Below are 56,924 nucleotides of genomic sequence, written 5' to 3' on the forward strand. Positions count from 1 at the left end.
GTTCTCCTCGTAGTAGAGCTCAGCAGCCCTGATCGAGAGCAGTTCGTCGATCTCGTCCATGCGCCTCCTCGTTCGCCCTCCAGCGTAGGCAGCCCGGTGCGCATCGGCAACACTCGCAGCAGATCGTGCTCATATGAGCAGCCGGTCGTCGGATGGCGCGCGCGCTCGCAGCACGTCCCGCACGGGCCGTCCGCGGGCGCGGTGCGGTCGGCGGGACCGGTGGCGCCGGCCCGTCGGCGGGAACCGTCGGCGTCTGCCGGTCGATCGTCAGCGACCGAGCGAGTGCTCGTCCTCGAGGTAGCGCGGGCGGGCGACGACCGCACCGGCGATGGCGGCGGGCACGGCCGAGGCGAGCAGGAGGATGAGCGGCCAGGTCCATCCGCCCGTCCACTCGTGCAGCAGTCCGACGAGGAGCGGGCCGACGGCGACGATCAGGTATCCGCCCGACTGCACGAAGCCCGAGAGTGCGACCGCGCCGGCGTGCGTTCGCGTGCGCAGGTTGATGAGCACGAGCGCGAGCGGGAAGAGCAGCGGACCGATGCCGGCCAGCGCCACCCAGAGCCACGTCGCCCAGGCGGGCGCGAGCAGCAGCCCGAGGTAGCCGGCCACGGACGTCGCGACCGCGACCGCGACGAGCAGCCCGACCTTGCCGTAGCGCGCAGCGAGGAGCGGCACGAGGAGCCCGGCCGGCAGCCCCATGGCCGCGTACAGCGAGAGCAGTGCGCCGGCCTGGGCGGGCGAGACGCCCGCGATGTCGTGCAGGATCGTCGGCAGCCACGCGAACGCGGCGTAGGCGTTGAACCCCGAGACGGCGAAGACGATCGTGAGGGACCACGCGAGCGGCGAGCGCATCGCGTACCGGAGCAGGCCCGGATCGGCCTCCTCTGGCAGCGCCTCCGCGGCCCGCTTCGGGTGCAGCAGCATCGCGATCCACGGCACGAGCGAGATCGCCGCGACGAACGCCCACTCCCCGAGGGAGACCCGCCAGCCCGCGGCATCCGCCACCGGAACGGCGATGAGCGGCGGCGTGAACGTGCTGATCGACATCGCCGTCACGTAGATCGTCGTGACGAGGCCGATGCGGTCGGGGAAGTAGCGCTTCACGAGGGGCGGAAGCAGCACGTTGCCGACGCCGATGGCCGCGAACGTCACGGTCGACGCCGCGACGAGCCAGAGCGCGGATCCTGCGAGGCCGCGCCCGGCGAGTCCGAGCGACAGCACCACGAGCGCGGCGACGAGCGTCACCTCGAGTCCGAATCGCTTCGCGACCATCGGCGTCAGGATGCCGAACAGCGCGTAGCAGAGCGGCGGCAGCATGCCGAGGAAGCCCACGATCGCGGGTGCGAGCGGCACCTCGGCCTCGAGCTGTCCGAGGATCGGCGAGAGCGACGCCACCGCGGTGCGGAGGTTGAACGCCACCAGCACGATGCCGATGAGCGCAAGAGACCGACCCGCCCACAGCGGTCGGGGCGGAAGCGGAGTCATCCCCTCGAGTCTAGAGGCGGGCCACGGCTCTCTCAGACGGCGAGGATGACGCGCGACCGCTCGACATCGTCGCGGATCGTGTCGACCAGCGCCTCGATGCTCGTGAACGCGACCATTCCGCGGATGCGTTCGACGAACTCGACGTCGACGACGTGGTCGTAGAGGTCGAGCTCGCGGTCGAGCACGTACGCCTCGACCTGCTTCTTCGCGACGCCCTGGAAGGTGGGGTTGTCGCCGACCGAGATCGCGGCGGGATACCGGGTGCCCGCGTCGGTGAGCCAGCCCGCGTACACGCCGTCGGCGGGGATCAGGCCTTCGGATTCGGGCGACAGGTTCGCCGTCGGGTAGCCGAGCTCGCGGCCCCTGGCCGCGCCGTGCACGACGATGCCCGTCACCGTCGGCGTGTGGCCGAGCAGTTCGGTCGCGTGGCGCACATCGCCCTCGGCGAGCAGCTCGCGGATCCAGGTCGACGAGACCCGCCGCTCCCCTGCCGGGCGCACGTCGTCGACGACGTCGACCGTGAATCCGAACTTCGCGCCGAGCTCGATGAGCAGGGGCACGTCGCCGGCACCGCGGGCGCCGTAGCGGAAGTCCGCGCCGACGAGCACGGCCTTGGCATCGAGCGCGTCGACCAGCACCCGCTCGACGAACTCCGTCGCGGGCACGGAGGCGAGCGTGCGGTCGAACGGCAGGAGCAGCGTGGCGTCGACGCCCGTCGTGGCGAGCAGCTCGAGCTTCTGTCGCACGCTCACGAGCGAGTCGGGGCACTTGTCGGGTGCCAGCAGCGCGAGCGGGTTGCGGTCGAACGTGACGACGATCGTCGAGAGCTCGCGCTCCTCTGCGATGCCGCGGGCACGGGCGATGACCGCACGATGACCCTGGTGGACGCCGTCGAACTTGCCGATCGTCACGACCGACGGGCCGATGCCCGCCGGCACGGCGCCGAGTCCCTTGAAGGTCTTCACGAGGCATCCGCTCTCGAGGTCGGGCGGTGCCGGGCCAGCCACCACATGCCGAGCACCGGCAGCACGAGCGGGATGAACAGGTAGCCGCGGCCGAACCACGACCACACGGTGTCGTGCGGGAAGAGCTCGGGGAAGACGATGCTGAGCGTGCCGATCACGATGACGCCCGTGAACTCGAACACGATCGTCGCCCACGCCACGCGGTACCAGACGATGCCGGGGCGTACGAGCGCGATCGTCGCGACGACGTAGACGACCGCGGCGAGCGCGGAGAGCGTGTAGGCGAGCGGCGCCTCGTCGAACTTGGAGGCGATCTGCACGAACGAGCGGCCGAGCGCCGCGAGCGCGAGCACCCCGTAGACGGCGACGAGCACTCGCCCGATGCCGCTCATCCGTCGGCCCTGTCGTGCCTCCGGGTGGGCACTGCGCACGTCACTCATGTCGATCGATTCTCTCAGACCGGCGCTCACGCCTGCTGCACGGTCCAGATCTGGAACATGCGGTACACCATCACGCCGACGGCGAGCGCGGCCACGCCGAGGATCACCGTCGACCAGCGGTTGCGTTCGAGCAGTGCCCAGAAGGCCGCGGCGGGCGGCAGGATGAGCGCGCCGACGAGGTAGGTGCCGAACTCGAGCACGCTGCCGCTCGGTTCGTTGCCGAGTGCCGGCTGCACGAACGCGACCACGACCTGCACCAGGAGCAGCACCTCGACGAGCGCGAGCGCGCCGATCGTGAGGTCGCTCGGCACCCGTCCGGCGAGCCCCATGCCGATGCAGAGCAGCCCGGCGACGACCGCCACCGCGAGCTGCACCCACGTGAACCACTCGATCATGCGTCGGCCTCCTGCGATTCGGCGGGCGGGAACCCGGTGACGACCTTCAACTGCCGACCGCGCGGCTCGACGATGGCGACCAGGTGGTCGGCCGGGTCGATCGCCGCAAACGCAGCGGGCAGCGGCGCATCGGCATCGGATGCCTCGAGGCCGGTCACCGCCGCGATGTCGACGCGCTTGCCGTGGCCGAGGTCGATCGCCTGCTCCGCCGTGAGCGTCACGACGGGCAGCGCCCGCCGCGCGGCATCCGCGGGGCTCATGATGGCCGACGCGACGTCGAAGCCCTCGAGTTCGCCCGCCTCGTCGACGCTGAACCGGCCGATGCGCGAGCGTCGGAGCGCGGTGAGGTGGCCGCCGGTGCCGAGCGCGGCACCGAGGTCGCGGGCGAGGGCGCGGATGTACGTGCCCGACGAGCACTCCACGCGCACGTCGACGTCGAGATGCCCGTCGCCGGCGCGGAAGGCGAGCGTCTCGAACGCCGAGACCGTCACCCGGCGCGGCGCCAGCTCGACGGTCTCGCCGTCGCGCACCCGCTGGTAGGCGCGCTTGCCGGCGACCTTCACCGCGCTGACCGCGCTCGGCACCTGTTCGATCTCTCCCGTGAGCGGCTCGATCGCCGCCAGCACCGCCGCTTCCGTGACGGCGGCGACGAGGTCGGCCGGGGCGGCGTCGAGCGCCTTGCCCTCGGCGTCGTCGGTCGTCGTGTTCCAGCCGAGCCGGATGGTGGCGAAGTACTCCTTGTCGAGACCCACGAGGTAGTGCAGGAGGCGCGTCGCGCCGTTCACGCCCAGGACGAGGAGGCCGGTGGCCATCGGGTCGAGGGTGCCGGCGTGGCCGATCTTGCGGGTGCCGGCGAGGCGGCGCATGCGCGAGACCACGTCGTGGCTCGTGATTCCCTGCGGCTTGTCGACGAGGAGGATGCCGCTGTTCACGCGGTACAGGCTAACAGTCGTGCACGGCTCGTCGGCGCCGCGCGCCTACGCTGGAGCGGTGAAGATCGGCATCATCGGCGCTGGCGCGCTCGGCGGCACGTTCGCGGCACTCCTCTCGCAGGCCGGGCACGACATGGAGGTGACGGCACGCGGTGCCGGCCTCGCGGCGATCCGCGAATCGGGCATCGCCCTGAGTGGCGCCTACGGCGAGGTGCGGGCTCGCGTCGCGGCCGGCGAGCGGCTCACGACGGCTCCCGAGCTCGTGCTCGTGTGCACGAAGGCGCAGGACGCGGCATCCGCCATCGCCGCGAACGCCGAGCTCATCGGCGAGGTGCCGGTCGTCGTCGTGCAGAACGGCCTCGACGGGGTCGCGACCGCCGCGCGACTCCTCCCCCGCGCCTCGTGCATGGGACTGCTGTCGATCATCGCCGCCAACTACACCGAACCCGGCGTCGTACGCATCACGACCCCGGCGACGAGCTACCTCGGTCGCGGTGACGGACCCGCCGACGCCGAGTGCACGCGCATCGCGGCGCTGCTCTCCGAAGCGGTGCCCGTCGTCGCGATCCGCGGGTTCCGCGGCGCGCAATGGACGAAGCTCGTCGTCAACATGCTGAACGCCGTGCCCGCGATCGTCGGTCGCAGCGTGCAGGACGTCGTCGACGATCGCCGCCTGCGCAGGATCGTCACGGCCTCGATGCGCGAGACGGTGCGCATCGGCGTCGCACAGGGCGTGAGCTTCGGCACGTTGCAGGGTCTCGGCGACCGCCGACTGCGACTCTTCGCCCGTCTGCCGCTCGCGATCGGGCAGGTGCTGCCGTGGCTCATGCGCGTCCGCATGGGCGGCGTGCCGAACCTCGGATCCACGCAGCAGAGCCTGCGCCGGGGGCAGCCGACCGAGGTCGACTTCCTGAACGGCGCCGTCGTCCGCGAGGCATCCGCCGTCGGCCTCGACGCGCCCGTGAACCAGGCGCTCACCGTGCTCGTGCACGAGGTCGAGCAGGGCGGTTCGCTTCCGGCCGAGCGCGTGCTCGCCGACGTTCCGGTCTAGCGACAGCGGAAGGGCGCGAGCGGATGCCGCGGCGCCCGCAGCCCGGCTCCGGCCCGCGATGGGCTGCCGCTGCGCGCCGCGCCGCCGGCACGATGAAGGGGGCCCGGCGAACCGGGCCCCCTCAGTGTGCGTCAGCGTGCGTTACGCGCGCTTGCGGCGGATGCGCGCGACCACGAGGAACGCGAGGCCGGCGATCACGATGATGCCCGCCACGATCGCGATCGGCGTACCGGCGAAACCGGTGCTGGCGAGGCCCGTGCCGTTCGAGGAGGCGGGGCTGCCGCCAGGGGTGGTCTTCGGCCCGGTGGCGCACTCGGGAGTGGCCTTCGGGTACGAGATCGTCACCGGCAGCTCGGGGTTGACGACGAGCTTCGCCGTGATGGCGCCGCGGGTCCAGGCGAAGTTGTCGTCGACCTGGATCCACTTGCCGTCGGCGTACGCCCAGCCCGGCCATCCGTTGGCCTTGCCATCGGCGTCGACCGACGCACCGGGCCAGAGCACCTTGCCGTCGAGCGCGCCGTTCTTGAGCTCGCCGAGCTTGATCGTCTCGGTGTTCTTGCCGTCGGTCAGCACGAGCGAGGCCGTGTTCCCGGTCGACTGCTTGTCGGGGTCGTTCAGCTCGACGTCGAAGAGGATCCACGGCGAGTCGGCTTCACAGGTGCCGGTGGCGACCGAGCCCGTGAGGGTCGGAGCGATGCACGCGACGTTCGTGAACGTGAACGGGAACGACTTCTCGATCGAGCCGTCGGCGAACTTGTGGCCCTTCGTCGCCGTGGCGATCGCGGTCGATGCGCCGGTCTTCGGGTCGCCCTCGGTACGCCAGGTCACCGATGCGGTGTCCTTCGGCAGGTCGACGCCGTCGTTGTCGACGCCGCAGACGTCAGTCGACTTCGGAGCAGCAGGCACCTCGACGACGATCGGGCACGGCTCGTTGTCGTACTCGAAGTCCCAGACGGTCTGCTGGCCCGGGGCGAAGACGAATCCGTCCCTCGCGGTCGCGGTGGCCGTGATCTTGCCCGATGCCTCGGAGCCGGTCTGCGCCCAGGTGTAGGTGTCGGTGTCATTCGGCAGTACGAACGTGCCGTTCGCGGCACCGCACGTGTCGGAACCGGTCGGCTTGACGTCGATCGTCACGACGCCCGGGGGGCAGGCCTCATTGTCGTAGTCGAAGTCCCAGACCGTCTGCTGGCCGTCGGCGAACACGTAGCCGGGCTTGATGACCGCGGTCACCGTGATGTGACCCGACGCCTCGGAACCCGTCTGCGACCAGGTGAACCCCTCGCCCGCCTCGGGCAGGTGGAACACGCCGTTCTCAGGACCACAGGTGTCCGAACCGGTCGGAACGGCTGTGATCGTGACCTTCGTCGGTGCGGGCTTCGTGCAGTTCTCGTACTGCAGGAGGCTCTGGTCGCCCTGAGCGGCGACCTTGATGAGCTTGCCCTTGTTGTCGAGGTAGCTGAACGCCGGGTAGATGTCGCCGTTGTCCTGGTGATCGATGTGGCCGGCCTTGAAGAAGGCCCTGACCGAGGTCTCGATGCGCACGTACGGGTTCGTCGTGCTGCCGGTCGCGTGACAGAACTCGATCTTCTTGACCGGCTGGTCGCCGCAGGTCTCGTCGTCGACGGTGATTCCGCCGGAGTTCGACTGCTTGGAGCCGTTGTCCCACTTCGCCGAGAGCTCGAGCTTGTAGGTGCCTTCGGCGACGTCGTTCTGCGTGAACGTCTTCACTTCGCGCTTGCCGAGCACCGTTCCCACGGGGACGAGCGCTTCATTCGAGGACTTCGTGATCGTCTCGACGCGCTTCTCGGAGTTCTCGACCGTCCAGGTGATGTCGAACGTTCCGGTCACGACGTCGCAGGTGGCGGTCGCGCTGATCGTGTTGTGGTGCGCGCTCGCGGGCGCTGCGACGCCGACGAGGGCGAATCCCGCGCCGAGCGCGAGTGAGGTCAGGATCGCCGCGATGCGGCGGAACGGGCGGCGTGACGACCATCGCACGCGAGTGCGGGTATCGCCGTCGGCATGCGCCAGAGCGGCGCGGAGCTTGCTCATTCGGGGTGTCTCCATCGGTCGGCCCGGCAGGGTCGGCGAATCCGAGGTGACGGAGGCGCTCGGGGGCGCACAGCAATGTCGACGGGCGCGAGAGCGCTCGTCGACTGGCGTCGGATGGTTCGGGTGGTGAATCGGGTTCGCGTAGCCGGGGGGGCTGGGCTGTGTCCCCCATTATGTCCCCTCAAACGGGGACATGTCACCCATTTCTCGACTGGGGTACGAAATCACTCCCGAACGGGGGACAAACCACCCGGACCTTGGCCGAGACGTTCAGTGGCCGTCGAGGAATCGGCGCCTCGGGTGCTCCGGCTCCCGGTTGTCGACGACGACGGATGCCACGAGGCGCGGGTCGCTCTCCGCGTACGCGATCTCGTCGGCCGGGTCGATGGGGTCGCCGTCGAGGGCGATCCGCACGTCCCAGAGCTCGGCGAGCCGCTGCCGCAGCAGGAATCGGCCGTCGATGACGAGGATGGCGTCGTCGGGGCCGGTGATCCACTTGGGTTCGACCCATGCGTCACGCGTCGGGTCGAACACGCGGGTCACGAACGCGGTGGACCCGCCGAGGCGGAACGGCTCGACGAGCACCCGGCGCAGTGCCGACTCGTCGAAGCCGTACCGGTAGTAGCGCTCCGGTGTATCCGCGCCGAACACGGCCTGCGCCTCGCGCGAACGGTGGAATCCCTCCATGCTCGCCCGGAAGGTGGCGTGGTCCCGTTCCTCGAGCACGGCGGCGAGGTCGTCGCCGAACGCGGTCTTGCCGCTCTGCAGCGGCCCGTCGATCGCGACGATCATGCGCCCGCGACCGTGATGCTGCAGGATCTCGTCCGCGATCGAGCGGAGGAAGGTGACCCGGGGCGTCGTGACGAGTCGCATGCGATGAGCCTAGCCGCGCATCATCCGCCTCGTCGTAGGCTGGACGGATGCCCCGAACGCCGAGCTCCGACGCGATCGCGCCTGCGATCGTCGACTGGTTCGCGGATGCCGCGCGGCCCCTGCCCTGGCGGGCGGCCGACGTCTCTCCATGGGCGGTGCTCGTGAGCGAGTTCATGCTGCAGCAGACGCAGGTCGCCCGGGTGGTGCCGCGCTGGGAGGCCTGGATCGAGCGGTGGCCGACCCCCGCAGCCCTCGCCGCCGAACCGCCGTCGGAGGCGGTGCGCGCCTGGGACCGCCTCGGGTATCCGCGCCGGGCCCTCTGGCTGCATCGGGCCGCGGTCGAGATCGTCGAGCGCCACGACGGCGAAGTGCCGAACGACCTGGGCGCCCTGCTCGCCCTGCAGGGCATCGGCCCGTACACGGCCCGGGCGATCGCCGCCTTCGCTTTCGGGGAGCGGGTGCCCGTCGTCGACACGAACACCCGCAGGGTCATCGCCCGCGCGGTGACCGGGCAGGCCGAACCGGGGCCGCCCGCGACGACGCGCGACCTCACGGCGATGGAGGAGCTCCTCCCCCGCGACGATGAGTCGGCACGCCGCTTCAACGCCGGAGCCATGGAACTCGGTGCCACGGTGTGCACCGCGCGCGCACCGCAGTGCGAGGCCTGCCCGATCGCCGCCGCGTGCGCATGGCGGGCGGCGGGCTACCCTGCCTACTCGGGTCCGAGGAAGGCCGGGCAGGCCCGGTTCGAGGGCTCCGACCGCCAGGTGCGCGGCCTCGTGATGCGGGAGCTGCGCGCAGCGCACCGCCCGGTCTCGCGGGTCGAACTCGAGCCGGTCTGGGCGGAAGCCGAGCAGCTCGAGCGTGCGCTCACGAGCCTTGTCGCCGACGGACTCGCGATGTGCGAGCCCGACGGCTACCGCTTGCCCGAGGCCTGATCAGCGGGCGGAATCCGCCTCGTCGACGGACTCGTCGTCCTCGTCGAACTCGCGCGGCTTGACGTAGGGGTCCGCCTCGCCGGCGTACTCGGCGGCTGCCGCGAGTTCGGCCGTCTCTGCGTCGCGCGTCTGCGCCTCGCGGAGGAGTGCGCTGATGTGCTCGGCGTTCTCGGGGATCGCGTCGGCGATGAACTCGAGCGACGGAGTGAGTCGTGCCGTGATGTTGCGGCCGACCTCGCTGCGGAGCATCCCGGTCGCCGCCTTCAGCGCCTTGGCCGAGTCTTCGCGCTCCTCATCGGTGCCGTACACCGTGTAGAAGATGCTCGCGTGCTGCAGGTCGCCGGTGACGCGCACATCGGTGATCGTGACGAACCCGAGCCGCGGGTCGCGCAGGCCCTTGTCGAGTCGCTTGGCGACGATCTCCTTGATGCGATCGGCCATCTTCCTGGCCCGTGCCGGATCCGCCATGTCCCTCAGCCTTTCTTCTCCCCAGGGCGATGCGCCCTTGGGGTCCCTGATTCTTCACTCCGGTGAATCGGGGTAGGGGTCCCCGCTCTTCACCGGAGTGAAGAATCAGGGACCCCATCCACGAGTTACGCGCGGGGCTTCTCCCGCATCTCAATCGTCTCGATCTCGTCACCGACCTGGATGTCGTTGAACTTGCCGAGGCCGATGCCGGCCTCGAAGTCCGTGCGGACCTCGGTGACATCGTCCTTGAAGCGACGCAGCGACTCGATCGCGAGGTTGTCGCCGACGACGACGCCATCGCGGATGACGCGAGCCTTGGCGTTTCGCGTGATCGTTCCCGACCGCACGATGACACCGGCGATGTTGCCGAACTTCGAGGAGCGGAACACCTCGCGGATCTCGGCGACGCCCGACTGGACCTCTTCGTACTCGGGCTTGAGCATGCCCTTCAGCGAGTCCTCGATCTCGTCGATGGCGTTGTAGATCACCGAGTAGAAGCGGATGTCGACACCCTCACGAGCCGCGCGTTCGCGCGCCTTCGTGTCGGGGCGCACGTTGAAGCCGACGATGATCGCGTTGTCGATCGTCGCGAGGTTGACGTCGCTCTCGGTGATGGCACCCACACCGCGGTGGAGGATGCGCAGCTGCACCGAGTCGTCGACCTCGATCTTCATGAGCGACTCTTCGAGCGCCTCGACGGCACCCGACACGTCACCCTTGATGATGAGGTTGAGCGACTCGACCTTGCCCTCTTCGAGTGCACGGGTGAAGTCCTCGAGCGAGATGCGCTTGCGGGCCTTGGCCAGCTGGGCGTTGCGCTCTGCGGCTTCGCGCTTCTCGGCGATCTGACGCGCGGTGCGGTCCTCCTCGGTGACGAGGAAGGTGTCGCCGGCGCGCGGCACGCTCGAGAGGCCCTGCACCTGGACGGGGCGCGACGGAGTCGCGGCGAGCACGGGGTCGCCGTTCTCGTCGACCATCGCACGGACGCGGCCGTAGGCCGTGCCTGCGACGATCGCGTCGCCGACCTTCAGCGTTCCCGACTGGATGAGCACGGTCGCAACCGCACCGCGGCCCTTGTCGAGCTTCGCCTCGATGGCGACACCGCGAGCGTCCTTGTTCGGGTTCGCACGCAGGTCGAGACCGGCGTCGGCGGTGAGGAGCACTGCGTCGAGCAGGTCCTGGATGCCGATGTTCTCGCGAGCCGAGACGTCGACGAACATCACGTCGCCGCCGTACTCCTCGGCCACGAGGCCGAACTCGGTGAGCTGCTGGCGCACCTTGGCCGGGTTGGCGTCGGGCTTGTCGATCTTGTTCACCGCGACGACGATCGGCACGTTCGCCGACTGCGCGTGGTTCAGCGCCTCGACCGTCTGCGGCATGATGCCGTCGTCGGCCGCGACCACGAGGATCGCGATGTCGGTGACCTGCGCACCACGTGCACGCATGGCGGTGAACGCCTCGTGACCCGGGGTGTCGATGAAGGTGATGGCGCGGTCGATGCCCTCGTGCTCGGTGTGCACCTGGTAGGCACCGATGTGCTGCGTGATGCCGCCGGCCTCGCCTGCGACGACGTTCGCGTTGCGGATCGCATCGAGGAGTCGGGTCTTACCGTGGTCGACGTGACCCATGACGGTGACGACCGGGGGACGCTGCTGGAGGTCTTCGTCGGTCTCGTCCTCGAGCTCCTGGTCGAGGTCGATGTCGAAGCCCTCGAGGAGCTCGCGGTCCTCGTCTTCAGGCGAGACGACCTGGATCTTGTAGCCGAGCTCCTCGCCGAGCACCTGGAAGGTGGCCTCGTCGAGCGATTCGGTCGCCGTCGCCATCTCACCGAGGTGGAACAGCACCGTCACGAGCGAACCGGGGTTCGCGTCGATCTTGTCGGCGAAGTCCGAGATCGAGGAGCCGCGACGCAGACGGATGACCGTGTTGCCGTCGCCGCGGGGAACGCTCACGCCGCCGAGCGACGGGGCTTCCCGCATCTCGAATTCGGCCCGCTTCGTCCGCTTCGACTTGCGCGACTTGCTCTTGCCGCCGCCACGACCGAAGGCACCTGCGGTGCCACCGCCTGGGCCACGGCCACGACCGCCGCCACCCGCGGGGCGCGGGCCGCCGAAGCCGCCGCCGGGTGCGCCGCCGGGGCGCTGGAAGCCACCGGCTCCACCGGGACGTGCGCCGGCGCCTGCGCCTGCACCACCGGGGCGCTGGAAGCCGCCGCCGGGGCGACCGCCCGCACCGGCCGGACGCGGAGCGCCGGGACGCGGCGAACCGGGTCGCGGCGCCTGCGGGCGCGGGATGTTGCCGGGGCTCGGGCGCTGGCCCATGCCCTGCGCGCTCGAGAAGGGGTTGTTGCCCGGGCGCGGCTGAGCCGGGCGCGAGCCCATGCCCTGCGAGCTCGAGAAGGGGTTGTTGCCGGGGCGGGGCGTACCGGCGCCGGGACGCGGTGCGCCCGGACGCGGTGCTGCCGCTGCACCGGGCTTCGGGGCGCCGGCGGCGGGCTTGGCCTCGTCGCCTTCGGTCGAGGGTGCCGCAGGGGCATCCGTCGACTTCTCGGCTGCGGCCTGCGCTGCGCGCTCCTCGGCCTGGGCCTGGCGCTCGGCGACCGTCAGCGGCGCCTCGGCGACCGGGGCCTCAGCGACCTCGACCGGCGCCGGGGCCTCGGGTGCGGCCGGACGCTTCGGAGCCGGCTTGGGGCCGGGCTTGGCGCCGGAGGACGCTGCGGGTGCAGCGGGAGCCGGAGCGGCAGGAGCCGCCGAAGCGGCCGCGCCTGCAGCCTCGAGCGCCGCCTTCAGGCGACGTGCGACGGGGGGTTCGATGGACGACGAGGGTCCCTTGACGTACTCGCCCATCTCCTTGAGCTTCTCAAGGGCGATCTTGCTGTCAACACCGAGTTCGGATGCGATCTCGTGTACGCGTGGTTTGGCAGCCACTTCTCTCCTGTTCCGGGCTGCACCCGGACAGGGGCAGCCGTCTAATGACGGACGGGGCTCATTTCGAGCCGCTCATGAGTTGTTGTCACTCATTGGTAATCACTGCGCCGTTCAGCCTGTTCTCTACGTTGCTGGTGTCCACCTCGCCGCGAATGCGGAGTGCACGCCCGAAGGCGCGTCGCCGCACGGCGAGCCGGTAGCACTCGAGTGACGGATGCAGCCACGCACCCCTGCCCGGAAGCACAGCCGCATCATCTGCGATGACGTGGGAGTTCTGGGTGACGACCCTCAGAAGTGAGGACCGTGGGGCACGCGAACGGCATCCGATGCACGTTCTGACGGGTTCCATCTTACACTCTGCGCTGTCCGGCCGCCGACGGCGGCCGATCGGTGGATATGGCGACGGCCGCTCGGCGGCCGTTGGACTCAGTCCGACTCGAGGACCGAGTCGGGCTGGATGTCGATCTTCGCGCCCGTCAGCTTCGCGGCGAGGCGGGCGTTCTGGCCCTCCTTGCCGATGGCGAGCGAGAGCTGGTAGTCGGGCACGAGGGCGCGCACGGCGCGCGTCGCCTCGTCGATCACGAAGGCGCTCGTGACCTTCGCCGGGCTCAGCGCACTCGCGACGAAGGTCGCGAGGTCGTCGTTCCAGTCGACGATATCGATCTTCTCGGCGCCGAGCTCCGCCGTGACGGCGCGCACGCGCTGGCCGAGTTCGCCGATCGCGGCGCCCTTGGCGTTGACGCCGGGCTGCGTGGCGCGCACCGCGATCTTCGTGCGGTGGCCGGCCTCGCGGGCGAGGGAGACGATCTCGACGACGCCGGAGGCGATCTCGGGCACCTCGAGTGCGAAGAGCTTGCGCACGAGAGCGGGATGCGTGCGCGAGACGGTGATCGAGGGGCCCTTGAGGCCCTTGGCGACGCTCGTCACGTAGACGCGGATGCGCTGGCCGTGGAGGTACTCCTCGCCGGGCACCTGCTCTTCGGGCGGCAGGATCGCCTCGACCGTGCCGAGGTCGATGTGCACCATGCGCGGGTTCGGACCCTGCTGGATGATGCCGGCGACGATGTCGCCCTCGCGTCCGCGGAACTCGCCGAGCACGGCGTCGTCGGCGATGTCGCGCAGACGCTGGTTGATGACCTGCTTCGCGGCGAATGCGGCGATGCGGCCGAAGTCGCTCGGGCTGTCTTCGGCCTCGCCGACGACGTTGCCCTCTTCATCGAGCTCGGGAACGAACACCGAGACGTGGCCGGTCTTGCGATCGAGGTGTGCACGCGCGCCATCGGGATTCGCGTGGCCGTGCTGGTCGGGGTGCGTGTGCTTCAAGTAGGCCATGAGAATGGCCTGCTCGATGATCTCCACCAGCTCGTCGAATGGGATCTCTTTCTCGCGCTCCATCATCCGCAGCACGCTGAGGTCGATATCCATGAACCCGGCCTCCTCTATTCAGCTCTCACGCCGCTTCCCCTCGGAGCGGACAGGACTCTACGGTACCGGATGTCCGGCCCCTCGGGCAGCCATGCCGGGCGCTCCGGCGCAGGCGATGGAGGGATCGCGCCTCAGTCCGGCGGGGTCGGCGGGCTGTTCACCCACACGAGTTCGGCCTCGCCGTCGCCGTCGTTCGCCACCCGGTGCGGAGTGCTGCTCGAGAACACGATGCTGTCGCCCTCGGCGAGCAGGTGCACCTCGTCGGCGAGCTCGACGCGCACTCGCCCGCGCAGCACGAGCAGCACCTCCTCCGATTCACCGTGGCGATACTGTGTCGGGCCGGTCGATCCGCCGGGTTCCATGGTCACGGCGTACATCTCGACATGCCCGAACGGCGGCTCCGTCAGGAACGACTTCGTCATGCCGTCGCTCGCGGTGAGCGTCCGGCGCGCGTCGGCACGCACGACCCGCGCAGCCGAGACCGGGCCCGGTTCGACGAGGTCGGCGAGCCCGACGCCGAGCGCGTCGGCGAGTCGGCGCAGCGTCGAGATGCTCGCGTTGGCGCGGCCCGTCTCGAGCTGGCTGATGAACCCGGAGGTGACTCCGGCCTGCTCGCCGAGCGCGCGCTGCGAGAGGCGACGGGCCACGCGATAACGACGGACCTGTTCGCCGACATCGTTGCCGGTCACTCCCCCACCTCCAAGTCACAGATCACGGATGCCGCGCGGCGCCGGACCGGCCGCCGTCGCGAGAAGTTGGGGGTTGACGCACTGACGAGACATCCTGCTCAATTGCACTAAGCAACATGTTAAGCAGCACCGATCTCAAACCCACCACGGATTGCGAGGCTCTCATCATGACAGGTTCCAGAGGCACCACCCCGCTCAGCGCACGGCTCGGCCGCATCATCCGCGCCCATGCCGAAGCCGACCGCACGGGCGTCCCCGTCGACGACGTGCTCGGGCGCGAACCCGAGTCGTCCGGGGGTCTCAGCCGGCGCAACGCCCTCATCGCCGGAGGTGCGATCGGCGCCGGCGCGGCGCTCGCCATGGCGACGCCCGCCCACGCCGCAGCGGCCAAGCCTGGCCCGACGCCGCGCGTCGTGATCGTCGGCGCCGGCCTCGCGGGCGTGCGCGCCGCCCATTGGCTCTGGCGGGTGAAGGGCATCGCATCGACCGTCTACGAGGGCAGCGCCCGAGCCGGAGGCCGTTGCTACAGTCTCCGTGGCCACTTCGACGACGGCATCGTCGTGGAGCACGGCGGCGCCCTCATCAACACCGACCACAACGCCACGCGCAACCTCGCGTCGAACCTCGGCCTGAGCCTCGATGTCGTCGCCGGCGGCAGCTACCAGGGCTGGGACGACAAGTACTGGATCGACGGCGCCGATTACCCGTACGACGACGCGAACGCCGACTGGGGAGTCGTCTACCAGGCCTTCAAGTCCGCACTCGCGAGCGCGCCGTACTGCCAGACCTACGACAGCCACACCGCGGCCGGTGTCGCCCTCGACCAGCTGAACGTCGACCAGTGGCTCGCCGCGAACGTGCCCGGCGGCCTCTCGAGCCGCTTCGCCAAGCTGATGCAGTCCAACGTGATGAGCGAGTACGGCCTCGAGCCGCACGAGCAGTCCGCGCTGAGCCTCGTGTACCTGCTCGGGTGGAACGCGCAGAACAGCCTCTCGCCGGTCAACGGCGCCGACGAGAAGTACTCGGTGAACGGCGGCAACGACCTCCTCATCTCCCGCATGCTCGAAGAGCTGCCCGCGAACACCGTGCGCTACGGCTACAAGCTCACCGCCGTCAAGCGCAACGCCGACGGCACCGTGCGCCTCAGCTTCCAGGTCGGCAACACCACCGTCGACCAGACCGCCGACCGCGTCATCCTCGCGCTGCCGTTCACGACCCTGCGCGACTGCGACCTCAGCCAGTCCGGATTCTCGGCGCTGAAGCTGCGCACGATCAACGAGGTCGGCCTCGGCGCGAACGCGAAGGTGCACGTGCAGGTGAGCCACCGGCCGTGGGTCGACCAGGGGTACGGCGGCGCCGCCTACACGAACACGAGCGGATTCCAGTGCGGCTGGGACGACACGGCCGACCACCCCCTGCCGACCGGTGTGTTCAACTTCTTCCCGTCGGGCGACCAGGTCAAGGCGTGGACGGGCAACGCCTTCGGCCCGGCGGGCGCATCGCAGGTCAGCGGCCTCCTCGCGCAGGCCGAGCCGATCTTCCCCGGCATGACCGCCGCATACACCGGCAAGTCCTACCGCGACTTCTGGTGGGCGAACCCGTGGTCGAAGGGCTCGTACACGGTGCTGCGGCCCGGGCAGTACACCTCGCTCTTCGGCGCCGGTTCGGTGCCGGAGGGCAACGTGCACTTCGCGGGCGAGCACACGAGCGTCGAGTACTTCGGGTTCCTCAACGGAGCCGTCGTGTCGGGCGAGCGCGCCGCGAAGGCGGTCGCGGCGTAGAGCCGGGTTCCCGGGTGACGGATGCCCCGCGGCATCCGTCACCTCCGTCGAGTGCTGCGCGTCCCAGCTACGCGCGCCAGACCTGCACGACCGAGGGTCGCGGCGCGGCGACGAGGCCGGTGTCCGGGCGGTGCGACGGCACGTAGTCGGGGAAGTAGGAGGTCGGCGCGCCGACCGTGCCCTCCTCGCCCGGGTGCTGCACGGCGACGAAGACCATGCCCTCCTGGTCATGGATGACCGGCCCGCAGGTCTCGGCGTCGCGCGGCACCGAGAGGAACTGCTGCACGCGGCCGCGGTCGGGCCCCTCGAGCGGCACCTTGAAGAGTCCGTCGTTGAATCCGATCTTGCTGGGCGCGCCGTCGGTCGAGATCCAGAGGTTGCCTTCGGAGTCGAACGCCACGTTGTCGGGGCAGGAGATCGGCGACACGAGCTCCTTCGGGAACCCGGCGAAGTAGGTGTTCTGGTCGACCGCCGGGTCGCCGCAGAGCAGCAGGATGCTCCAGCCGAATGCGGTGCCCGACTGGCCGGCGGTCTCGGTCAGCTCGATGATGTGCCCGTTGCGGTTGCCCGTGACCGGGTTGGCCTCGTCGATCGTCGCGAGTGACCGCGACGAGTTGTTCGTGAGGGCGACGTACACCTTGCCGGTCTTCGGGTTGGGCTGCACGTCCTCGGGGCGGTCCATCTTCGTCGCGCCGACGGTGTCGGCAGCGAGGCGCGTGAAGACGAGCACCTCCTCGGTGCTCATGCCGGAGATGACGCTCTCGCCGTCCTGCGTGAGCGGGATCCACTGGCCGGTGCCGTCGAAGAGGCCGTCGGCGGGGAGCGCTCCGGTGCCGGTGATCTCGGCGGCCGGCGAGTTGCCCGTGAACTTCGCGACGTACAGGTCGCCCTCGCTGAGCAGCCCGAGGTTGTTGCGGCGCGCGACGGGGGTGCGTCCCGGGTCGAACGTGCCCTTGGAGACGAACTTGTAGAGGTAGTCGTTCGTCTGGTCGTCGCCCATGTATGCGACCGCGCGGCCGTCCTCGGCGATGATGACGTTGGCGCCCTCGTGCTTGAAACGGCCCATCGCCGTGTGCTTGCGCGGCGTCGAGGCCGGGTCCTCCGGGTCGATCTCGACGATCCAGCCGAAGCGGTTGGGCTCGTTCACGAAGCCGGCGTCGTGCGCGTCGAAGCGCGGGTCGATGCGTTCGAACGTGTAGGTCGACTTCGCGCTGGGCGTGGCGCGGTAGCGCTTCTGCCCCGCGGTGTCGGCGGCCCAGGCGAAGTAGCCGTCGAAGTTCTCCTCGCCCGAGAGCGCGGTGCCCCACGGCGTGGTGCCGCCGGCGCAGTTGCCGAGCGTGCCCTTCACCCAGCGGCCCTCGCCGTCCTCGGCGGTCTTCACGAGATCGGTGCCGGCCGCGGGGCCGGTGAGCTCGAATACGGTGTCGGCGGTGATGCGGCGGTTGCGGCGACCGTCGACGAGGTAGCGCCAGGGCTGGCCGAGCTTGCTGCGCCGCAGCTCCACGACCGAGAAGCCGTGGGCGGCCTTGTAGATGACGGCGCGACGGTCGAGCTCGGCGGTGTCGCTCGTCGCCGGGAACATGATTCCCGGGTTGACGTACTCGTGGTTGTTCACGAGCACGCCGGTGCGACCGCTCCGATCGGCGATGATGTCGAGGTAGTCGCAGTTGTAGCCGAACTGGCCCGCCTGTGCCTCGGGCGTCTGGTTGTCGAAGTCGAGGGCCGGCACGCTGGAGAACAGCGGGTCGCCCCAGCGGATGATCGGCGCCCACGTGTACCCCTCCGGCACGTTGAAGTCGTCGACGATCTTCGGCACCGGCGAGATGGCGTCGAACGGCAGGCCGCCCGGGGCGCCCGAGGCTCCGCCACCGGGGGCGGCGACGGCCGCGCCGGTCGGCGTCGCGGCGGCGAGCGCGATGCCCACGGCCCCCGCGGCACCGAGCCCGAGCAGCGCGCGCCGCGACAGTGCGGCGGAGGCGATCTCGCGGAAGGCGGGGTTCGAGGACGTGTTGCACTCGGGGCCGAGACAGGCGTTGCCGCACTTGAAGTGGCACGTCACCGGCGAACGCTTGCCGCGCACGTGATCGGCCATCGGAAGCAGCTGGATGTCGGTGATCGTCACGGATCGGTCCTCACGTTCGTGGTCGGGATTCCACTCTGCAGAGTGCTCGCGGAAACCGAATCCGCATCAGACGACGGTTGAACGCGCGGTGAACCCGCAGTGAACGATGCCGCTCCACGACGCGACATCCACTGCACGGGACGAGCGAGCCGCACCAGCAGCACTGAACCGCCCGCTCCCACCAGGTGGGAGCGAGCGGTTCAGGTGACCGAGCCGGCGTCAGGCGAGTGCTGCAGCGACCTCGCCGATCGGCACCTGCGTGCGCTCGCCGCTCGCGCGATCCCACACCTCGACGATGCCGTCGGCGACGCCGCGACCGACGATCACGATCTTCGGCACGCCGATGAGCTCGGCGTCGCCGAACTTCACGCCGGGCGAGACCTTGGGGCGGTCGTCGAAGAGCACATCGCGACCGGATGCCTCGAGCTCCGCCACGATCGTCTCGGCCGCGTCGAAGACCGTGTCGTCGCGGCCGGTCGCGACCACGTGCACGTCGAAGGGCGCCACGGCGGAGGGCCAGATGAGGCCCTTGTCGTCGTTGTTGTCTTCGGCGATGATCGCGAGGATGCGGGTGACGCCGATGCCGTAGGAGCCCATCGTGACGGTCGCGAGCTTGCCGTTCTCGTCGAGCACCTTGAGTCCGAGCACCTCGGCGTACTTGCGCCCGAGCTGGAAGACGTGGCCGATCTCCATGCCGCGGGCGAGTTCGACCGGGCCGGAGCCGTCGGGCGCGGGGTCGCCGGGCAGCACGTTCGACGCCTCGACGGTGCCGTCGGCGACGAAGTCGCGGCCGGCGACGAGCCCGAAGACGTGCTTCTGGTCGACGTTCGCTCCGGTGATCCACTCGGTGCCGTCGACGACACGGGGGTCGACGAGGTAGCGGATGCCGGTGGCGGACTCCTCGCCGAGCACGGCGCCGCCCTCGGACCACGGGCCGATGTAGCCCTTCACGAGACCGGAGTGCTTCGCGAAGTCGGCGTCGGTCGCGGGCTCGACCTCGCCGGGGGCGAAGGCCACCTCGACGCGCTTCATCTCGACGTCGCGGTCGCCGGGCAGGCCGATCACGACGAGCTCGCGGGTGCCATCGGGCTGGACGACGGCGAGCACGACGTTCTTCAGGGTGTCGGCCGAGGTCCAGGCGCGCCCGTCGGGCCGCGGGTACTCGGCGTTCGCGAGGTCGACGAGGGTCGCGATCGTGGGGGTGTTCGGGGAGTCGAGCACGAGCGGTGCCGGTAGCCCGTCGAACGGGATCGACTCGGGCACGATCGTCTCGAAGGCCTCGACGTTGGCCGCGTAGCCGCCGGCGGAGCGCACGAAGGTGTCTTCGCCGACGGGGGTCGGGTGCAGGAACTCCTCGCTCTTCGAACCGCCCATCGCCCCGGCATCCGCCTTGACGATCACGTACTCGAGCCCGAGCCGGGCGAAGATGCGCTCGTAGGCGTCGCGCTGGGCCTGATAGCTCGCGTCGAGCCCCTCGTCGGAGATGTCGAAGGAGTAGGCATCCTTCATGGTGAACTCACGGCCGCGCAGGAGGCCGGCGCGGGGGCGCGCCTCGTCGCGGTACTTGTCCTGGATCTGGTAGATCGACAGCGGCAGGTCCTTGTAGGAGTTGTAGAGGTCCTTCACGAGCAGCGTGAAGACCTCCTCGTGCGTTGGCGCGAGCAGGTAGTCGGCGCCCCTGCGATCCTGCAGGCGGAAGAGCGTGTCGCCGTACTCGGTCCAGCGGTTCGTGACCTCGTAGGGCTCGCGCGGCAGCAGCGCGGGGAAGTGCACCTCGTGCGCGCCCGCGGCCGTCATCTCCTCACGGATGATCGCCTCGATCTTCGCCTTCACTCGCAGTCCCAACGGCAGCCAGGCGAACACGCCTGGCGCCTGGCGCCGGATGTAGCCGGCGCGCACGAGCAAGCGGTGGCTCGTGACTTCGGCGTCGGCGGGGTCTTCGCGGAGCGTACGGAGGAAGTAGTTCGTCAGACGTGTGGGCACCCGACGATTCTACTGAGCACTTGGATGCCTCCTGCCCGGGTTCGCCCGGAACGACTCAGGTGAGGTCGGCGTCGATCACTTCGGCGCCGGCCTCCGCGAGGTGACGGTTGACCTGGTCGGCCCAGTTGATCAGGTCGAACAACGCGGTGTCGAGACTCTCGAGCACTTCCACCACGGGAGCGGGCACCTCGCCGTCTGCGAACTCCTCGATGAGCCGGTAGGCGTCGTCCCGGGCGTTGGCAGCGTTCTCGATGTGTCGGGTGTTGATCGTCATCCCGGCACTCTATCTGCGACCGGCTTCGCGGGGCTGCTCGTAGGCTGGGGGCCATGCCGAGCCGCCGAACGCACGTCACGGACTCCGTCGCGCAGAGCGAACTGGCCGTCGCCCTCGCCCGGCTCCGTGCCGAGCTGGACCTGCCGGAGGCATTCGCGCCCGAGGTGCTCGCCGAGGCCGAGGCGGTGCGCGCAGACGATCCCGGCGCCGACCTGCGCGAACTGGCGTTCATCACGATCGACCCGGCGGGATCGACGGACCTCGACCAGGCGCTCCACATCGCACGACGGGCGACCGGGTTCCTGGTGCACTACGCGATCGCGGATGTCCCCGGCTGGGTGATCCCCGACGGCGCCGTCGACCGTGAGGCCCGGCGCCGGGGCCAAACCCTGTACGCCGCCGACGGCCGCGTGCCGCTGCATCCGGTGGTGCTCAGCGAAGACCGTGCATCGCTGCTGCCCGGTGTGGACCGCACCGCATTCGTCTGGGCGTTCGAGCTCGACGAGCGAGGCACGGTGACCCGCACACGGCTCACCCGGGCGACGATGCGTTCACGCGAACAGCTCACCTACGAGCAGGCGCAGGCTCGCATCGACGGGGGCGACGGCGATTCCCCGCTCGCGCTGCTGCGCGAGGTGGGGCTCCTCCGCATCGAGGTCGAGCGCGCCCGCGGCGGTGCGAGCCTCAACTCACCCGACGAGGAGATCGTGCGCACCTCGGGCGGCGGCTACTCACTCGAACGCCGGCATCCGCTGCCGGTCGAGGAGTGGAACGCCCAGCTGTCGCTCATGACGGGCATGGCCGCCGCGCAGCTCATGCTCGAGGCCCGTGTCGGAGTGCTCCGCACGATGCCGAAGCCGAGCGAGGAGCGCATCGCCGCCTTCCGTGCGCAGACTCACGCGCTCGGCCGACCGTGGCCGGAGCCCATCTCCTACGGCGAGTACCTCCGCGGGCTCGACCGCGACGATCCCGCCGCGCTCGCCGTGATGCAGGCGGCATCCGGCCTCTTCCGCGGCGCCGGTTACCTCGCCCTCGACGGCACGGTCCCGCCCGACCCCGTGCAATCGGCGCTCGCGGCGCCGTACGCCCACGTCACCGCACCGCTGCGGCGACTCGTCGACCGCTGGGGCCTCGTCGTGTGCGAGGCGCTCTGCGCCGGGCGCGAAGTGCCCGAGTGGGCGCGCTCATCGCTTCGCGAGCTGCCCTCGCTCATGGGCGCCTCGGCGCAACGTGCGAGCCGCCTCGACGCCGAGTCCATCGCGCGCGTCGAAGCGGCCTTGCTGAGCGCGCGAGTCGGAGAGCGCTTCATCGCGACCGTGCTCGAGGTGCGCGGCGAGCGAGCGGTGCTCCAGCTCGCCGATCCGGCAGTCACCGCCACCTGTCCCACGCCCGACGGGGTACGCGCCGGCACCGAACTCGAAGTGGAGCTGCTCGCGGCCGACATCGCCACGGGCACGATCGAGTTCCGCGCGGCCGTCGCTGCCTGACCGGCCGGGCCGCTCGCAACGCGGCGCCCGTCAGACGCCTTCGACGTCCTCCTCGTCGCCGAGCGCGAACGTCTCGAGGTCGTCCTCCGCCTCCGTCGCAGCATCGTCGGTGCCCTCATGCAGGGTGCCCATGCCGTCGGGGTAGCCCGCCGTGTCGGGGTACTCGAACTCGCTGCCGTCGCCGCTCATCGCGGTCTCCTCTCGCGATCGGATGCCCGGGGCATCCGCTGCCGCCCACGATACGCTCGGGCGGCGCGCACGACTACGGGGTGACGACCTCTGGAGTGCCGACCGGCGCGTCGGCGCCCATCTCGTCGGCGATGCGGTTGGCCTCTTCGATGAGCGTGGCGACGATCTCGGACTCGGGAACGGTCTTGATGACCTCGCCCTTCACGAAGATCTGGCCCTTTCCATTGCCGGATGCCACGCCGAGGTCGGCCTCGCGGGCCTCGCCCGGGCCGTTGACGACGCAGCCCATGACGGCGACGCGGAGCGGCACCGTCATGCCTTCGAGACCGTCGGTGACGTCGTTCGCGAGCTTGTACACGTCGACCTGGGCGCGACCGCACGACGGGCACGAGACGATCTCGAGCTTGCGCTCGCGGAGGTTCAGCGACTGCAGGATCTGCAGGCCGACCTTGACCTCTTCCACCGGCGGTGCCGACAGCGAGACGCGGATCGTGTCGCCGATGCCCTCGCCCAGGAGGATGCCGAACGCCGTCGCCGACTTGATCGTGCCCTGGAACGCCGGGCCCGCCTCGGTGACGCCGAGGTGCAGGGGCCAGTCGCCCCGCTCGGCGAGCATGCGATAGGCCTTGACCATGACGATCGGGTCGTTGTGCTTGACCGAGATCTTGAAGTCGTGGAAGTCGTGCTCCTCGAAGAGGCTCGCCTCCCACACCGCCGACTCGACGAGCGCCTCGGGCGTCGCCTTGCCGTACTTCTCGAGCAGGCGGGGGTCGAGCGAACCGGCGTTCACGCCGATGCGGAGGGAGACGCCCGCGTCCTTCGCCGCCTTCGCGATCTCGCCGACGCGGTCGTCGAACTTGCGGATGTTGCCGGGGTTGACGCGCACGGCGGCGCAGCCGGCGTCGATCGCCTGGAACACGTAGTTCGGCTGGAAGTGGATGTCGGCGATGACCGGGATCTGGCTCTTCTTGGCGATGATCGGCAGGGCCTCTGCGTCGTCGCGGCTCGGCACGGCGACCCGCACGATGTCGCAGCCCGACGCGGTGAGCTCGGCGATCTGCTGCAACGTGGCGTTGATGTTGGTCGTGGGCGTCGTCGTCATCGACTGAACGCTCACCTGAGCGCCGCCGCCGACGAGCACCTTGCCCACCTTGATCTGGCGCGACTTGCGTCGCGGGGCCAGTACCTCAGGGACTTTGGGCATTCCGAGATTCACAGCAGGCACGAGACGAGTCTACTTCCGTACGGGTGGTCGGCGGATGCCACGCGGATCTGTCGACCCCGAGATGCGGTGGGCCGGCCCAGTCGATCACTCGGACAACATCGCCACCAGCGCGTCGCGGAACGCCTCGGGGTGCTCGAGGTGCGGCGAATGCCCGCAGTTCTCGAGTTCGAGCTCGGTGACCCGGCCGCCCGCATCCGAGTAGCGATCCAGCACGGCACGGGTCTGGGAGATCATCGGCTGGGCCGGCGCGACCTCCTCGCCCGGCCAGCCGGGGATGATGCCCGCCGCGCCCAGCTGGTTCAGGTCGAAGAAGGAGGCGTCGCCCACGATCGCGTCCTGCGCGCCGTGGATCCAGAGGATCGGCGGCTTCGCCGCGAGGTCGACGATGCCGCTCGTGTCGAACACGGGCGGCGCCATGGTGTTCAGCACGCCGCGGCCGCCCGGCGCGAATCCCGGCCAGTTCTCCGACGGGGTCGAGTCCCCCGGGTAGTTGTCGAGGCCGATCGCCGTCGTCAGCATCGACTCGACCCAGACGTCCTCATGCTCGGAGACGAAGCCCGGCGCGACATAGCTCGAGCGGTACACGGCACGGGGCGACCCCGGCTCGTCGCTCCGATCGCCGGCCTCGAGCCTCGCCACGAAATCGGGGTTCACTCCCCCGCCGCCGGTGCCTGCGGCATCCGCCGTCTGGAGCGAGCCGTCGAGCACGGTGCCGCCGAATCCGTACGGCGACACCGTCGACTGCAGCGTGAGGCTCGCCACGAGCTCGGGCCGGTCGAGCAGGAGCTGCATGACGACGCCGCCGCCCATGCTCCAGCCGACGAGGTGCACGGCGCCGAGATCGAGGGCGTCGATGACGGATGCCACGTCGTCGGAGAAGTCCCGCAGCCCGCGGGTGGCATCGACCGGCAGCGTCACGCTGTCGCCGAAACCGCGCAGGTCGACGGCGTACGCCGCGATCCCGGGCGGCAGTGCGAGCATCATCGGCTGCCAGAACAACGACGACGACACGTTGCCGTGCACGAAGACCACGGACGCCGACGGGGCGTCCGCCCGCCGTTCGAGCACGCCGGCGACGAGGCGCGGCGTCTCGACCCGGCGAGCGACGATGCCGGGGAAGATCGTCTCGACCATTGCGCGCGAGTCCGTTCAGTCCGTGATGAGCGGGGGCTCGGTGGCGGCGACGACCTCGTCGACCGTCACACCGGGGGCGCACTCGACGAGCCGCAGCCCTTCGGGCGTCACGTCGATGACGGCGAGGTCGGTGATGATGCGGTCGACGACGCCGCGGCCGGTGAGGGGCAGCGAGCACTCGTGCACGATCTTCGGCGAGCCGTCCTTGGCGACGTGCTCCATGAGCACGATCTTGCGGCGCGCGCCGTGCACGAGATCCATCGCACCGCCCGGGCCCTTCACCATCTTGCCGGGGATCATCCAGTTGGCGAGGTCGCCTGCAGCGGAGACCTGCATGGCGCCGAGGATGGCGGCGTCGATCTTGCCACCGCGGATCATGCCGAAGCTCGTCGCCGAGTCGAAGTAGGCGGCACCGGGCAGCACCGTCACCGTCTCCTTGCCCGCGTTGATGAGGTCGGGGTCGACGGCGTCGTCGCTCGGGTACGGCCCGACGCCGAGGATCCCGTTCTCGGACTGCAGGAGGATGGTGACCCCGTCGGGCACGTAGTTCGGCACGAGCGTCGGCAGGCCGATGCCGAGGTTCACGTAGGAGCCGTCGGCGAGTTCGCGAGCGGCCCTGGCGGCCATCTCGAAGCGGGTCAGTGCCATCTCAGTTCCCCTCTCGCACGGTGCGACGTTCGATGCGCTTCTCGATGTCGGAGCCGACGACCACGATGCGGTCGACGTAGATGCCGGGCAGGTGCACGGCATCGGGGTCGAGCTCGCCGGCCTCGACGATCTCCTCGACCTGCGCGATGCAGATGCGCCCTGCCATCGCGGCGAGCGGCGAGAAGTTGCGCGCCGACTTGTCGAAGACGAGGTTGCCGTACCGGTCGCCCTTCAGCGCGTGCACGAGCGAGTAGTCGGTCGTGATCGCCTCCTCGAGCACGAACTCGCGCGGCGCTCCGCCGACGTCGAACGTCTGCACGGGCTTCACGGGGCTCGCGACGGCGATCGTGCCGTCGGCGTGGTAGCGCCGCGGCAGCCCGCCCTCGGCGACCTGCGTGCCGACGCCGGTCTGGGTGAAGAACGCGGCGATGCCGCTGCCTCCGGCCCGCAGCTTCTCGGCGAGCGTGCCCTGCGGCGTGAGCTCGAGCTCGAGCTCCCCCGAGAGGTACTGCCGCTCGAACTCCTTGTTCTCACCGACGTACGACGAGGTCATCTTGGCGATGCGCTGCTTCGCGAGCAGCACGCCGAGCCCCCAATCGTCGACGCCGCAGTTGTTCGAGACGACGGAGAGCCCGTCGACCCCTGCGTCGAGCAGGGCCTGGATCAGCACCATCGGGATGCCGCAGAGTCCGAATCCGCCGACGGCGAGACTGGCCCCTGAAGGGATGTCGGAGACCGCCTCTTGAGCGGACCCGACGACTTTGTCGAGTGTCACGATGCACCTTCCTGTGTTTCCGCCGCCTCGATGCGGGCACGGATCACAGGGATCACGCTACCCGCGCCGGGCTCGGTCATCACGATCGTGTAGTGGTTGACGTCGGCGACCTCGTGCACGGCGAGCTGCGGCATCCGCTCGGCCCAGTCGGCGAGCATCGACTCGGGATACAGCGGCGCCTGGTCCTGGAGCCCGCGTGCAGCTCGGAAGAAGTCGACCGGGCCGGGCAGCGCTGTCAACGCCTCCACGTACCCGTTCGCCCCATCGAGCTGCACCACGTTCTCGGCGACCGCTTCCGCCACGGCGGAACTGCGGAGGTTCGGCTCCTCGCCCTCGAGGTCGTACTCGACGTAGCCCACGATCGCATCGTTCCAGTACGGCCCGAGCGCCGGATGCCGCCGCCAGAAATCGACGTAGTCGGCCCGCGAGCGGAAGGTCATCGAGAGCCGCTCGAGTGCCGGGCCGAGCATCACGGCCGGGAGCTGATCTGCGGGCACGCCCGCCGGATTCGGCACGGGCAGCCCGCCGTCGACGAGCGCGACGCCCGCGACCCGATCGGGATGGCGCTCGGCGAACCGGACCGAGACGAACGCACCCATCGAGTGGCCGACGACGAAGGCGCGGTCGACGCCGAGCGCGTCGAGCATCGCCGCGATGTCGTCGGCGTGGCGCTCGATGCCGTACGGCCCCGGCAGCGCGTTGCTGCGGCCACGACCGCGCAGATCAGGTGCGATCACGCGCCGGCCGTCGAATCCGTCGGCGACGACGTCCCAGCTGCGATGGGTCGCTGTGATGCCGTGCACGGCGAGCACCGGGAGCCCCGTGGCATCCGCTCGCCACTGCCCCCCGGAGAACATTCCGCCTTCGACCGGCACTGCGAACGAGGTTCGGGTCATCGGGCACTCCATCCGCCGTCGATCGTGTAGCTCGCACCGGTGACCATGCCCGCGGCAGGTCCGGCCAGCCAGCGTGCCAGGCCGGCCACCTCATCGGGTTCGACGAGTCGCTTGACCGCGGACTCCGTCAGCATCACCTTCGGCAGCACCTCCGCATCGGTGAGGCCGTGCAGCCTCGCCTGGTCGGCGATCTGCCGCTCGACGAGCGGGGTGCGGACGTAGCCCGGGTTGATGCAGTTCGAGGTGACGCCGTGTGCACCGCCCTCGAGCGCCGTGACCTTCGAGAGGCCCTCGAGACCGTGCTTGGCCGCGACGTAGGCCGACTTGAACGGCGAGGCCCGCAGCCCGTGCACGCTCGAGATGTTGATGACCCGGCCGAAGCCGCGTCCGTACATGCCGGGAAGGACGGCCCGGATGAGCAGGAACGGCGACTCGAGCATGAGTCGCATGATGAAGGCGAAGCGCTCGGGCTCGAACTCCTCGATGGGGCGCACGTGCTGGATGCCGGCGTTGTTGACGAGGATGTCGGCGTCGAGCGAGAGGTCGGCGAGCGCGGCCGTGTCACTGAGGTCGACCTGCCACGCCTCGCCGTCGAGGTCCGCCGCCAGGCGCTCGGCCGCCTCGCCGTCGAGATCGACGATGGTGACGTGGGCACCTGCGTCGGCGAATGCGCGGGCGCAGGCCTCCCCGATGCCGCTCGCTCCTCCGGTGACGAGCGCACGGCGCCCGCTGAGATCGGTCACGATTCCTCCATGTCTGCCGCGCCGCTGCGCGGACCCGTTCCATCTGTGTCCTTCGGGCCGCCGCCACGGGTCGGTCGGCCGAGCGCGCCTTCGATGAACCGCATCATCTCGTCGAGCACATCGGGCGGCACGGCTCGAGTGCCGCTCGCCGTCGGATCGGCGTCGTCGCCGGGCGCGGCGTCGCCGTCGCCCCAGAGCACCCACCGCATGCCGATCATCTCGCCGATGCCCATGAGCGCCCATGCGGCCACGGTCGGGTCGATGTCGCCGATCTCGCCGTCTTCGCTCGCCTCGCGGAGCCCGTCGATGTAGCCCTCCACGATGCGCGTGTAGTGCAGGCGCAGGGCATCGGGCGAGACGAGTTCGGCCTCGCGCACGACGCGGTAGAGCGCTGGATGCTCCGCCGTGAACCTGAAGAACGCCGCGAAGCCCGCGCGCTCGGCCTCGATGCGGTTCGTCGCCCCGCGCGTGCCCTCGCTCATGGCCTGTCGCACGCGATGGTTCAGGTCTTCGACGAGCTCGTTGAAGATGTCGAGCTTCGTGTCGAAGTACAGGTAGAACGTGCCCTGCCCGACGCCGGCCCGGTCGGTGATGCGCGAGACGGATGCCTCGTGGTAGCCGTTGGCCGCGAAGACGTGTTCGGCGGCCTCGAGCAATCGGCGGCGGGTCTTCTCGCCGCGTGCGGTGCGGGGTGCGGCACTCATCGTGCATCCTCTCGAAGGTGCGTGGCTTCAGAACCGGCATCGGCGGCGGCGATCTTCGCGGCGCGCTCGACGAGCACTCGCCGCAGCACTTTGCCGGCCGTCGATCGCGGCAGTTCCTCGATCAGGTGCACGTCGCGCGGCACTTTGAACCTGGCGAGCGAGTCGCGGGCGAAGTCGGTGAGCTCGGAGGCATCCGTGACGCGGCCGCGGCCGACGACGACCCATGCCGCCCCCACCTCGCCCCAGCGGTCGTCGGGGACGCCGACGACGGCGACGTCGGCGACGGCCGGGTGGCGCCTGAGCACCGCTTCGACCTCGGCCGGCGCGACGCTCTCGCCCCCGGACAGGTAGATGTCCTTGATGCGGTCGATGATCGTGAAGTACCCGTCGGCGTCGCGGCGCACGAGGTCCCCGGTGTGCAGCCATCCGTCGCGGAGGACGGCCTCGGTGCCGACCGGATCGCGGAAGTACCCTGCGAACACCGATGGTCCGCACACGAGCAGCTCCCCTTCGGCTTCGCCGTCGAGATGTTCTCCGGTCACGGGATCTGCGACGGCGACATCGACGTGCGGGTAGGGCTTGCCCGCCGATCCCGCATACGCGCGGGCGTCCTCGTCTCGCAGGCAGAGCACATTCGGCGAGGCCTCGGTGAGGCCGTAGCCCTGCGCGAGCGTGACACCGCGGGCATGCCAGACGTGGAGCAGGGCCTGCGGTATCGGCGCACCGCCGACGACCGCGTGCTCGAGGCTCGAGAGATCGGTGCGCGCGAAGTCGGGGTGCTGCGCGAGGAAGAGGTAGTTCGCCGGCACCCCCATCATCGTCGTGATGCCGCGCTCCTGGATGAGGTGCAGCACCCGGCCGGGTTCGAACGTGCGCTCGAGCACGACCGTCGCACCGGTCCACCACGCGAGCAGCAGTTGGACGTTCCATCCGCCGACGTGGAACTGCGGCATCACGGCGAGCACCGTGTCAGCCGCGCGGAGCTCTGACGTGCGTGAGAACGACAGGTTCGTCCAGAAGCAGTTGGCGTGCGTGAGCACGGCGCCCTTCGGCGTGGATGTGGTGCCGGAGGTGAAGATGATGAGGAGTGCGTCGTCGTCGGCGACCTCGAGACGAGTGGACGGCACCTCCGCACCGCTGCGAGCGGGCGCCGGGACCTCGGTCTCGACGCCCTGCGCGCCGAGCGCGGTAGTGGGGATGCGTCGCACGACCCGGGCGAGCGTCGCCCTGGCGAGCGACTCGAACTCGCTCTCGACGAGGAGCAACGCGGGTTCGACGATCTCGAGCTGGGCGGCGAGCTCCTGGGCGGCGAGTCGCCACGAGAGGGGAACGAGCACGAGGCCGGCCTTGGCGCAGGCGAAGAAGAGCACGACCTGGTCGGCGCTGTTGCCGGTGAGGGTGGCCACCCGGTCGCCGATCGCGAAACCGGCCTCCCGGAACGCCGCCGCGAGCCGATCGGCCCGCTCATCGAGTTCGCCGTAGGTGACGACGACGCCGCGGTCGTCGATCGCGATGCGCTCTGGGGTGGTGCGTGCACGATCACGCGTCCAGCGTCCGAGAGTGTGGCGTGCGTCAGGCATCTGCGGTCTCCTCCGCTTCGGCCGGGTGCTGCTTCCGGCCCGTCCGCATGCGCTGCGGGATGCCGGCGATCCCCCCGGGCAGGAACAGCACCACGAGGATGAAGAGCGTTCCCAGAATGAACAACGGCTCGGAGAGCGGGATCCGGAGCACGTCTGGCAGGGCCGCGATCGCGTCCGAGCCCGCAAGCGCCGTCAGTCGCTGGTCGAGCAGTGTGTAGACGATACCGCCCACGATCGCGCCCCAGCGATACCCCACCCCGCCGAGCACGACGATCACGAGGAGATTCAGCGTGAAGTCGACGGTGGCGATGCGAGGCGTCGCACCGGACTGCAGCAGCACGTACCCCATCCCGGCGACCGCCGCGAGCACGGATGCCACGATGAAGATGAGGAGCTGCAGCCGATATGGGCGGATACCGAGCACCCGCACGCGCAGTTCGTTCTCGCGTGTCGCCTCCGCGACATGACCGGCGCGGCTCTTCTCGACCCAGAGCACGACGAGATAGACGAGGACGAGCACGCCGAGCGCCACCCAGTAGAGGTTGCGCGTGTTCATGACGCCCACGAGTGCGTCGGGCACGTTCGTGATGTCGAGTGCGAGCCCTTCATCACCGCCGGTGGCGCCTCCGGGGTTGCGTCTGATGAGCACGGAACCCGCTTGGGCGAACGCGAGTGTGACCATCGCGAAGGCGATGCCGGTGACCCGAAGTGCGAGCGCCCCGACCGTCGCGCCGAGCACGAGACCGGCGACGAGGGTCACGATGATCGACACGAGGAAGATGAGCTCGCTCGGCCATTCGACGGGTGCGAAGGCGTCGAGTGCCATGCCCAGCCCGTACGCGCCCGCTGCGAAGAACAGGGCGTGGCCGAACGACAGCAGACCCGCGAGGCCGAACATCATGCGATAACTCAGGGCGAGTGCCGCGATGAGCATGGCGTAGGCGAGGAGCTGCAGCGTGCCCGGCGTGTAGGTCGGACCGGGCAGCACGCCAGGGATGTCGATCGCGAGGAGTGGGAGCAGCGCGAGCAGCACCACGAGTGCCGTGCCGCCGAGCGCGAGCCAGAGGGGCCGGCGGGCGGATGCCGCGGTGCCGGCCGGTGCCGTCGTGGAATCGGATGCCGCGGCATCCGTCGTCTGCCGGGCGGAGCCCAGCGTCTGTCGATCGTTCATGCGACCTTCCCCAGGAGTCCGCGCGGGCGGACGAGCAGCACCGCGGCGAGGGCGATCACGACGACGAGGTCGCCTGTGCCGCCGAGGTAGAAGTTGGCGAACTGCTGCAGCACGGCGACGAGCACCGAGGCGATCGCGGCGCCCGTGAGCGAACCGAGCCCGCCGATGACGGTGACGATGAACGCGAAGATGAGCAGCGTCGAACCGAGATGCGCCGACACGTAGCCGTAGTACACGGAGGACAGGACCCCGCCGAGCCCGGCGGCAGCCCCGCCGATGGCGAAGACGAGCGTGAACGAGCGGCGCACGTCGATGCCGAGCGCGGTGACCATCGAGCGGTTCTCGACACCGGCGCGGATGATGAGGCCGTACCGGGTCCTCCGGAGGAAGAGCACGATGCCGCCGAGCACGAGGAGTGCACAGGCGATCAGCAGGAACCGGTCGTTCGGGATCTTGGCACCGAGGATCACGGTGGTCTGGCCGAGCCAGTCGGGCTTCTCGGTGTAGATCGGGTCGGTGCCCCAGATGCCTTCGAAGAGCGCGACGCTCGCGAGCGAGAGGCCGACGGTCACGAGGGCCTGCTCGATGTGGCGTTCGTAGAGCCGTCGGATCAGGAGGTACTCGGTGAGAGCGGCGACGATCGCGCCGACGGCGATGCCGACCAGCGCCGAGACGGCCAGCCCCAGCCAGGTGCCGTCGGAGACGCGGCGCCCGACCTCCCAACCGAGGAACGCCGAGATCGTGAGGAACGAGCCGTGGGCGAGGTTCAACACGCCCATGAGGCCGTAGATGAGCGAGAGCCCGCTCGCCACGAGGAAGTAGAGGGCGCCGAGTCCGAGGCCCGTGATGACGAGGAGGACGACGGTGCTCATCGGCTGCTCCCTTCTGCGGCCGCATCCGCATCGTGGACGCCGAGGTATCGCTGGATGCGATCCTCGTCGTCGAGCAGGTCAGCGGCCTCGCCCGTGAAGACGACGCGGCCGCCGGAGAGCACGACGACCCGGTCGGCGAGCGCCCTGATGACGTGCAGGTTCTGTTCGACGAGGAGCATCGGCACGGTACGTGCGGCTTCGGCGAGCGCGACGGCGACCTCATCGACGATCTTCGGGGCGAGGCCCTTCGTCGGTTCGTCGACGAGCAGGAGCCGGTTCTCGTTCACGAGCGCCCTGGCGAGGGAGACCATCTGCTGTTGCCCTCCGGAGAGTGTGCCTGCACGTTGTGCACGGCGATCGTGGATGTCGGGGAAGAGCTGTGCGACGAAGTCGCGGCGCGGCCGGTCGTCGCGTTCGGCGAGTCTGAGGTTCTCGCCGACCGTCAGGGAGCCGAAGACCTCGCGGTCCTCCGGCACGTAGCCGACGCCCTGTTGCACGATGCGGTGCGTCGGGAGGCGGTCGATGCGGTGCCCGTCGAGCGTGACCTCGCCGGTGCGATCGATGAGCCCGAGGATGGACCTGATCGTCGAGGTCTTGCCGACGCCGTTGCGCCCGAGCAGGGCGGTGACGCCCGTGGCGGGCACCTCGAACGAGACGTTCTCGACGACCTGCTGGCCCGCGATGCGACCCGACAGCCGGCGCACGGTGAGGATCGGCGCGCTCACACCGCCTCCCCGAGGTAGGCGGACTGCACGGTCGGGTTCGCCATGACCGCTTCCGGGGTGTCGACGGCGAGCAGCTCGCCGTGATGCATGACGGCGACCCGGTCGACGAGCCCGAGCACGACCTCCATGTGGTGCTCCACCATGAGTACGGTGCGCCCGCCCCGATGCAACCCGCGGATGACCTCCGTGAGGGCGGGCACGTCGCCGGAGGAGACCCCCGCCATCGGCTCGTCGAGGAGGATCACCTTGGGGTCGGTCGCGATGAGCATGGCGATCTCGAGCTTGCGCTTCTCACCGTGAGCGAGCTCCGCCGCCCCGGCGTCGGCACGATGCTCGAGTCCCACCTCGGCGAGGCAGTCGAGTGCACGTCGGCTCGCATCATCGCTCGCCCTCGGAATGCGGAAGACCGAGGTGGCGCCGCCCAGGTGCGCCTGCGCGGCGAGGCGCACGTTCTCCCGTGCGCTGAGGCCGGGGAACAGGCTCGACGTCTGGAATGTGCGCCCGAGTCCGGTTGCCGCCCGGCGATGGATGGGCACCCGTGTGACGTCGGCGCCGTCGATGGCGACGCGGCCGCCGGTCGGGCGGATGACGCCCGAGATGACGTTGAACAGGGTGGTCTTGCCTGCACCGTTGGGGCCGATGACGCCGAGCATCTCGCCCGGCGGCACCTCGAGGGAGACGTCGTGGAGGATGCGGGCGCCGCCGATGCGGAGTCCGATGTGCTCGAGGCTGAGCATCGCTTCGTTGGTCATGGTCGCCTTACTGCGAATCGGGAAGGAGCGGCGGCCGCGTTCGGGTGCGCGGCCGCCGCGCTGGTCACTTGCCGGCGACCGGTGGTGCGACCACTTCCGCGTCGACCGTGTCGACCAGCTCGGGCACCCAGCTCGTGCCGTCCTGCACGAGCTTCGCCTGATACATCTGCTGGATCATGGCGTGGTCGTCGGCGCGCACGGTGATCTCGCCCTTCACCGAGTCGAAGGTCCAGCCCTCGAGTGCGGCGATCATGCCGTCGACGGTGTCCCCGCCCTCGCGCACGGCCTGCACGATGAGCTGGGCGGTCACGAAGCCGTCGGGCGAGAACAGGTCGGGCGTTGTGCCCTCGGCCTCCATGTACTCGATCATCGCGGCCTCGGCGTCGGTTCCCGTCGCTCCCTCGAAGTAGTGGCTCAGGAACGAGATGTCGCTCGAGGCCTCGCCGAAGGCGCCGAAGGTGGCGACATCGCCGAGGCCGGTGACGACCGGCACCTGCTCGAACACGCCCTGCTGCTGGAGCGCGGTCCACATGGCACCGGACGATGCGCCGGCCCACGCCACGAAGACGAGGTCGGGCGCGCTGTCGATGATCTGCTGTGCGAACGGCGTGAACTCGGTGGCGTCCTCGGCGACGAGCACTCCCTCGACGTTGGCGCCCTGGCCGCCGAGCACGGCCTGCACGCCGGCGAGGTTGCCCTGGCCGAATGCGTTGTCCTGCGCGAAGACCACGACCTTCTGGCCTGCGGGGTCGCCGATGAAGGTGCCCGCTGTGGCGACGTCCTGGTAGGTCTGGCGACCCGATCGGAAGGTGTACTCGTTGACGCCGGTGATGGCGTCGGCAGCTGCGGCGCCGGAGATGTAGAGGACCTGGTTCTGCTCGGCCTGCTCGGCGAGCGCCGTCGCGATGCCGGATGCCGCAGTGCCGGCCAGAATCTGGTAGCCCTGCCCAATGAAGTCCTTCGCCTTCGAGACGGCGGTGTCGGGGTTGCCCTGGTCGTCGGCCCACTCGATCTGGAGTTCGCGACCGTCGACCATCCCGGTGCCGTCGGTCGCGTAGTCGAGGCCCGCCTCGAAGCCCGCGGTGTACGCGGCGACGTAACCGGCGAGCGGGCCGGTCTGGCTCGTGATCATCGCGATCTTCACGGGCTCGGCGGAATCCGTCGCCCCCGACTCTCCCGTGGCGGTCGGGGCGCACCCGACCAATGCAATCGTGGCGGCGGCGATGACGGCCGTCGCAAGATACTTCTTCGTAGCCCGCATGGATGTGTGCCTCTCAACGTTGAACGGCTGAATCTGGTGTGGATCGATGTGGTGCAATTCGCAAACCTGACAGCTGGTTCAGGTCTCAGGAAAGTACAATAGGCTCAGAGCAGCGCAGCTCGCAACCCGAACGAAGGAGTCCTGGAAATGAGCATCCCCGACGTCGTGATCATCGCGGGGGCACGCACCCCGTTCGCCCGCATCAACGGCAACCTCGCGGGCCGGACGGCGGTCGAGCTCGGCACCGTCGCGATCCGCGGCGCACTCGAGAAGGCCGGTGTCTCCCCCGACGACGTCGACGCCGTGCTCATGGGCCAGGTGCTCCAGGCCGGCGCCGGCCAGAACCCCGCGAAGCAGTCGGCCGTCGCGGCCGGCATCCCCTGGCGGGTGCCCGCCACCACGATCAACAAGGTCTGCCTGTCGGGCCTCGTCGCGATCACGGATGCCGCGCGGCTGATCCGTCTCGGCGAGGCATCCGTCGTCGTGGCCGGCGGCCAGGAGTCGATGACCAACGCCCCGCATCTGCTTCCCGGCTCCCGCCGCGGCCAGGCCTACGGATCGTGGGAGCTGCTCGACCACGCCGCGCACGACGGCCTCACCGACGCCTTCGATCGCGAATCGATGGGCGCCTCGACCGAGCGCTTCAACGGCCGCTACGGGATCACCCGCGACGCGCAGGACGAGATCGCTGCGGCATCCCATGTGCGCGCCGGTGCTGCGCAGGCCGATGGGCTCTTCGCCGACGAGATCGTGCCGGTCGAGATCCCGCAGCGCAAGGGCGACCCGGTGGTCGTCGCCGAAGACCAGGGCGTGCGACCCGACTCCACGGTCGACGTGCTCGCGAAGCTGCGACCGGCGTTCAGCGCAGAGGGATCGATCACGGCGGGCAACTCCTCGCCGCTCTCCGACGGCGCCGCCGCGGTCGTCGTGGCGAGCCGCGAGTGGGCCGAATCCCGCGGACTCCCCTGGCTCGCGCTCGTCGGCGCGGCCGGACAGGTCGCCGGCCCCGACAACTCGCTGCACGCCCAGCCGGCCAACGCCATCGCCGCCGCGCTCGAGAAGTCGGGCGGCACGGCCGCCGAACTCGACCTCATCGAGATCAACGAGGCGTTCGCAGCGGTCTCGCTCGAGTCCGCTCGCGAACTCGGCGTCTCCGCCGACATCGTCAACGTGCACGGCGGCGCGATCGCCCTCGGCCACCCGATCGGCGCATCAGGCGCGAGGCTCGCGCTGCACGCCGCGCTCGAGCTCTCCCGTCGAGACGGCGGCCGGGCCGCCGTCGCGCTCTGCGGCGGCGGTGGCCAGGGCGAGGCGCTGCTGCTCTCGCGCTGACGCCGACGCGAACCCGTCCTGCACGCCGGGCGACGCCTGTGGCAGCATGATGCCACCGGCGCCGCCCGCGCGCCGACGGGAGGGGCGCAGCATGGCCGATCGTCAGACGAGCGACACGGGCGCCGCGGCATCCGCTCACCCGCCGCTCGACCACCGGCTGCGGCGCATGGTGGGCCGTGATCCCGACGAGGCGCACCGCACCGCGACGCCGCTCGAGCTGCTCTTCGACCTGACCTTCGTCGTGGCGTTCAGCCAGGCCGGCACGCAGGCCGCGCACCTGCTCGAGCTCGGGCACTTCGCTCCAGCTGCCATCGGGTTCACGATCGCCGTCTTCGCCATCTGCCTCGCCTGGATCAACTACTCGTGGCTCGCCTCGGCGTACGACAACGACGACGTCTTCTTCCGCGTCGCGACGATGGTGCAGATGCTCGGGGTGCTCGTGCTGGCGCTCGGACTGCCGGACATGTTCCATTCGATCGACGAGGGCGAGCACCTCGACAACGGCGTGGTGGTCTCCGGCTACGTGATCATGCGGGTCGCGACCGTGGCGATGTGGTTGCGGGTCGCGCGCCACGACCCCGAGCACCGGCGCAGCGCGCTCGCGTACGCGACGGTCATCGGCGTCATCCAGGTCGGCTGGGTGACGACGATCTTCATCAACCCGTCGCTGCCCGTCATGCTCGGCCTCTTCGTGGTGCTCGGCACGCTCGAGCTGCTCGGCCCCTACGTGATCGAACGTCGCGTCGGCGCCACGCCCTGGCACGCGCACCACATCGCCGAGCGGTACGGCCTGCTCGTCATCATCACGCTCGGCGAGGTCGTGCTCGGCACGATCCTCGCGATCTCGGCCGTCGTCGAACAGCAGGGCTGGAGCGTCGAGGCGGCCCTCGTCGCCTTCGGCGGCACGGCACTCGCGTTCGGCATGTGGTGGGTCTACTTCACAATGCCGTCGGCGAAGGTGCTGCATCGGTTCCGACGACGAGCGTTCACATGGGGCTACGGCCACCTCGTGATCTTCGGCTCGATCGCCGCGACCGGTGCGGGGCTGCACGTCGCGGCGTTCGAGATCGCCGGGAAGGCGCACATCGGCGAGGTGGCGGCGCTGCTCACGGCGGTCGTGCCCGTCGGGATCTTCCTCGTGGCGCTGTTCACGATCTACTCGCTGCTGCTGCTCGAGTTCGACCGGTTCCACATCCTGCTGTTCGTGCTCAGCATGGCGGCGCTCGGCGTCGCGGTGCTCGCGGTCGTCGCCGGGGCGAGCATGGGCACGGGCATCGTGCTCACCGCTTGCGCGCCGCTCGTCGTGATCGTCGGCTACGAGGCCGTCGGGCACCGGCACCAGGCGGCGGCGCTGCACCGCGCGCTCGACAAGTAGCGGGCACGACGAACAGCGGGGCGGATGCCGCGGCATCCGCCCCTCGAAACGCGCTCAGGAGGCGTTCGGCCGGTTGGCGCGCAGCACCTCGAGGCGCGCGCGGTACTCGGTCTCGTCGATGTCGCCCTTGGCGAAGCGCTCGGAGAGGGTCGACTCGGCACTGCCCGTGCGCATCCACGGCGGGCCGTACGACCCGTCGGGGCCGCCGGCGTTCGCCCAGTAGCGACGGCGGCCCCGCGTGACCAGGAAGATGATCAGGCCGATGACGAGGAACCAGAAGATCGGGATGAGGAAGAAGACCCATCCGAACCCGGCCGCCCATGGGCCGGCGTGGGTGACCACAGAGGTGGTGGCGAGGGTGGCGAGCATGATGTTTCCCTTGATCGTGCGGCCTGCGGTTCAAGCCGTCGATCCGAGTCTCGCGAGCCGGACGTCTCCGCGAATCCGCCCGGCGGAGTCACTTCGACTGCTCCCCCGGGAGCATGCCGGGCGCCTCGGCTACTGCCACCCGGGCGCGACGAGCCCCGACTCGTAGGCGACGACCACGAGGTGCACGCGGTCGCGTGCGGCGAGCTTCGACATGATGCGCGAGACGTGCGTCTTCGCCGTGAGCGGGCTGAGCACGAGCCGTTCGGCGATCTCGTCGTTCGTGAGGCCGAGCCCCACGAGGCGCAGCACCTCGCGCTCCCGATCGGTGAGCGCCGCGAGCCGCGCTGCGTCGGGTGCGTCCCTGAGCCCCGTCGACACGCGTTCGAGCAGCCGCTTCGTGACGCCGGGCGAGAGCAGCGCATCGCCGCTCGCGACGACCCGTACGGCGCGGATGAGGTCGACCGGCTCCGTGTCCTTCACGAGGAACCCGCTCGCCCCCGCCCGCACCGCCCGCGCGACGTACTCGTCGAGCTCGAAGGTCGTCACGATGACGACGTGCACCCCCGCGAGCGCCGGATCGGCGGCGATCTGCTCGGTCGCCCAGAGTCCGTCGCCGTCGGGCATGCGGATGTCCATGAGCACGACGTCGACCGGCTCGCGGCGCACGAGCTCGAGCAGTTCGGCACCGGTGGACGCCTCGCCCACGACCTCGACGTCGTCTTCGGCCGCGAGCAGCGCGCGGAATCCGGCGCGCACGAGCACCTGGTCGTCGGCGAGCGCGACGCGGATCATGCGGTTCCTCCCCACGGCAGCCGCGCGGTGACGCGGGTCCCCCCGAGCGGCGAGGCGCCGAGTTCGACCGACCCGCCGAGCAGCGCGGCGCGCTCGCGCATGCCCAGGATGCCGCTGCCGTCGCCGTGGTCCGCGGCGTCGAACTCCTCGGCGTCGGCACCCGCGACGACGACCGGCCCGGCGCCGTCGTCATCGACCGTGAGCACGAACTCGTCGCCCTCGCGCTCGACCGTGACGACCGCCTGCGTGGCGCCGGCGTGGCGCACGACGTTGGTGAGCGCCTCCTGCGCGATGCGGTAGCCCGCGAACTGCACGGCACGGCGCGGCGACTCAGCGAGCCGGTCGACGAGGTGCGCGTCGAGTTCGGGCGAACGGATGCCGCGGACGAGCCTCGGCAGCTCGGCGAGCTCCGCCTGCGGCACGAGCGGCGCCTCGCCGTCGCGGATGACGCCGAGCACGGTGCGAACCTCGTCGAGTGCCGACTTCGAGGTCTCCTTGATGCTGGCGAGCGCGGTCCGGGCCTGTTCGGGATCGCGATCCATGAGGTGCAGGCCGACGCTCGCCTGCACGTTGATCTGCGACAGGGCGTGCCCGATGACGTCGTGCAGCTCCCTGGCGATGCGCACGCGCTCGCGCTCCTCGGCGCTCTGGCGGCGACGCATCGCCTCGGCACGGAAGGCGGAGGCACGCGCGCGGCGCACCCGCACGAACCATCCGATGCCGAAGCACACCGCGAGCACGAGCGTCGTGAACGCGATGCGGAACGGATGCCACGCCGTGCCGACCACCGAGGCCAGCACGATCGCCGCGATCCATGCCACGACGACGGAGGTGACCGCCCAGATGACCGCGCCGCGAGCGACGGCGAGCACGATCGCGAACGCCACGGCGATGTAGGGCGGCCCGAGATCGGGCGACAGCACGAGGTCGGCGAGCGCGGCGGCGGCGACCACCGCGACGGTCGGGCCCGGGTACCGCCTGGCGCCGAGCAGCGCGAGCGGGCCGGCTGCGGCGAGCGCGACCTGGGCGATGCCCGCGGCCCACCCCGCGTGCGTCCAGACCGCGATGCCGATCGCGGCCGGCACCTGCACGAGGAGACTGATGACGACCGGCGCGAAGAGCACGAACCCCGGCGGCGGCTGGAATCGTTCGGGGCGACCGCCCCACGACGTCTGCCACGGCGGCGGTCCGTCCCAGTTCTGCGACGGCATGCCCAGATCGTATCGCCGCCGTCGCCCACCGGAATCGACCCCGCGGAGACTCACTCGCTACTCCCTGCGGAGTACGAGCGGGTGCGTGCCGCGGTGCGGGCGATCAGGGGTGCGCTCAGAGGAGCTGCACCGGCTTGACGATGTCGGCGTAGATCAGGAGCGCGCTCATCGCACCGAACACGACGACGACCGCGAGGGTCACCGGCATGAGCTTCGCGAGGTCGACGGGGCCCGGATCGGGACGCCGGAACAGCTTGGCGAAGCCGCGACGGATGCCCTCCCAGAGCGCGCCGGCGATGTGACCGCCGTCGAGCGGGAGCAGCGGGATGAGGTTGAAGACGAAGAGCGCGATGTTCAGCGAGCCGAGGATGCCGATCATGGTGGCCGCCTTCGAGGCGATGGGGATCTCGTCGATCGTCGCGATCTCGCCGGCGAGCCGGCCGACGCCGACGACCGACATCGGGCCGTTCGGGTCGCGCTCCTCGGGTCCGAATGCGGCGTTGGCGACGTCGATGATGCGCTGCGGCAGGTTCAGGATGATTCCGGCGACGCCGGCCACGTTCTCGCCGACGGCGGGCAGCACGGCCGTCACCGGCTGCTGCACGATCACGGTCGCCGGGCCGATGCCGACGAACCCGGCCGGTTCGGTCAGCGGGGTGCCGGAGGCATCCTTCACGATCTCGCCCTCGTCGTCGAACACGTACCGCTCGCTCAGCATCGGGGTGACGTCGAGTTCGACGGTCTCGCCGTCGCGCTCGACGACGAACGCGACGGGCTCGTCGGGGTGCTCGCGGATGATCGCGGTCGATTCGTTCCACGACTCGATAGGTTCGCCCGCCACCGAGACGATGCGGTCGCCCGGCTCGATTCCGGCGGCGGCGCCGGGAGCGGCCGGGTCACCGGCCTCGCACGTCTGCCGTTCGCTCGTCGCGGGCAGGGCGCATGCGGAGACGGATCCGACGGTGGTCGAGGCCTGCGCGACGCCGAAGCCCATGAGCAGCACGCCGAAGAGCACGATCGCGAGCAGGAGGTTCATGAACGGCCCGCCGAACATGACGATGATGCGCTTCCACACCGGCAGCAGGTAGAACGCGCGGTGCTCGTCGCCGGGCGTGATCGACTCGGTGCTCGAATCGCGGGCGTCCTGCACCAGGTCGCGGAAGAACCCGGTGCTGTCGGCGTGCACGCGGTCGCCCTTGGCGGGCGGGAACATGCCGATCATCGAGATGTAGCCGCCGAGCGGAATTGCCTTCAGTCCGTACTCGGTCTCGCCCTTCCGGCGCGACCAGATGGTCGGGCCGAAGCCGATCATGTACTGGGTGACCTTGACGCCGAAGATCTTCGCGGGAACGAGGTGCCCGATCTCGTGCAGGCCGATCGACACGGCGAGGCCGATCACGATGATGACGACGCCGATGATGAAGGCGAGCACGGAATCCACGGCTGCAAGCGTAGTGCCGCTTGCTTCGAGTGCGCTGGCGGTCGGCTGTGAGCCCACCGGCGGAGTCGTGCGGCCGATGCCCGCCGCGCGCGTCAGGCCGAGATGCGCGCGATGCGCGCCTCGGCGGCACGCCGGGCACTGCGCTCGGCATCCGCGAGCGAGGCGACGGAGAGCACCGCGTCGGATGCCTCGTGGTGCTCGACGACGTCGCGCACGGTGTCGACGATGTCGAGGAAGCCGATGCGCCCCGCGTGGAACGCCGTGACCGCCTCCTCGTTGGCCGCGTTGAAGACGGCGGGGTACTCGCCGCCCGCGCGTCCGACCTGCTTGGCGAGCGCGACCGCGGGGAACGCCTCGCCGTCGAGCGGCTCGAACGTCCACTCCTGCGCGCGCGTCCAGTCGAGCGGCGTGCCGACGGCGGCGACCCGGTGCGGCCAGTCGAGGCCGAGCGAGATCGGCAGGCGCATGTCGGGCGGCGAGGCCTGCGCGATCGTCGAGCCGTCGACGAACTCGACCATCGAGTGCACGATCGACTGGGGGTGCACGACGACGTCGATGCGGTCGTACTCGACGTCGAAGAGCAGGTGCGCCTCGATCACCTCGAGTCCCTTGTTGACGAGCGTCGCCGAGTTGGTCGTCACGACGAGGCCCATGTCCCACGTCGGGTGCGCGAGCGCCTCGGCCGGCGTGACCGCCGTCAGCTCGTCGCGTCGGCGGCCGCGGAACGGGCCGCCAGAGGCCGTCAGCACGAGCCGGCGCACCTCGTCGTCGGTGCCGGATCGCAGCGCCTGCGCGAGCGCCGAGTGCTCGGAGTCGACGGGCACGATCTGGCCGGGCTGCGCGATGCGGGTCACGAGGTCGCCGCCCACGATGAGCGACTCCTTGTTGGCGAGGGCGAGGGTCGTGCCGCGTTGGAGCGTCGCGAGCGTCGGCCCGAGCCCGACGGAGCCGGTGATGCCGTTCAGCACGACGTCGGCGTCGACGTCGCGCACGAGCTGCTCGGCCTCCTCGATGCCGACCGCCGTGTGCTCGACGCCGAACTCGGCGGCCTGCGCCTCGAGGAGCGAACGATTGGACCCGACGGCGAGCCCGACGACGTCGAAGCGTCTGGGATTCGCTCTGATGACGTCGAGGGCCTGGGTGCCGATCGAACCGGATGAGCCGAGGATGATGACGGAGCGCACGTCCCCACTGTATCCGGAGCGCGCAGCGGCCTGTCGTGGGGCGGGCGCAACGACGGCTGGCGCCTCAGGCGGCTAGGAGAGCACGGCCACCGATGCGGCCCGGCTTCCGGGCACCTCGACGTCGTGGAAGCGGATGCCGCGCCATCCGGACCCGAACTCGGGCGGGCTCACCTCGATGCGGCCGACCCCGTCGTCGTCGCTCGGCATGCTGAGCGCCAGCCGGGACGGTTCGATGAAGTCGGTGTGGCCGACCGCGCGCAGCAGCGCGGACTTGCGCGCCCACAGCGTGGCCCGGGCGATCGCCCGGGCGGCGGGGTCGAAGCGGTCGAGCGCGGTGCGCTCGCTCGCGTGGAACGCCGCCTCGTCGATCACGGCCCCGCTCTCGAGTGCCGCCGACTCGACGCCGACGCCGACCGGATGCCTCGTGGCCGCCGCACTCACGATGACGTCGCCCGCGACCGCGACGTCGGCGTACCACGGAGCGCCCGACGGCGTCAGGGGGTAGGCGACCGAAGGCCGGCCGTGTCGCGCCCCGCACTCGACGCAATCGTGCACGAGCTCGACATCGTCGGCGGGCACACCGGTCGAGTGCGCCAGCAGTCCCCGCAGCACGGTGTCAGCGGCGGGACCGCGGCGCCCGCGCATCACCACCACGATGCGCACGCCGGAGGCCTCGAGCTCGATGAGCTCGCCTTCGGCTGCGACGTCCATGTCCCCATCCTCTCGCACCGGCATGCTCCCACCAGTGCGGAAGCGCCCGACTCGCGGGCGGATCGGATATGCCGCGGCGTGCATGTCGTCGCGCGTAGGGTCGAACGGTGACAGAGATCGAAGGCGATGCCGTGCCCGCTCCGGTCCGGAGAGGCGGGTCGGTTCCTGCTCCGGTCCAGGGAGGCGGGGCGTTTCCTGCCCCGGTCCGGCAGGGTCCGCTGTATCGGATCGTCCGAGGCTTCCTCCGCCCGCTCGTGCGCCTCATCTACCGGCCGACGATCACGGGGGCCGAGCACGTGCCCATGCGAGGACCCGTCATCCTCGCCTCGAACCACCTCTCGTTCGTCGACAGCATCGTGATCCCGCTCGCGTCTCCGCGACCCGTGCAGTTCCTCGCCAAGTCGAGCTACTTCACCGGCACGGGCTTCTCGGGCTGGGTCTCGCGCACCTTCTTCGGGGCCATCGGCGCCGTCGCCGTCGAGCGCGGGGCGGGCTCGCAGGCCCAGGAGGCCCTCGACGCCGGGCGGCGCATCCTCGAGGCCGGCAACGCCTTCGCCCTCTACCCCGAGGGAACGCGATCGCTCGACGGACGCCTCTACCGCGGCCGCACCGGCGTGGCGTGGCTCGCGCTGACGACGGGCGCCACGGTCGTCCCGGTCGGCCTCATCGGCACCGAGGAGATCCAGCCCGTCGGCGCGAAGCTGCCCCGAGTGCGTCCGGTCACGGTGCGATTCGGCCAGCCGCTCGACCTCAGCCGCCACGGTCAGGCGACCTCCGGTCGTGCTCGTCGTGCAGCGACCGACGAGATCATGGCGGCGATCCACGCGCTCAGCGAGCAGGAGCTCGCGGGCGTGTACAACGAGACGCCGCCGCAGGGCGCACTCGCCAAGCTCGCCGACCGGGTCGTGCCGCGCGAGCGGATCTGACCGGATTCCCAGCCTCTCCCGGCCTCATCCCGGTATCGTCAGTCCGATGCGCCCTGCCTCGATCATCAGCCGCGTCGCCGCGACAGTGGCCGTCGTGCTCGCGCTCGCGGCGTGCAGCGGCCCCGGCGACGTGCAACGGGCCGCCGCCCCGAGCGCCGACGCGGCCGCCGTCGTCGATCTGCCGATCCCGCCCGCCACGGAGTTCGACCCCGGGCACATCGTGAGCGACGACGCGTTCTACGACAGCAGCGCGATGAGCGAAGCGGAGATCCAGCAGTTCTTCGAGGGCCTCGACTGCCGCCCGAAGGACGGAGTGCCGTGCCTCGCCGACTACTCGCAGAGCACGACGACGCAGGCCGCCGCCGGCCCGGGGCACTGCGCCGAGTACCGCGGCGGCGTCCGCGAGCGCGCGAGCCGCATCGTGTCGAAGGTCGCCGTGGCGTGCGGCGTGAGCCCGAAGACCCTGCTCGTCCTGCTCCAGAAGGAGCAGTCGCTGCTCACCCGGCCGAGCGAATCGGGGTACCTCCGTGCGACAGGCTACGCCTGCCCCGACACGGCCGACTGCGATGCGAAGTACTTCGGCTTCTTCAACCAGGTGTACAACGCCGCCTGGCAGTTCCGGCAGTACACCGAGCAGCCCGACCGCGCCTACCGCGTCGGCGCCGTCGACGTGCAGTTCCATCCGGATGCCGCGTGCGGCACGTCGTCCGTCGCCATCGCCAACCAGGCCACGGCGAATCTCTACAACTACACGCCGTACCAGCCGAACCCGGCCGCAGTGGCCGACCCCGAGGTCGGCGACGGCTGCTCGGCGTTCGGCAACCTGAACTTCTGGCGGCTCTGGCACCGCTGGTTCGGCGACCCCGAGGCCGAGCGCTACCCCGGTTTCCTGCCGCCCTGCAGCAGGCTCGTGGGCGGCCATGCGTGCCCGATCCCCGAGGCGACGCTGCCGGCCGCGCCGCCGCTCCGGCTGACCGCCGACTGACGCCGCCGAGACTCAATCGGCGCGGGCCGCCACGATGGTGGCCGGCTCGTGTCGCACCGGGAAGGCGACGGACGCGGCGATGAAGCATTTCTCGGCCGCCTCGGCGTGGATCCTGCGGGCGAGTTCGAGCATCGAGGCATCCGCCACCTCGACCTGCGGCCGCAGGACGGCCTCGACGAATGCGCCGCCGCCGCGGCCGTCCTCGCGCATGAGCCCGACGGCCCGATCGGTGTAGCCGCGCACGACCACGCCGTGCTTCGTGGCGACGTGCAGGTACGACAGCATGTGGCACTCGCTGAGGGCGGCGAGCAGCAGCTCCTCGGGGTTCCACCGTTCGCGGTCCCCGTGGAACACGCGATCGCTCGAGCCGGCGATCTCGTGCAGCTTGCCCTCGGTGCGGACGACGTGCTGGCGGCCGTAGTCCCGGTAGCCGGACGTGCCCGTTCCGCGGTCGCCCTGCCACTCGACCTCGATCTCGTAGCGGTGTTCCCCGAGCATCTTGCCTCCGATCGCGCGCGCGGCTCGCGCCATCCGATTCTGCACCCGATTCCGGTCTCGGCGCGGCGATAGGGTGGAGGCACCATGACTGATACCCGCATCGACGCCCAGACAGCCGCCGCCCCGGTCTACACCGTGCCGCAGGAGCGCAAGATCGTGACCGCCGTTCCCGGTCCGAAGTCGCAGGAGCTGCAGGCCCGACGATCGAAGGTCGTCTCGGCCGGTGTCTCCTCCGCCCTGCCCGTCTACATCGAGCGCGCGAACGGCGCGATCCTCGTCGACGTCGACGGCAACCGGTTCGTCGACTTCGGCGCCGGCATCGGCGTGACCACGATCGGCCACACCGAGCAGCGCGTCGTCGCGGCTGCGGCCGACCAGCTGCAGGACGTCATCCACACGCTCTTCACGATCACCCCCTACGAGGAGTACGTGCGCGTCGCCGAGCTGCTCGCCGAACACACCCCGGGCAACTGGGAGAAGAAGAGCGTGCTCGTCAACTCGGGCGCGGAGGCCGTCGAGAACGGCGTGAAGATCGCCCGCAAGCACACCGGCCGTCGCGCCGTCGCGGTGCTCGACCACGCGTATCACGGCCGCACGAACCTCACGATGGCGATGAACTACAAGGCGATGCCGTACGCGACCGGGTTCGGCCCGCTCGCCGGCGACGTGTACCACGCACCGAACTCGTACCCCTATCGCGACGGGCTGTCGGGCGAAGACGCCGCCGCCCGCACGATCGCCTACCTCGAGAAGGTCGTCGGGGCGAGCGACCTCGCCTGCCTCGTCGTCGAGCCCATCCAGGGCGAAGGCGGGTTCATGGTTCCCGCCGACGGGTTCCTGCCGACCCTGCAGGCGTGGTGCACCGAGAACGGCGTCGTCATGATCGCCGACGAGATCCAGTCGGGCATGGCCCGCACCGGTCGCTATTACGCCAGCGAGCACTTCGGCTGGGAGCCCGACCTCGTGCTCTCGGCGAAGGGCATTGCGGGCGGCCTCCCCCTCGCCGCGGTCACCGGCCGTTCCGAGATCATGGATTCCGCCCAGCCCGGCGGCCTCGGCGGCACCTTCGGCGGCAACCCCGTCGCGTGCGCCGCGGCGATCGCCGTGTTCGAGTCGATCGAGGAGCACGACCTCCTCGCCGAGGCGCAGCGCATCGAGGCGACCTTCCGCGCCGGCCTCGAGAAGCTCGCCGAGCGCTACGACGTGATCGGCGAGATCCGCGGCAAGGGCGCGATGATCGCCATCGAGCTCGTGCAGCCCGGCACCGCTGCGACCACGAAGGCCCCGAACGCCGAAGCCGTCACCGCGATCGTCGCGTACGCGGCCCAGCAGGGCGTGCTCTTCCTCAACGCAGGCACCTACGGCAACGTGCTGCGCTTCCTGCCGAGTCTGGCGGTGAGCGACGCGCTCATCGAAGACGGGCTCACCGTGCTCGACGACGCCCTCGCCTCGCTCGGATAGTGCAGGTGACCGGCACATTCTCAGTCACTGACTCCGTCGAACTCGCCGTGGTCGAGCGTAGTGGTTTCATCGAGTCCCGGCACGCGGGTTCCGCCGTCGTGCTCTCCCCCGAAGGCGAGGTGCTGCGCGCCCTCGGCGACGTGGTCACCCCGATCTTCCCCCGGTCCTGCCTGAAGCCGTTCCAGGCCGTCGCGGTCATGACCTCGGGGGTCACCCTCCGCGGTGAAGACGCGGCGATCGCCACCGCGAGCCACTCCGGCACCGCCGCGCATGTCGCGCTCGTGCGTCGCCTGCTCGAGCGGGAGTCGCTGCCCGAGTCGGCGCTCGGCTGCCCGCCGGCTGCTCCGTCCGACCAGGTGGCGCGTGAACAGCTCATCCGCTCGGGCGGCCAGCGCGAGCGGGTCTACATGAACTGCTCGGGCAAGCACTCGGCGATGCTCCTCGCGTGCGTCGCGAACGAGTGGCCGCTCGAGGGCTACCTCGACGTCGATCATCCCCTGCAGAAGCGCGTGCTCGACGTCATCGAGCGGTTCACGGGCGAGCGCCCCGCGGCGACCGCGATCGACGGCTGCGGCGCACCCGTGCACGCGATCAGCCTCGGCGGACTCGCGCGCGGCATCCAGAAGATCACGACGGCGGCGGCCGGTTCGCCGTTCGCGCTGTACCGTGAGGCCGCGGCGCTCACCGAGGCGGTACGGGAGCACGCATGGGCGGTCGGCGGACCCGGCCAGCCCGACACCGTCGCCGTCGAGCGGCTCGGCGTCTTCGCGAAGGTCGGCGCCGAAGGCGTCATGGTCATGACCGCGCCCGACGGCACGACGGTCGCCCTCAAGGTGCTCGACGGCTCCTCGCGCGCCTCGACGATCATCGCGCTGCGCCTGCTCGCGCAGTCGGGCGCGATCGACCACGAGGCGATCGACGCCGTGCAGACCGAACTCGATCTCTGGGTCATGGGCGGCGAACAGCGCGTCGGGGCGATCCGCGCCACGATCTGATCCGACTCGAGCGGCGACCGCGCCGTGCAGGCACAACGATGACGGATGCCGCAGCGGGATCATTCCCGCTGCGGCATCCGCTGCTCGCGCTACCCGCCGGTTCGGGTCAGCCGAGTTTCGCGAGCCGTTTCGCTCGCGCCGTGCGCGAGACCTGGGCGACGATCACGAGCACGAGCGCGAAGAGGAACACCGCCGACGCGATGACGTTCGCCTCGGCCGGGATGCCGCGCGACGCCGAGATGTAGATGTACTTCGGGAAGGTCGAGACGGCGCCCGAGTTGAAGTTCGTGATGATGAAGTCGTCGAAGCTCAGCGCGAACGACAGCAGCGCCGCCGCGACGATGCCGGGCAGCAGCAGCGGGAACGTCACCCGCCAGAACACCTGCGACGGCGAGCCGTAGAGGTCTCGGCCCGCCTCTTCGAGGGCGGGGTCGAGACTCGCGACGCGGGCCTTGACCGTCACCACGACGAAGCTGATGCAGAACATCGTGTGCGCCAGGATGATCGTCGTCATGTCCTTCGCCACGCCGACGGCGAGGAACTGGGCCGCGAGCCCGGCGCCGAGCACGACCTCGGGCGTCGCCATCGGCAGGAACAGCAGAAGGCTGATCGCACCGCGGGCCCGGAACCGGTAGCGCACGAGCGCGATCGCGATCATCGTGCCGAGCACCGTCGCGATGACGGTCGCGGCGACGCCGATGATGATGCTGTTGCCGAACGCCTCGCACACGGCACCGCCCTCGACCGTGCACACGTTCAGCCACTTGTCGAGCGTGAACCCGCGCCAGGCGATGTTCGACTTGATCGAGTCGTTGAACGAGAACACGAAGGTGTAGACGATGGGGATGAGCAGGAACACGAACGCGATGATCGTGTAGGCCGGCAGCAGCCAATCGCCCAGCCCGAGGCGACGCGGACGGACCCGGCCTCCGGGGCGGCGCGACTCCAGCTCCTGGCTCTCGTCGAATCCGCCGAGGACGGCGGCCGCTTGGACTTCTCCGCTCACAGCAGGTCCTCCGTTCCGGATCGCTTGACGTAGATGCCGACGATCACGAGGATCGCGGCCATGAGGATGATCGAGAGCGCCGCGGCCGCCGGATAGTTCAGCAGCACGAGGAAGTTCGCCTCGATCACGTTGCCCATCATCTGCGTGTCGGGCCCGCCCAGGAAGTCCCGGCTCGCGTTCACGTAGTCTCCTGCGGCGGGGATGAACGTGAGCAGGGTGCCGGCGACGATACCCGGCATCGACAGCGGGATGGTGACCTTGCGGAAGACCGTGAACGGGTTCGCGTAGAGGTCGCTGCCCGCCTCGAGGTAGCGCAGGTCGAGTCGCTCGAGCGTCGTGTACAGCGGCAGCGTCATGAACGGGATGAAGTTGTAGGTGAGGCCGAAGATCACCGCGAACGGGGTCCCCGTGAAGTGCGCGTCGGGTGCCATGAGCGAGAGCGCCTTCAACGAGGTGATGATGAACGACTCGTCCGAGAGCAACTGCTTCCACGCCAGCGTGCGCAGCAGGAAGCTGATGAAGAACGGGGCGATCACGAGCACGAGCATGAGCGCCTGCAGCATCGGCCACCGCCGCGCCTTCACGCCGATGAAGTAGGCGAGCGGATAGCTGAAGAGCAGCGCGAACACCGTGGCCGCGAGCGCGTACCCGAAGGAGCGCACGATGTGCGGCCAGTAATCGCTCATGACAGTGACGTAGTTCTGCCAGTTGAACGCGTACTCGTATTGGCCGATGTCGCCGAATTCGGCCGGCGCCTGCAGCGAGGTGAGCAGGAGCGAGATGAGCGGCGTGACGAAGAACAGCACGAGGTAGAGCAGCCCGGGAAGCAGCAGGAACAGGGCGATCCTGCTGCGCTTCCTCGGCGCCTGCGGCACGACCTCCGCGGTCTGGAATGCGGCGAAGGCCATGATCAGCCCTCCTCGAGCTCCGCGACGAGAGCCTCTCGGCGTTGCGCGGCGATCGAGGTCGTGTCGTCATCGGCGGCGAAGCGACCTTCGGTCTCCGGTACGTCGTCGAGGCCGAAGCCGTGCTCGACGGGCCACGAGATCCAGACCTCTGCGCCCTCGCCGACGACCGGACCCGCCCCGGTGTTCTGCGCGAACACGGTGACGGTGCCGACTCCGGGAACCGAGACGATGTACTGCGTGCTCACCCCCGAGAACGACGCGTCGATGACCCGGCCGGGCCCCAGCGTGTTGTGCTCGGATGCCTCGGCCGGCGCCTCCCGGAGGAGGGTGACCTTCTCCGGTCGGACGCCGACGGTGACCCGCCCCTGGTGCCGCTGCGCCCGTGCCGTCGGCACGACCACGCGTGCGCCGCCGATGTCGACGGTGATCGCGGCATCCGTGGCACCGGAGACGTCGCCGGTGAACAGGTTCGACTGGCCGAGGAAGTTCGCGACGAACGAGGTGCGCGGCAGCTCGTACAGTTCGGCCGGGGCTCCCATCTGCTCGATCGCGCCCTTGTTCATGACCGCGACGGTGTCGGCCATGGTCATGGCCTCCTCCTGGTCGTGCGTGACGTGCAGGAAGGTGAGCCCGACCTCCTCTTGGATGGTCTTCAGCTCGAGCTGCATCTGTCGGCGCAGCTTCAGGTCGAGTGCGCCGAGGGGCTCGTCGAGGAGGAGGAGCGCCGGTCGGTTCACGATCGCCCGTGCGAGGGCGACGCGCTGCTGCTGGCCGCCCGACAGCTGCGCGGGGCGGCGCTGGGCGAGATGATCGAGCTCGACGAGACGCAGCGCCTCGTGCGCCCGGCCGAGCGCGTCGCCGATGCGGCGGCGCTTGAGCCCGAATGCCACGTTCTCGAGCACCGACATGTGCGGGAAGAGCGCGTAGCTCTGGAACACCGTGTTGACGGGGCGCTCGTGCGCCTTCGTTCCCGTGACGTCCCGCCCGCCGATCAGGATCCGGCCGTTCGTCGGTTCCTCGAGCCCTGCGACGAGTCGCAGGGTCGTGGTCTTGCCGCAGCCCGACGGGCCGAGCAGGGCGAAGAACGAACCGGCGGGGATCGTGAGGTCGAGCTCTTCGATCGCCGTGAAGCCGGGGAACCGCTTCTGGATGCCGACGAGCTCGAGATCAGCGCCGCGTTCGGCGAACTCGCGTACCGACACGCTCACGCTCCCAGGAGGATGCTCTGGAACTGCGCCTGGTACTTCTGCTCCTCGGCGCCGTTGAGTGAACGGAAGATGTGCGCGTTCGAGAGCGTCTCTTCATTGGGGAAGATGAGCTGGTTCTCTGCGAGCTCGGGGTCGATCGCGATGGCGGCCTCCTTCGCGCCGACGACCGGCGTGATGAAGTTCACCCACGCCGCCACCTCGGCGGCGACCTCGGGCTCGTAGTAGTAGTTCATGAGGGTCTCTGCGTTCGTCTTGCGCGGCGAACCGATCGGAACGACGAAGTTGTCGTTCCACAGCGTGCCGCCCTCGGTCGGGATCGCGAACTCCCACTTGTCGCCGGCTTCGGCGTTGATCACAGTGATGTCGCCCGACCAGCAGATCGCGGCGAGCGTGTCTTCGCTCTTGAGGTCTTCGAGGTAGGAGTTGCCCTTGATGTTGCGCACCTGACCGGACTCGACCTGCTCGCGGAGCACCTCGATGGCGGCGTCGAACTCCTCGTCGCCCCAGTCCCCGGCGATGTCGACGCCGTTCTGCAGCATGATGAGGCCCATCGTGTCGCGCATCTCGGAGAGCACGCCGACACGGCCCTTGAGCTCGGAGTTCCAGAGGTCTTCGACCGATGCGATCCCGCCGGGGATCGCCTCCTTGTTCCAGCAGATGCCGGCGAAGCCGCCCTGCCAGGGCAGCGAGTTGGTGCGCCCCTTGTCGAAGTCGGGGTCGCGCAGGGCGGGGTTGAGGTTCACGATGTTCGGGATGTTGTCGTGGTTGAGCTTCTGCGTGTAGCCGAAGCGGATCCAGCGGTCGGCCATCCAGTCGGTGAGCACCGAGGTGTCCGCGCCGATGTCCTGGCCGAGGGCGAGCTGGTCCTTGACCTTGCCGTAGTAGGTGTTGTTGTCGTCGACGGCGACCTCGTAGTTGACCGCGATGCCGGTCTCTTCGGTGAAGCGCTCGAGCGTGGGGTAGGCGCCGCTGTCGTCTTCGTCGATGTAGGCCGCCCAGTTGGCCCAGTTCACCGTCTTGTCGGTGGCCGACTTGTCGGCGGCGGGCGTGGGCTTGCCCTGTGCTCCACCGGTGGAGCAGGCGGCGAGTGTCAAGGCGGTCGCTCCGGCCCCTGCACCCGCGAGGAGTGTGCGCCGATTCAGCTGCACTTGACGAGCTTGGGCGATGAGCGCTCGCATCATCGGATCCTGGGGAAGGGGACGTTGGCTCACGGGGGACTCCGTTTCAATTGCTGCAGTGCAAGGGTGGGAAGATACTGCCACAGTGCAGGGCGGAAATCACTCGGTGATGTCCGAATCGTTAATTTCTGCGAACAAGTCGTGCGGAATCAGCACTTCTCGGTCAATTGCTCGACCGATTCAGTGGTGCGTGCCCGAAGACCCAAGTCGCACGCCGTGGCTTGCTCCCGGGCTCGAGCACCCAGCACTGACCCGCGTCGTCGAGCAGCGGGGGAAGCTCGCGGTCGCGCACGACGGCCCGGTACTCGGCCGAGCCGCCGTGCACGACGATCACCGCCTCCTCCTTGAGCGCGGCGCCCAGCGACCAGCTCGCCGCCCAGGCGTCGCCGTCGCCCACGATCACGGGCGGCGGTGCGTCGACGGGAAGCGCGGCGATGGCGGCCCTCACGACGACTTCGCCGCCCGTGGTGAGGAGCAGCGGCGGGCGCCCGGCGGCGTCGATCGCCGCCGCGGCCGCCCGCGGCGCGGCCGAGACCACGGCGTACGGGAGATCCGCGCGAAGCTCGAGCGACGGCGTCGCCGCGCTCGCTCGAGGCGGGCAGGGCGGGACGTCGACCACCTGGAGCCTGCGGCCGTGCCATTGCCCGGACCCCGGTGCATCCGCCGCCCGCCAGAGCTCTCCGCGGCCTCCCGCCTGCACGAGGTCCGACCGCGTCGTATGCCGGAGCAGCAGGCGCGACCCGAATGCGTCGCGCAGCCCGGCACCGAGGGCCTGGACCTGCGTCGCCGCTGCGGCGACGGCCACGCCGCGAGCGCGGCCTTCCCTGATCAGGGACTCGACCATCGCGAACGCGGCATGCCGGTAGTCCTCGGGCCACGCCCGGAAGCAGGTGTCGAGGTCGTCGATCACGACGAGCCCGGGTACCGCCGCACCGGCGCGAACAGCGGCCTGCGCCCCGCACAGGGCATCCCAGACGGTGCTCGGCCGGTCATCGAGGCGCAGCGTGATCACGGCGGCCGCCCCTGCAGCGGCGCGCTCGATCGCGGCCAGCGCGGTGCTCCGCCCGCTGCCGGGAGCACCGAGCACGAGGAGCGCGCCGTCGCGGTCGGGTGACCACCTCGCGACGCTGCGTCGTTGTCGCTCGGGATCGTCGACGACACCGAAGGCCAGCGCGCCATCGGTGGCCGGCCCGGCACGGTACCGCTCCCCCGGCCCGCGTTCCACCGAGGAGTCCGCCTCGGGATCGGGGTCGTTCACGAGGCCGGCGACCGCCTCGGGCGCGATGCGAGCCGGAAGCCGATCGAGCCAGGTGCGTCGCGCGCCGGGGAGTCCGGCTGCGGCGGCGCCGACCTCCTCGATCAGCGCCGGCATCGCGATCGCGCTCTGGAAGAGCATCGGAACGCCGTCGCCGCGGTCGATCACGCCCCGTCCGGGTGTGCCCGGCGGAATCCGCGCCGCGGCCGAGGTGCCGACCACCGCCTCACTGTCGGAGGGCTGCAGCACGCGCAGCGACACGCGGATGGCGCAGTTGGCGGTGACCTGCTCGCGAACGACTCCGTTGGGGCGCTGCGAGGCGAGCACGAGGTGCACGCCGAGCGACCGTCCGCGCGCCGCGATGTCGCCGACGACCACGCCCAGATCGGGGAAGCGCTCGATCATCGCCTGGAACTCGTCGATGACGATCACGAGTCGCGCCAGCTGGACCGCGCGGTCGAGCTCGGAGATGTCGCGGACACGTGCCATGGACAGCACGGTCTCGCGGTGGGTCAGCTCGGCCCGCAGGCTGAGGACGGCCCGCTCCGCCTCGGACTCGTCGAGGTCGGTGACGATGCCGGTGACGTGCGGCAGCCGACGGACGGGTTCGAACGCCGCCCCGCCCTTGAAGTCGACGAGGAGGAACGAGACGATCGACGGCGGATGGGCCGCGGCGAGCGCGACGATCCACGCGAGGAGGAACTCGCTCTTGCCGCTGCCGGTCGTGCCGGCGACGAGTGCGTGCGGGCCGTGCCTCGCGAGATCGAGCTCGAGCACCTCGTCGAGCCCGACGCCGACGGCCACGGCCAGACCAGAACGGTCGGGTTCGGTGAGACCCGGGCGTCGGAGCCCGTCGAGCGGCAACCGCTCGGGAAGCCCGCTCGAGCGATCGTCGAACCCCGCCCGTGCAGCCGCGGCCGCCGCCGAACGTGCCCAGTGCACGACCTCGACTGCGCCGAGGAGCGACGGGATCATCGTCGCCGCCGAGGCTCCGCCATGCCGGGAGAGGCTGGCCGCGCCGGGGGCCTGGAGCCTGACGACCGCGCCGAGGCCCGGCGGCAGCTCGGTCGCGGTGCGCGCGACCGCGACCACTGCGCTCCGCTGCTCGTCGCGCGACGCGCCCGGCGACATGTTTCGCAGCCCGCTCCCGGGCCCACCGTCGACCGGCGCCGACGGCGGCGCGACGTCGCGATCGATGACGACCAGCCCGGCGCGACCGCGTTCGCCCGAGTGCGGCAGCGACTGCAGCCACTCCCACGGCCCGCCGACCCGGTCGGGGCCGATGACGGTGAACCGCTTCGGATGCGCATGGTGCGCGAACTGCACCACGCAGGCGCGCGCCGCTGCTCGGGCCAGGTGGAGTTCCCCGACGAACCCGATGCCGGCGCCGGCATCGGCGAGCACCGGCGCATCGTCGAGTCGAGCCGCCTCGAGCAGCAGCTCCCGGTCCGCGGCATCGATCGGGGCGCCGTCGACCCTGAGCGTGCTCGCGGCGACACCACGTCCGAGCACGAGAGGCGGCGGCGGGCCGTCGCGCCAGGCCGAGTGCTCCGCCTCCAGGATCAGACGGCGCGACGAGGGCGATCGGTGCCACGCCGCCTGTCGTTCGAGGTGCTGCCGTTCGCGGATCTCGGCCGCGAGCTCGTCGAGACGACGGCGACGCTCGTCGGCGGACCGCCGTCGCTGCCGCCGAGCGGAGCGACGCGCATCGACCATCGACGCGACCGCGACGAGCGGGCCGAGTGCCGCGAAGACCAGTGAGAACGGCGATCCCGTGACCGCCCACAGCGCGAGCGCACCGATCACGGGAGCGAGCGACGCGATCAGCGGGAACCCCGCCCGCGCCGCTTCCGCAGGGGCGGGCGGCAGCGCGAGCGGGGTGTCGAGCGAGTCGGGTGCGGTGTCGAATCGGTCCACGCGGCGATCGAATCACGGGCACGGGACCCGTCGACGGAATCATCGCGCACCTGTGGACGATCCCGGTGCGACGCCGACTGTCGAGGACGTGTCGGAGCCGGCCGGCTCAGGAGACGACGAAGAACTGCTCGGCGAGCTCGACCCGGCTCCCGCGAGGCACCAGATAGCGTCGCCCTGGTTCGCACCGCATCGCACCGTCGTCGGGTCGCCGCACGATGGTGCCGTTGCCCGAGAACCGGTCGGCGATCCAGAACGTGCCGTCGTGGTCGCCGAACTCGACATGCGTCTTCGAGACCGAAAGCGAGCGATCGGCGATCTGCACGAGGTGGTCGAACACCTCACCGGGCTGAGGCAGGGGGCGCCGGCCGATCAGCCCGGTGCCGAAGACCATGCGGGTCTCCCCCGTGCTGAACGCCAGGGCGAACCGCGCAGCGATCGCCGTCGCCGGAGCGGCCGACGCGAGCAGCTCGCCGCCCGCGCCATCCGCCTGTTCGATCGCCGTCGCCGCCCGGAACCCGTCGACCGGGATGCTGATCACGCCGCTGTTGCGGCGCACCGGACGCTCGATCACCGTCGTGTCGCCCGGCCTCGGGTCGGGCCGACGCCGCGACTCGGGAGTCGCGCTCGTCGAACTGCCGCATTCACCGCAGAACATCGCCCCATCGGGGAGCTCCGCCCCGCAGATCCGACACGTCACGACCGTGCTCCTCTCCGGGTCACAGCGTACCCGCCGAGCGAGGTGAGCGAGACCCACGCCCGCAGCCGCTCGCGCAGCGACCGCGGTTCTCCGAGCCGCCGCTGCAGTTCGTCGACCGACTCCCACACCCGGAGGTCGTCGCCCTCGGCCGGGCCGTCGGGCGCGAAGACCGAGCGGTCGACGACCGAGGCGAGCACGAGCGGCGCGAGTCCGCCGACCGTCGCCGCCTGTTCGGCCCGCGTCGCGGTCGGCCGGATCGGGTACCCGTAGTCGGCGGCGGAGTCGGCGAACTCCTGCCAGCCGCCCTCGATGCGCTCGACCGCGGTCGGCGCCCTCCGCCGCAGACGCCGGCGTCGCATCTTCGCCACGATGATCGCGAGGAACGGGATCGCGAGGATCGCGAGACCCGCGAGGACCATCCCGGCGACGCCGAGAATGCCGAGCAGTGCCTGGATCCAGGCGTCCGCCGTGTCGTCGGGCTCGTCGGGCGGCGTCTCGGGGTCCTTCGCGAGGTCG

The 56,924-nt window shown here is 70.4% G+C and carries 54 protein-coding genes (2 of these 54 cut by a window edge); 10 read left to right on the forward strand and 44 right to left on the reverse strand.

Going from position 1 to position 56,924, the window contains the following annotated elements; translation table 11 throughout:
• The 6 genes from ASE14_RS17630 to truB form a co-directional block, all read right to left on the reverse strand.
• Window positions 1-60, reverse strand: partial view of a sugar-binding transcriptional regulator gene (locus tag ASE14_RS17630; RefSeq protein WP_056658243.1) — the 5' end (the start) only. Its footprint begins 885 nt before the window's first position; the window shows 60 of its 945 coding nt (coding positions 1-60); it begins with the start codon at window positions 58-60; the stop codon falls past the left edge of the window.
• A gap of 207 nt (window positions 61-267) precedes the next feature.
• Window positions 268-1,485, reverse strand: coding sequence for an MFS transporter (locus ASE14_RS17635; RefSeq protein ID WP_056658246.1), 1,218 nt, complete (start codon window positions 1,483-1,485; stop codon window positions 268-270).
• A 32-nt stretch (window positions 1,486-1,517) separates the two neighbouring features.
• Window positions 1,518-2,450, reverse strand: a complete 933-nt coding sequence (locus ASE14_RS17640; protein WP_056658249.1) for a bifunctional riboflavin kinase/FAD synthetase — start codon at window positions 2,448-2,450, stop codon at window positions 1,518-1,520.
• Window positions 2,447-2,890, reverse strand: coding sequence for a hypothetical protein (locus ASE14_RS17645; protein WP_056658252.1), 444 nt, complete (start codon window positions 2,888-2,890; stop codon window positions 2,447-2,449). Before ASE14_RS17645 ends, ASE14_RS17640 begins: the two co-directional genes overlap by 4 nt.
• A gap of 26 nt (window positions 2,891-2,916) precedes the next feature.
• On the reverse strand, window positions 2,917-3,285 hold the full coding sequence (locus tag ASE14_RS17650; RefSeq protein WP_056658255.1) for a hypothetical protein: 369 nt from the start codon (window positions 3,283-3,285) through the stop codon (window positions 2,917-2,919).
• Window positions 3,282-4,217, reverse strand: coding sequence for a tRNA pseudouridine(55) synthase TruB (gene truB / locus ASE14_RS17655; protein ID WP_056658258.1), 936 nt, complete (start codon window positions 4,215-4,217; stop codon window positions 3,282-3,284). Before truB ends, ASE14_RS17650 begins: the two co-directional genes overlap by 4 nt.
• A gap of 58 nt (window positions 4,218-4,275) precedes the next feature.
• Between truB and ASE14_RS17660 the strand changes: the two genes are divergently transcribed.
• Window positions 4,276-5,268, forward strand: a complete 993-nt coding sequence (locus ASE14_RS17660) for a ketopantoate reductase family protein (RefSeq protein ID WP_056659208.1) — start codon at window positions 4,276-4,278, stop codon at window positions 5,266-5,268.
• A 141-nt stretch (window positions 5,269-5,409) separates the two neighbouring features.
• Here ASE14_RS17660 and ASE14_RS21300 read toward each other — a convergent pair whose 3' ends face one another.
• Together ASE14_RS21300 and ASE14_RS17670 are read right to left on the reverse strand one after the other, a co-directional pair.
• A complete protein-coding gene (locus tag ASE14_RS21300) occupies window positions 5,410-7,317 on the reverse strand; it encodes a hypothetical protein (protein ID WP_235511469.1) in 1,908 nt (635 codons plus the stop codon).
• Between the two features lie 270 nt (window positions 7,318-7,587).
• Entirely contained in the window at window positions 7,588-8,190 is a 603-nt protein-coding gene (locus ASE14_RS17670) for a hypothetical protein (RefSeq protein WP_056658262.1), read from the reverse strand.
• Window positions 8,191-8,237: 47 nt separating this feature from the next.
• On the opposite strand from ASE14_RS17670, the gene ASE14_RS17675 reads away from it, so the two are divergent.
• Complete coding sequence (locus ASE14_RS17675) at window positions 8,238-9,128, forward strand: A/G-specific adenine glycosylase (protein ID WP_056658265.1); 891 nt, start codon at window positions 8,238-8,240, stop codon at window positions 9,126-9,128.
• Here ASE14_RS17675 and rbfA read toward each other — a convergent pair whose 3' ends face one another.
• From rbfA to ASE14_RS17695, 5 genes are all read right to left on the reverse strand, one after another.
• Window positions 9,129-9,596 (reverse strand): 30S ribosome-binding factor RbfA, encoded by a 468-nt coding sequence (gene rbfA / locus ASE14_RS17680; protein WP_056658268.1) that lies wholly within the window; start codon window positions 9,594-9,596, stop codon window positions 9,129-9,131.
• A 125-nt stretch (window positions 9,597-9,721) separates the two neighbouring features.
• The gene (infB, locus tag ASE14_RS17685) at window positions 9,722-12,523 is read right to left on the reverse strand and encodes a translation initiation factor IF-2 (RefSeq protein WP_056658271.1); all 2,802 of its coding nucleotides are present in this window, start codon (window positions 12,521-12,523) and stop codon (window positions 9,722-9,724) included.
• 85 nt (window positions 12,524-12,608) lie between these two features.
• A complete protein-coding gene (locus tag ASE14_RS20195; protein ID WP_082601026.1) occupies window positions 12,609-12,872 on the reverse strand; it encodes a YlxR family protein in 264 nt (87 codons plus the stop codon).
• A 77-nt stretch (window positions 12,873-12,949) separates the two neighbouring features.
• Entirely contained in the window at window positions 12,950-13,948 is a 999-nt protein-coding gene (gene nusA, locus ASE14_RS17690) for a transcription termination factor NusA (protein ID WP_056658274.1), read from the reverse strand.
• A gap of 131 nt (window positions 13,949-14,079) precedes the next feature.
• Window positions 14,080-14,637 carry a helix-turn-helix domain-containing protein gene (locus ASE14_RS17695; RefSeq protein ID WP_082601027.1) on the reverse strand — a complete coding sequence of 186 codons (558 nt, stop codon included), beginning with the start codon at window positions 14,635-14,637 and terminating at the stop codon, window positions 14,080-14,082.
• Between the two features lie 167 nt (window positions 14,638-14,804).
• On the opposite strand from ASE14_RS17695, the gene ASE14_RS17700 reads away from it, so the two are divergent.
• A complete protein-coding gene (locus ASE14_RS17700) occupies window positions 14,805-16,418 on the forward strand; it encodes an FAD-dependent oxidoreductase (RefSeq protein WP_056658277.1) in 1,614 nt (537 codons plus the stop codon).
• 67 nt (window positions 16,419-16,485) lie between these two features.
• Here ASE14_RS17700 and ASE14_RS17705 read toward each other — a convergent pair whose 3' ends face one another.
• The 3 genes from ASE14_RS17705 to ASE14_RS17715 all read right to left on the reverse strand — a co-directional run bounded on the left by ASE14_RS17705 (window position 16,486) and on the right by ASE14_RS17715 (window position 20,797).
• Window positions 16,486-18,510, reverse strand: a complete 2,025-nt coding sequence (locus ASE14_RS17705) for a PhoX family phosphatase (RefSeq protein ID WP_056659214.1) — start codon at window positions 18,508-18,510, stop codon at window positions 16,486-16,488.
• 249 nt (window positions 18,511-18,759) lie between these two features.
• A complete protein-coding gene (locus tag ASE14_RS17710) occupies window positions 18,760-20,523 on the reverse strand; it encodes a proline--tRNA ligase (protein ID WP_200953377.1) in 1,764 nt (587 codons plus the stop codon).
• A 55-nt stretch (window positions 20,524-20,578) separates the two neighbouring features.
• On the reverse strand, window positions 20,579-20,797 hold the full coding sequence (locus ASE14_RS17715) for a hypothetical protein (RefSeq protein ID WP_056658279.1): 219 nt from the start codon (window positions 20,795-20,797) through the stop codon (window positions 20,579-20,581).
• Window positions 20,798-20,850: 53 nt separating this feature from the next.
• On the opposite strand from ASE14_RS17715, the gene ASE14_RS17720 reads away from it, so the two are divergent.
• Complete coding sequence (locus ASE14_RS17720; protein WP_056658282.1) at window positions 20,851-22,284, forward strand: RNB domain-containing ribonuclease; 1,434 nt, start codon at window positions 20,851-20,853, stop codon at window positions 22,282-22,284.
• Window positions 22,285-22,314: 30 nt separating this feature from the next.
• On the opposite strand, the gene ASE14_RS20720 is transcribed toward ASE14_RS17720, so the two are convergent.
• From ASE14_RS20720 to ASE14_RS17785, 14 genes are all read right to left on the reverse strand, one after another.
• Window positions 22,315-22,473, reverse strand: coding sequence for a hypothetical protein (locus tag ASE14_RS20720; RefSeq protein ID WP_157373078.1), 159 nt, complete (start codon window positions 22,471-22,473; stop codon window positions 22,315-22,317).
• Window positions 22,474-22,546: 73 nt separating this feature from the next.
• On the reverse strand, window positions 22,547-23,677 hold the full coding sequence (gene ispG, locus ASE14_RS17725) for a flavodoxin-dependent (E)-4-hydroxy-3-methylbut-2-enyl-diphosphate synthase (RefSeq protein ID WP_056658285.1): 1,131 nt from the start codon (window positions 23,675-23,677) through the stop codon (window positions 22,547-22,549).
• 105 nt (window positions 23,678-23,782) lie between these two features.
• On the reverse strand, window positions 23,783-24,832 hold the full coding sequence (locus tag ASE14_RS17730) for an alpha/beta fold hydrolase (protein WP_056658289.1): 1,050 nt from the start codon (window positions 24,830-24,832) through the stop codon (window positions 23,783-23,785).
• A 15-nt stretch (window positions 24,833-24,847) separates the two neighbouring features.
• Entirely contained in the window at window positions 24,848-25,480 is a 633-nt protein-coding gene (locus ASE14_RS17735) for a CoA transferase subunit B (protein ID WP_200953378.1), read from the reverse strand.
• A 1-nt stretch (window position 25,481) separates the two neighbouring features.
• The gene (locus ASE14_RS17740) at window positions 25,482-26,255 is read right to left on the reverse strand and encodes a CoA transferase subunit A (RefSeq protein WP_056658292.1); all 774 of its coding nucleotides are present in this window, start codon (window positions 26,253-26,255) and stop codon (window positions 25,482-25,484) included.
• A complete protein-coding gene (locus ASE14_RS17745) occupies window positions 26,252-27,151 on the reverse strand; it encodes an alpha/beta hydrolase (RefSeq protein WP_235511470.1) in 900 nt (299 codons plus the stop codon). Before ASE14_RS17745 ends, ASE14_RS17740 begins: the two co-directional genes overlap by 4 nt.
• Window positions 27,148-27,894 carry a 3-hydroxybutyrate dehydrogenase gene (locus tag ASE14_RS17750; RefSeq protein WP_056658297.1) on the reverse strand — a complete coding sequence of 249 codons (747 nt, stop codon included), beginning with the start codon at window positions 27,892-27,894 and terminating at the stop codon, window positions 27,148-27,150. The genes ASE14_RS17745 and ASE14_RS17750 overlap by 4 nt, the downstream gene beginning before the upstream one ends.
• Window positions 27,891-28,598 (reverse strand): TetR/AcrR family transcriptional regulator, encoded by a 708-nt coding sequence (locus ASE14_RS17755; RefSeq protein ID WP_082601029.1) that lies wholly within the window; start codon window positions 28,596-28,598, stop codon window positions 27,891-27,893. Before ASE14_RS17755 ends, ASE14_RS17750 begins: the two co-directional genes overlap by 4 nt.
• Window positions 28,595-30,178 (reverse strand): class I adenylate-forming enzyme family protein, encoded by a 1,584-nt coding sequence (locus ASE14_RS17760; protein WP_056658300.1) that lies wholly within the window; start codon window positions 30,176-30,178, stop codon window positions 28,595-28,597. The genes ASE14_RS17755 and ASE14_RS17760 overlap by 4 nt, the downstream gene beginning before the upstream one ends.
• Complete coding sequence (locus tag ASE14_RS17765) at window positions 30,171-31,349, reverse strand: branched-chain amino acid ABC transporter permease (protein ID WP_082601030.1); 1,179 nt, start codon at window positions 31,347-31,349, stop codon at window positions 30,171-30,173. The genes ASE14_RS17760 and ASE14_RS17765 overlap by 8 nt, the downstream gene beginning before the upstream one ends.
• Window positions 31,346-32,221, reverse strand: coding sequence for a branched-chain amino acid ABC transporter permease (locus ASE14_RS17770; protein ID WP_056658303.1), 876 nt, complete (start codon window positions 32,219-32,221; stop codon window positions 31,346-31,348). Before ASE14_RS17770 ends, ASE14_RS17765 begins: the two co-directional genes overlap by 4 nt.
• The gene (locus tag ASE14_RS17775) at window positions 32,218-32,946 is read right to left on the reverse strand and encodes an ABC transporter ATP-binding protein (RefSeq protein WP_056658305.1); all 729 of its coding nucleotides are present in this window, start codon (window positions 32,944-32,946) and stop codon (window positions 32,218-32,220) included. Before ASE14_RS17775 ends, ASE14_RS17770 begins: the two co-directional genes overlap by 4 nt.
• Window positions 32,943-33,698, reverse strand: coding sequence for an ABC transporter ATP-binding protein (locus tag ASE14_RS17780; RefSeq protein ID WP_056658309.1), 756 nt, complete (start codon window positions 33,696-33,698; stop codon window positions 32,943-32,945). Before ASE14_RS17780 ends, ASE14_RS17775 begins: the two co-directional genes overlap by 4 nt.
• A 64-nt stretch (window positions 33,699-33,762) precedes the next feature.
• On the reverse strand, window positions 33,763-34,959 hold the full coding sequence (locus ASE14_RS17785; protein WP_056658312.1) for a substrate-binding domain-containing protein: 1,197 nt from the start codon (window positions 34,957-34,959) through the stop codon (window positions 33,763-33,765).
• Between the two features lie 147 nt (window positions 34,960-35,106).
• On the opposite strand from ASE14_RS17785, the gene ASE14_RS17790 reads away from it, so the two are divergent.
• Window positions 35,107-36,291 (forward strand): acetyl-CoA C-acetyltransferase, encoded by a 1,185-nt coding sequence (locus tag ASE14_RS17790; protein ID WP_056658315.1) that lies wholly within the window; start codon window positions 35,107-35,109, stop codon window positions 36,289-36,291.
• Window positions 36,292-36,382: 91 nt separating this feature from the next.
• Entirely contained in the window at window positions 36,383-37,666 is a 1,284-nt protein-coding gene (locus ASE14_RS17795) for a low temperature requirement protein A (protein WP_235511471.1), read from the forward strand.
• 54 nt (window positions 37,667-37,720) lie between these two features.
• Here the strand turns inward: ASE14_RS17795 and ASE14_RS17800 are convergent, their stop codons facing one another.
• From ASE14_RS17800 to ASE14_RS17825, 6 genes are all read right to left on the reverse strand, one after another.
• A complete protein-coding gene (locus ASE14_RS17800) occupies window positions 37,721-38,035 on the reverse strand; it encodes an SHOCT domain-containing protein (RefSeq protein ID WP_056658318.1) in 315 nt (104 codons plus the stop codon).
• 129 nt (window positions 38,036-38,164) lie between these two features.
• Window positions 38,165-38,827 (reverse strand): response regulator transcription factor, encoded by a 663-nt coding sequence (locus ASE14_RS17805; protein ID WP_056658321.1) that lies wholly within the window; start codon window positions 38,825-38,827, stop codon window positions 38,165-38,167.
• Window positions 38,824-40,038 carry a sensor histidine kinase gene (locus tag ASE14_RS17810; protein ID WP_056658324.1) on the reverse strand — a complete coding sequence of 405 codons (1,215 nt, stop codon included), beginning with the start codon at window positions 40,036-40,038 and terminating at the stop codon, window positions 38,824-38,826. Before ASE14_RS17810 ends, ASE14_RS17805 begins: the two co-directional genes overlap by 4 nt.
• Window positions 40,039-40,153: 115 nt before the next feature.
• The gene (locus ASE14_RS17815; protein WP_200953379.1) at window positions 40,154-41,479 is read right to left on the reverse strand and encodes an RIP metalloprotease; all 1,326 of its coding nucleotides are present in this window, start codon (window positions 41,477-41,479) and stop codon (window positions 40,154-40,156) included.
• Between the two features lie 92 nt (window positions 41,480-41,571).
• The gene (gene dxr, locus ASE14_RS17820) at window positions 41,572-42,663 is read right to left on the reverse strand and encodes a 1-deoxy-D-xylulose-5-phosphate reductoisomerase (RefSeq protein ID WP_056658326.1); all 1,092 of its coding nucleotides are present in this window, start codon (window positions 42,661-42,663) and stop codon (window positions 41,572-41,574) included.
• 72 nt (window positions 42,664-42,735) lie between these two features.
• A complete protein-coding gene (locus tag ASE14_RS17825; protein ID WP_056658329.1) occupies window positions 42,736-43,374 on the reverse strand; it encodes a 4'-phosphopantetheinyl transferase superfamily protein in 639 nt (212 codons plus the stop codon).
• Between the two features lie 218 nt (window positions 43,375-43,592).
• Here ASE14_RS17825 and ASE14_RS17830 point away from each other — a divergent pair, with 218 nt between their 5' ends.
• Window positions 43,593-44,300 (forward strand): 1-acyl-sn-glycerol-3-phosphate acyltransferase, encoded by a 708-nt coding sequence (locus tag ASE14_RS17830; RefSeq protein ID WP_056659231.1) that lies wholly within the window; start codon window positions 43,593-43,595, stop codon window positions 44,298-44,300.
• A gap of 46 nt (window positions 44,301-44,346) precedes the next feature.
• Window positions 44,347-45,285 (forward strand): hypothetical protein, encoded by a 939-nt coding sequence (locus ASE14_RS17835; RefSeq protein WP_056658332.1) that lies wholly within the window; start codon window positions 44,347-44,349, stop codon window positions 45,283-45,285.
• Between the two features lie 12 nt (window positions 45,286-45,297).
• On the opposite strand, the gene ASE14_RS17840 is transcribed toward ASE14_RS17835, so the two are convergent.
• Window positions 45,298-45,816, reverse strand: coding sequence for an OsmC family protein (locus tag ASE14_RS17840; protein ID WP_369816507.1), 519 nt, complete (start codon window positions 45,814-45,816; stop codon window positions 45,298-45,300).
• Window positions 45,817-45,867: 51 nt separating this feature from the next.
• On the opposite strand from ASE14_RS17840, the gene gabT reads away from it, so the two are divergent.
• Both gabT and ASE14_RS17850 read left to right on the forward strand, forming a co-directional pair.
• Entirely contained in the window at window positions 45,868-47,244 is a 1,377-nt protein-coding gene (gene gabT, locus ASE14_RS17845) for a 4-aminobutyrate--2-oxoglutarate transaminase (RefSeq protein ID WP_056658334.1), read from the forward strand.
• Between the two features lie 5 nt (window positions 47,245-47,249).
• A complete protein-coding gene (locus ASE14_RS17850) occupies window positions 47,250-48,239 on the forward strand; it encodes an asparaginase (protein WP_157373079.1) in 990 nt (329 codons plus the stop codon).
• A gap of 106 nt (window positions 48,240-48,345) precedes the next feature.
• Here the strand turns inward: ASE14_RS17850 and ASE14_RS17855 are convergent, their stop codons facing one another.
• From ASE14_RS17855 to ASE14_RS17885, 7 genes are all read right to left on the reverse strand, one after another.
• Window positions 48,346-49,140, reverse strand: a complete 795-nt coding sequence (locus tag ASE14_RS17855) for an ABC transporter permease (RefSeq protein WP_200953395.1) — start codon at window positions 49,138-49,140, stop codon at window positions 48,346-48,348.
• A gap of 101 nt (window positions 49,141-49,241) precedes the next feature.
• Window positions 49,242-50,153 (reverse strand): ABC transporter permease, encoded by a 912-nt coding sequence (locus ASE14_RS17860; protein ID WP_056658338.1) that lies wholly within the window; start codon window positions 50,151-50,153, stop codon window positions 49,242-49,244.
• A 2-nt stretch (window positions 50,154-50,155) separates the two neighbouring features.
• Window positions 50,156-51,361, reverse strand: a complete 1,206-nt coding sequence (locus tag ASE14_RS17865) for an ABC transporter ATP-binding protein (RefSeq protein ID WP_369816508.1) — start codon at window positions 51,359-51,361, stop codon at window positions 50,156-50,158.
• The gene (locus ASE14_RS17870) at window positions 51,358-52,572 is read right to left on the reverse strand and encodes a PotD/PotF family extracellular solute-binding protein (protein ID WP_235511472.1); all 1,215 of its coding nucleotides are present in this window, start codon (window positions 52,570-52,572) and stop codon (window positions 51,358-51,360) included. Before ASE14_RS17870 ends, ASE14_RS17865 begins: the two co-directional genes overlap by 4 nt.
• Window positions 52,573-52,702: 130 nt before the next feature.
• The gene (locus ASE14_RS17875) at window positions 52,703-55,711 is read right to left on the reverse strand and encodes an FtsK/SpoIIIE domain-containing protein (RefSeq protein WP_056658347.1); all 3,009 of its coding nucleotides are present in this window, start codon (window positions 55,709-55,711) and stop codon (window positions 52,703-52,705) included.
• Between the two features lie 106 nt (window positions 55,712-55,817).
• Complete coding sequence (locus ASE14_RS17880) at window positions 55,818-56,408, reverse strand: zinc-ribbon domain-containing protein (RefSeq protein ID WP_157373080.1); 591 nt, start codon at window positions 56,406-56,408, stop codon at window positions 55,818-55,820.
• Window positions 56,405-56,924: the 3' portion of a transglutaminase-like domain-containing protein gene (locus ASE14_RS17885; protein WP_056658352.1), read on the reverse strand. It continues 1,877 nt past the right edge of the window; 520 of the gene's 2,397 nt are visible here — the last part of the coding sequence; its start codon lies beyond the right edge, outside the window; its stop codon occupies window positions 56,405-56,407. Before ASE14_RS17885 ends, ASE14_RS17880 begins: the two co-directional genes overlap by 4 nt.

Origin of the sequence: Agromyces sp. Root81 (assembly GCF_001429165.1) — a bacterium.
Lineage (GTDB): Bacteria > Actinomycetota > Actinomycetes > Actinomycetales > Microbacteriaceae > Agromyces.

What these genes read in the sequence shown, in the direction of transcription:
- ASE14_RS17635 (WP_056658246.1), bottom strand. Translation starts at nt 1,485, where the DNA reads ATGACTCCGCTTCCGCCCCGACCGCTGTGGGCGGGTCGGTCTCTTGCG.
- ASE14_RS17645 (WP_056658252.1), bottom strand. Translation starts at nt 2,890, where the DNA reads ATGAGTGACGTGCGCAGTGCCCACCCGGAGGCACGACAGGGCCGACGG.
- ASE14_RS17650 (WP_056658255.1), bottom strand. Translation starts at nt 3,285, where the DNA reads ATGATCGAGTGGTTCACGTGGGTGCAGCTCGCGGTGGCGGTCGTCGCC.
- ASE14_RS21300 (WP_235511469.1), bottom strand. Translation starts at nt 7,317, where the DNA reads ATGAGCAAGCTCCGCGCCGCTCTGGCGCATGCCGACGGCGATACCCGC.
- ASE14_RS17670 (WP_056658262.1), bottom strand. Translation starts at nt 8,190, where the DNA reads ATGCGACTCGTCACGACGCCCCGGGTCACCTTCCTCCGCTCGATCGCG.
- ASE14_RS17675 (WP_056658265.1), top strand. Translation starts at nt 8,238, where the DNA reads ATGCCCCGAACGCCGAGCTCCGACGCGATCGCGCCTGCGATCGTCGAC.
- rbfA (WP_056658268.1), bottom strand. Translation starts at nt 9,596, where the DNA reads ATGGCGGATCCGGCACGGGCCAGGAAGATGGCCGATCGCATCAAGGAG.
- ASE14_RS20195 (WP_082601026.1), bottom strand. Translation starts at nt 12,872, where the DNA reads ATGGAACCCGTCAGAACGTGCATCGGATGCCGTTCGCGTGCCCCACGG.
- nusA (WP_056658274.1), bottom strand. Translation starts at nt 13,948, where the DNA reads ATGGATATCGACCTCAGCGTGCTGCGGATGATGGAGCGCGAGAAAGAG.
- ASE14_RS17700 (WP_056658277.1), top strand. Translation starts at nt 14,805, where the DNA reads ATGACAGGTTCCAGAGGCACCACCCCGCTCAGCGCACGGCTCGGCCGC.
- ASE14_RS17705 (WP_056659214.1), bottom strand. Translation starts at nt 18,510, where the DNA reads ATGGCCGATCACGTGCGCGGCAAGCGTTCGCCGGTGACGTGCCACTTC.
- ASE14_RS17715 (WP_056658279.1), bottom strand. Translation starts at nt 20,797, where the DNA reads ATGACGATCAACACCCGACACATCGAGAACGCTGCCAACGCCCGGGAC.
- ASE14_RS17720 (WP_056658282.1), top strand. Translation starts at nt 20,851, where the DNA reads ATGCCGAGCCGCCGAACGCACGTCACGGACTCCGTCGCGCAGAGCGAA.
- ASE14_RS20720 (WP_157373078.1), bottom strand. Translation starts at nt 22,473, where the DNA reads ATGAGCGGCGACGGCAGCGAGTTCGAGTACCCCGACACGGCGGGCTAC.
- ispG (WP_056658285.1), bottom strand. Translation starts at nt 23,677, where the DNA reads ATGCCCAAAGTCCCTGAGGTACTGGCCCCGCGACGCAAGTCGCGCCAG.
- ASE14_RS17730 (WP_056658289.1), bottom strand. Translation starts at nt 24,832, where the DNA reads ATGGTCGAGACGATCTTCCCCGGCATCGTCGCTCGCCGGGTCGAGACG.
- ASE14_RS17735 (WP_200953378.1), bottom strand. Translation starts at nt 25,480, where the DNA reads ATGGCACTGACCCGCTTCGAGATGGCCGCCAGGGCCGCTCGCGAACTC.
- ASE14_RS17745 (WP_235511470.1), bottom strand. Translation starts at nt 27,151, where the DNA reads ATGACCCGAACCTCGTTCGCAGTGCCGGTCGAAGGCGGAATGTTCTCC.
- ASE14_RS17755 (WP_082601029.1), bottom strand. Translation starts at nt 28,598, where the DNA reads ATGAGTGCCGCACCCCGCACCGCACGCGGCGAGAAGACCCGCCGCCGA.
- ASE14_RS17760 (WP_056658300.1), bottom strand. Translation starts at nt 30,178, where the DNA reads ATGCCTGACGCACGCCACACTCTCGGACGCTGGACGCGTGATCGTGCA.
- ASE14_RS17765 (WP_082601030.1), bottom strand. Translation starts at nt 31,349, where the DNA reads ATGAACGATCGACAGACGCTGGGCTCCGCCCGGCAGACGACGGATGCC.
- ASE14_RS17770 (WP_056658303.1), bottom strand. Translation starts at nt 32,221, where the DNA reads ATGAGCACCGTCGTCCTCCTCGTCATCACGGGCCTCGGACTCGGCGCC.
- ASE14_RS17780 (WP_056658309.1), bottom strand. Translation starts at nt 33,698, where the DNA reads ATGACCAACGAAGCGATGCTCAGCCTCGAGCACATCGGACTCCGCATC.
- ASE14_RS17785 (WP_056658312.1), bottom strand. Translation starts at nt 34,959, where the DNA reads ATGCGGGCTACGAAGAAGTATCTTGCGACGGCCGTCATCGCCGCCGCC.
- ASE14_RS17790 (WP_056658315.1), top strand. Translation starts at nt 35,107, where the DNA reads ATGAGCATCCCCGACGTCGTGATCATCGCGGGGGCACGCACCCCGTTC.
- ASE14_RS17795 (WP_235511471.1), top strand. Translation starts at nt 36,383, where the DNA reads ATGGCCGATCGTCAGACGAGCGACACGGGCGCCGCGGCATCCGCTCAC.
- ASE14_RS17800 (WP_056658318.1), bottom strand. Translation starts at nt 38,035, where the DNA reads ATGCTCGCCACCCTCGCCACCACCTCTGTGGTCACCCACGCCGGCCCA.
- ASE14_RS17805 (WP_056658321.1), bottom strand. Translation starts at nt 38,827, where the DNA reads ATGATCCGCGTCGCGCTCGCCGACGACCAGGTGCTCGTGCGCGCCGGA.
- ASE14_RS17810 (WP_056658324.1), bottom strand. Translation starts at nt 40,038, where the DNA reads ATGCCGTCGCAGAACTGGGACGGACCGCCGCCGTGGCAGACGTCGTGG.
- ASE14_RS17825 (WP_056658329.1), bottom strand. Translation starts at nt 43,374, where the DNA reads ATGGACGTCGCAGCCGAAGGCGAGCTCATCGAGCTCGAGGCCTCCGGC.
- ASE14_RS17835 (WP_056658332.1), top strand. Translation starts at nt 44,347, where the DNA reads ATGCGCCCTGCCTCGATCATCAGCCGCGTCGCCGCGACAGTGGCCGTC.
- ASE14_RS17840 (WP_369816507.1), bottom strand. Translation starts at nt 45,816, where the DNA reads ATGGCGCGAGCCGCGCGCGCGATCGGAGGCAAGATGCTCGGGGAACAC.
- gabT (WP_056658334.1), top strand. Translation starts at nt 45,868, where the DNA reads ATGACTGATACCCGCATCGACGCCCAGACAGCCGCCGCCCCGGTCTAC.
- ASE14_RS17860 (WP_056658338.1), bottom strand. Translation starts at nt 50,153, where the DNA reads ATGGCCTTCGCCGCATTCCAGACCGCGGAGGTCGTGCCGCAGGCGCCG.